The 56,888-nt window shown below is 60.2% G+C and carries 49 protein-coding genes, 15 pseudogenes and 1 other annotated feature; of the genes and pseudogenes, 23 read left to right on the top strand and 41 right to left on the bottom strand.

Annotated features, from left to right (window positions below; all coding sequences use genetic code 11):
• Nucleotides 1–34 precede the first annotated feature (34 nt).
• The 8 genes and pseudogenes from HK436_RS29195 to HK436_RS34145 all read right to left on the bottom strand — a co-directional run.
• Nucleotides 35–172, bottom strand: a pseudogene (locus HK436_RS29195) (transposase); the annotation flags it as partial.
• Between the two features lie 28 nt (nucleotides 173–200).
• Nucleotides 201–500 (bottom strand): hypothetical protein, encoded by a 300-nt coding sequence (locus HK436_RS29190; protein WP_173195088.1) that lies wholly within the window; start codon nucleotides 498–500, stop codon nucleotides 201–203.
• Nucleotides 500–2,136 (bottom strand): IS66 family transposase gene (gene tnpC / locus HK436_RS29185; RefSeq protein ID WP_173195087.1). Its coding sequence is split into 2 segments (ribosomal slippage): nucleotides 500–1,581 and nucleotides 1,581–2,136, totalling 1,638 coding nucleotides; the frame shifts between segments, so codons are not numbered across the junction. Before tnpC ends, HK436_RS29190 begins: the two co-directional genes overlap by 1 nt.
• A 58-nt stretch (nucleotides 2,137–2,194) precedes the next feature.
• Nucleotides 2,195–2,545, bottom strand: coding sequence for an IS66 family insertion sequence element accessory protein TnpB (gene tnpB, locus HK436_RS29180; RefSeq protein WP_173195086.1), 351 nt, complete (start codon nucleotides 2,543–2,545; stop codon nucleotides 2,195–2,197).
• The gene (locus tag HK436_RS32700) at nucleotides 2,542–2,664 is read right to left on the bottom strand and encodes a hypothetical protein (protein ID WP_280515903.1); all 123 of its coding nucleotides are present in this window, start codon (nucleotides 2,662–2,664) and stop codon (nucleotides 2,542–2,544) included. Before HK436_RS32700 ends, tnpB begins: the two co-directional genes overlap by 4 nt.
• Complete coding sequence (locus HK436_RS29175; RefSeq protein ID WP_206680656.1) at nucleotides 2,664–2,966, bottom strand: transposase; 303 nt, start codon at nucleotides 2,964–2,966, stop codon at nucleotides 2,664–2,666. The genes HK436_RS32700 and HK436_RS29175 overlap by 1 nt, the downstream gene beginning before the upstream one ends.
• Before the next feature lie 63 nt (nucleotides 2,967–3,029).
• Nucleotides 3,030–4,454 (bottom strand): annotated as a pseudogene (locus tag HK436_RS29170) (ISL3 family transposase); the annotation flags it as partial.
• A 178-nt stretch (nucleotides 4,455–4,632) separates the two neighbouring features.
• Nucleotides 4,633–4,707, bottom strand: a pseudogene (locus HK436_RS34145) (ATP-binding protein); the annotation flags it as partial.
• Here HK436_RS34145 and HK436_RS29160 point away from each other — a divergent pair.
• Nucleotides 4,704–5,018 (top strand): annotated as a pseudogene (locus tag HK436_RS29160) (transposase); the annotation flags it as partial. The pseudogenes HK436_RS34145 and HK436_RS29160 sit on opposite strands and share 4 nt — an antisense overlap.
• Before the next feature lie 167 nt (nucleotides 5,019–5,185).
• Here HK436_RS29160 and HK436_RS29155 read toward each other — a convergent pair.
• Together HK436_RS29155 and HK436_RS29150 are read right to left on the bottom strand one after the other, a co-directional pair.
• Complete coding sequence (locus HK436_RS29155; protein ID WP_173195085.1) at nucleotides 5,186–5,908, bottom strand: GntR family transcriptional regulator; 723 nt, start codon at nucleotides 5,906–5,908, stop codon at nucleotides 5,186–5,188.
• A 245-nt stretch (nucleotides 5,909–6,153) separates the two neighbouring features.
• Nucleotides 6,154–6,915 (bottom strand): SDR family NAD(P)-dependent oxidoreductase, encoded by a 762-nt coding sequence (locus HK436_RS29150; RefSeq protein ID WP_173195084.1) that lies wholly within the window; start codon nucleotides 6,913–6,915, stop codon nucleotides 6,154–6,156.
• A 161-nt stretch (nucleotides 6,916–7,076) separates the two neighbouring features.
• On the opposite strand from HK436_RS29150, the gene HK436_RS29145 reads away from it, so the two are divergent.
• The 3 genes and pseudogenes from HK436_RS29145 (at nucleotide 7,077) to HK436_RS34055 (ending at nucleotide 10,344) form a co-directional block, all read left to right on the top strand.
• On the top strand, nucleotides 7,077–8,036 hold the full coding sequence (locus HK436_RS29145; protein WP_173195083.1) for a PDR/VanB family oxidoreductase: 960 nt from the start codon (nucleotides 7,077–7,079) through the stop codon (nucleotides 8,034–8,036).
• 120 nt (nucleotides 8,037–8,156) lie between these two features.
• On the top strand, nucleotides 8,157–9,350 hold the full coding sequence (locus tag HK436_RS29140; protein WP_173195082.1) for a cytochrome P450: 1,194 nt from the start codon (nucleotides 8,157–8,159) through the stop codon (nucleotides 9,348–9,350).
• A 230-nt stretch (nucleotides 9,351–9,580) separates the two neighbouring features.
• A pseudogene (locus HK436_RS34055) lies at nucleotides 9,581–10,344 on the top strand (IclR family transcriptional regulator).
• A 26-nt stretch (nucleotides 10,345–10,370) separates the two neighbouring features.
• Here HK436_RS34055 and HK436_RS29125 read toward each other — a convergent pair.
• The 9 genes and pseudogenes from HK436_RS29125 to HK436_RS29085 all read right to left on the bottom strand — a co-directional run.
• Nucleotides 10,371–10,592, bottom strand: a pseudogene (locus tag HK436_RS29125) (transposase); the annotation flags it as partial.
• A pseudogene (locus tag HK436_RS29120) lies at nucleotides 10,562–10,738 on the bottom strand (DDE-type integrase/transposase/recombinase); the annotation flags it as partial. The pseudogenes HK436_RS29125 and HK436_RS29120, both read right to left, overlap by 31 nt.
• A 125-nt stretch (nucleotides 10,739–10,863) precedes the next feature.
• Nucleotides 10,864–12,006, bottom strand: a complete 1,143-nt coding sequence (locus HK436_RS29115) for a M20 family metallo-hydrolase (RefSeq protein WP_280515902.1) — start codon at nucleotides 12,004–12,006, stop codon at nucleotides 10,864–10,866.
• 197 nt (nucleotides 12,007–12,203) lie between these two features.
• Nucleotides 12,204–13,646, bottom strand: a complete 1,443-nt coding sequence (gene hydA / locus HK436_RS29110; RefSeq protein ID WP_173195078.1) for a dihydropyrimidinase — start codon at nucleotides 13,644–13,646, stop codon at nucleotides 12,204–12,206.
• A gap of 36 nt (nucleotides 13,647–13,682) precedes the next feature.
• Nucleotides 13,683–14,440 (bottom strand): annotated as a pseudogene (locus HK436_RS29105) (SDR family NAD(P)-dependent oxidoreductase).
• Entirely contained in the window at nucleotides 14,433–15,368 is a 936-nt protein-coding gene (locus HK436_RS29100; RefSeq protein WP_173195077.1) for an NAD-dependent epimerase/dehydratase family protein, read from the bottom strand. The pseudogene HK436_RS29105 and the gene HK436_RS29100 overlap by 8 nt, the downstream one beginning before the upstream one ends.
• Entirely contained in the window at nucleotides 15,365–17,026 is a 1,662-nt protein-coding gene (locus HK436_RS29095; RefSeq protein WP_173195076.1) for an ATP-binding cassette domain-containing protein, read from the bottom strand. Before HK436_RS29095 ends, HK436_RS29100 begins: the two co-directional genes overlap by 4 nt.
• Nucleotides 17,023–17,871, bottom strand: coding sequence for an ABC transporter permease (locus HK436_RS29090; RefSeq protein WP_173195075.1), 849 nt, complete (start codon nucleotides 17,869–17,871; stop codon nucleotides 17,023–17,025). Before HK436_RS29090 ends, HK436_RS29095 begins: the two co-directional genes overlap by 4 nt.
• A 7-nt stretch (nucleotides 17,872–17,878) precedes the next feature.
• A complete protein-coding gene (locus HK436_RS29085) occupies nucleotides 17,879–18,661 on the bottom strand; it encodes an ABC transporter permease (protein ID WP_244649542.1) in 783 nt (260 codons plus the stop codon).
• Here HK436_RS29085 and HK436_RS29080 point away from each other — a divergent pair.
• Nucleotides 18,642–19,870 (top strand): IS3 family transposase gene (locus tag HK436_RS29080; RefSeq protein WP_173187516.1). Its coding sequence is split into 2 segments (ribosomal slippage): nucleotides 18,642–18,930 and nucleotides 18,930–19,870, totalling 1,230 coding nucleotides; the frame shifts between segments, so codons are not numbered across the junction. The two genes, HK436_RS29085 and HK436_RS29080, sit on opposite strands and share 20 nt — an antisense overlap.
• Nucleotides 18,923–19,039, top strand: a sequence feature (AL1L pseudoknot). (Overlaps the previous gene by 117 nt.)
• A 36-nt stretch (nucleotides 19,871–19,906) precedes the next feature.
• Here the strand turns inward: HK436_RS29080 and HK436_RS29075 are convergent.
• Nucleotides 19,907–20,242 (bottom strand): ABC transporter permease family protein, encoded by a 336-nt coding sequence (locus HK436_RS29075; RefSeq protein ID WP_244649541.1) that lies wholly within the window; start codon nucleotides 20,240–20,242, stop codon nucleotides 19,907–19,909.
• Between the two features lie 58 nt (nucleotides 20,243–20,300).
• Entirely contained in the window at nucleotides 20,301–21,959 is a 1,659-nt protein-coding gene (locus HK436_RS29070) for an ABC transporter substrate-binding protein (RefSeq protein WP_244649540.1), read from the bottom strand.
• A 354-nt stretch (nucleotides 21,960–22,313) separates the two neighbouring features.
• Here HK436_RS29070 and HK436_RS29065 point away from each other — a divergent pair, with 354 nt between their 5' ends.
• Nucleotides 22,314–23,039, top strand: coding sequence for a GntR family transcriptional regulator (locus HK436_RS29065; protein WP_173195074.1), 726 nt, complete (start codon nucleotides 22,314–22,316; stop codon nucleotides 23,037–23,039).
• An 11-nt stretch (nucleotides 23,040–23,050) separates the two neighbouring features.
• On the opposite strand, the gene HK436_RS29060 is transcribed toward HK436_RS29065, so the two are convergent.
• From HK436_RS29060 to HK436_RS29045, 4 genes are all read right to left on the bottom strand, one after another.
• Complete coding sequence (locus tag HK436_RS29060) at nucleotides 23,051–24,010, bottom strand: XdhC family protein (RefSeq protein ID WP_173195073.1); 960 nt, start codon at nucleotides 24,008–24,010, stop codon at nucleotides 23,051–23,053.
• A gap of 251 nt (nucleotides 24,011–24,261) precedes the next feature.
• Nucleotides 24,262–24,744 (bottom strand): (2Fe-2S)-binding protein, encoded by a 483-nt coding sequence (locus HK436_RS29055; RefSeq protein ID WP_173195072.1) that lies wholly within the window; start codon nucleotides 24,742–24,744, stop codon nucleotides 24,262–24,264.
• On the bottom strand, nucleotides 24,745–25,611 hold the full coding sequence (locus HK436_RS29050) for an FAD binding domain-containing protein (protein ID WP_173195071.1): 867 nt from the start codon (nucleotides 25,609–25,611) through the stop codon (nucleotides 24,745–24,747).
• A gap of 152 nt (nucleotides 25,612–25,763) precedes the next feature.
• Nucleotides 25,764–28,073, bottom strand: a complete 2,310-nt coding sequence (locus tag HK436_RS29045) for a xanthine dehydrogenase family protein molybdopterin-binding subunit (protein WP_173195070.1) — start codon at nucleotides 28,071–28,073, stop codon at nucleotides 25,764–25,766.
• 397 nt (nucleotides 28,074–28,470) lie between these two features.
• Between HK436_RS29045 and HK436_RS32105 the strand changes: the two genes are divergently transcribed.
• Entirely contained in the window at nucleotides 28,471–29,178 is a 708-nt protein-coding gene (locus HK436_RS32105; RefSeq protein ID WP_173195069.1) for a GntR family transcriptional regulator, read from the top strand.
• 349 nt (nucleotides 29,179–29,527) lie between these two features.
• A pseudogene (locus HK436_RS29035) lies at nucleotides 29,528–30,151 on the top strand (IS110 family transposase); the annotation flags it as partial.
• Between the two features lie 4 nt (nucleotides 30,152–30,155).
• Here the strand turns inward: HK436_RS29035 and HK436_RS32100 are convergent.
• Nucleotides 30,156–30,317, bottom strand: a pseudogene (locus HK436_RS32100) (tyrosine-type recombinase/integrase); the annotation flags it as partial.
• Between the two features lie 73 nt (nucleotides 30,318–30,390).
• Here HK436_RS32100 and HK436_RS29030 point away from each other — a divergent pair.
• Entirely contained in the window at nucleotides 30,391–31,470 is a 1,080-nt protein-coding gene (locus HK436_RS29030) for an IS5 family transposase (protein WP_173195068.1), read from the top strand.
• Nucleotides 31,471–31,620: 150 nt separating this feature from the next.
• Here the strand turns inward: HK436_RS29030 and HK436_RS29025 are convergent, their stop codons facing one another.
• Entirely contained in the window at nucleotides 31,621–32,337 is a 717-nt protein-coding gene (locus HK436_RS29025; RefSeq protein ID WP_244649539.1) for a tyrosine-type recombinase/integrase, read from the bottom strand.
• A gap of 124 nt (nucleotides 32,338–32,461) precedes the next feature.
• Nucleotides 32,462–32,833, bottom strand: a pseudogene (locus tag HK436_RS29020) (tyrosine-type recombinase/integrase); the annotation flags it as partial.
• A gap of 210 nt (nucleotides 32,834–33,043) precedes the next feature.
• Between HK436_RS29020 and HK436_RS29015 the strand changes: the two are divergent.
• The 9 genes from HK436_RS29015 to HK436_RS28980 all read left to right on the top strand — a co-directional run bounded on the left by HK436_RS29015 (nucleotide 33,044) and on the right by HK436_RS28980 (nucleotide 40,186).
• On the top strand, nucleotides 33,044–33,805 hold the full coding sequence (locus tag HK436_RS29015; RefSeq protein ID WP_173195067.1) for a type 1 periplasmic-binding domain-containing protein: 762 nt from the start codon (nucleotides 33,044–33,046) through the stop codon (nucleotides 33,803–33,805).
• A complete protein-coding gene (locus HK436_RS29010; RefSeq protein ID WP_173195066.1) occupies nucleotides 33,783–34,070 on the top strand; it encodes a type 1 periplasmic-binding domain-containing protein in 288 nt (95 codons plus the stop codon). Before HK436_RS29015 ends, HK436_RS29010 begins: the two co-directional genes overlap by 23 nt.
• 72 nt (nucleotides 34,071–34,142) lie before the next feature.
• The gene (locus HK436_RS29005; RefSeq protein ID WP_173195065.1) at nucleotides 34,143–35,657 is read left to right on the top strand and encodes a sugar ABC transporter ATP-binding protein; all 1,515 of its coding nucleotides are present in this window, start codon (nucleotides 34,143–34,145) and stop codon (nucleotides 35,655–35,657) included.
• Nucleotides 35,658–35,672: 15 nt separating this feature from the next.
• On the top strand, nucleotides 35,673–36,680 hold the full coding sequence (locus HK436_RS29000; RefSeq protein ID WP_173195064.1) for an ABC transporter permease: 1,008 nt from the start codon (nucleotides 35,673–35,675) through the stop codon (nucleotides 36,678–36,680).
• Nucleotides 36,673–37,677: an ABC transporter permease gene (locus HK436_RS28995; protein WP_206680655.1), complete on the top strand. Its 1,005-nt coding sequence runs from the start codon at nucleotides 36,673–36,675 to the stop codon at nucleotides 37,675–37,677. Before HK436_RS29000 ends, HK436_RS28995 begins: the two co-directional genes overlap by 8 nt.
• Before the next feature lie 370 nt (nucleotides 37,678–38,047).
• Nucleotides 38,048–38,635, top strand: coding sequence for an autoinducer binding domain-containing protein (locus HK436_RS28990; protein ID WP_173195063.1), 588 nt, complete (start codon nucleotides 38,048–38,050; stop codon nucleotides 38,633–38,635).
• Nucleotides 38,636–38,664: 29 nt separating this feature from the next.
• Nucleotides 38,665–38,796, top strand: a complete 132-nt coding sequence (locus HK436_RS33905; protein ID WP_376769231.1) for a helix-turn-helix domain-containing protein — start codon at nucleotides 38,665–38,667, stop codon at nucleotides 38,794–38,796.
• An 82-nt stretch (nucleotides 38,797–38,878) separates the two neighbouring features.
• Nucleotides 38,879–39,529, top strand: coding sequence for an acyl-homoserine-lactone synthase (locus HK436_RS28985; protein WP_173195062.1), 651 nt, complete (start codon nucleotides 38,879–38,881; stop codon nucleotides 39,527–39,529).
• Between the two features lie 297 nt (nucleotides 39,530–39,826).
• Nucleotides 39,827–40,186 carry a transcriptional repressor TraM gene (locus tag HK436_RS28980; protein WP_173195061.1) on the top strand — a complete coding sequence of 120 codons (360 nt, stop codon included), beginning with the start codon at nucleotides 39,827–39,829 and terminating at the stop codon, nucleotides 40,184–40,186.
• Here the strand turns inward: HK436_RS28980 and HK436_RS28975 are convergent.
• The 12 genes and pseudogenes from HK436_RS28975 to trbB form a co-directional block, all read right to left on the bottom strand.
• Entirely contained in the window at nucleotides 40,178–40,882 is a 705-nt protein-coding gene (locus HK436_RS28975; protein WP_173195060.1) for an autoinducer binding domain-containing protein, read from the bottom strand. The genes HK436_RS28980 and HK436_RS28975 overlap by 9 nt on opposite strands.
• Nucleotides 40,883–40,962: 80 nt before the next feature.
• Nucleotides 40,963–42,260, bottom strand: a pseudogene (gene trbI, locus HK436_RS28970) (IncP-type conjugal transfer protein TrbI).
• The gene (gene trbH, locus HK436_RS28965; protein WP_173195059.1) at nucleotides 42,257–42,724 is read right to left on the bottom strand and encodes a conjugal transfer protein TrbH; all 468 of its coding nucleotides are present in this window, start codon (nucleotides 42,722–42,724) and stop codon (nucleotides 42,257–42,259) included. The pseudogene trbI and the gene trbH overlap by 4 nt, the downstream one beginning before the upstream one ends.
• Before the next feature lie 4 nt (nucleotides 42,725–42,728).
• Nucleotides 42,729–43,556 carry a P-type conjugative transfer protein TrbG gene (trbG, locus tag HK436_RS28960; protein ID WP_173195058.1) on the bottom strand — a complete coding sequence of 276 codons (828 nt, stop codon included), beginning with the start codon at nucleotides 43,554–43,556 and terminating at the stop codon, nucleotides 42,729–42,731.
• 19 nt (nucleotides 43,557–43,575) lie between these two features.
• Nucleotides 43,576–44,238, bottom strand: coding sequence for a conjugal transfer protein TrbF (locus HK436_RS28955; RefSeq protein WP_173195057.1), 663 nt, complete (start codon nucleotides 44,236–44,238; stop codon nucleotides 43,576–43,578).
• An 8-nt stretch (nucleotides 44,239–44,246) separates the two neighbouring features.
• Nucleotides 44,247–45,413 carry a P-type conjugative transfer protein TrbL gene (gene trbL, locus HK436_RS28950; protein WP_173195056.1) on the bottom strand — a complete coding sequence of 389 codons (1,167 nt, stop codon included), beginning with the start codon at nucleotides 45,411–45,413 and terminating at the stop codon, nucleotides 44,247–44,249.
• Entirely contained in the window at nucleotides 45,394–45,603 is a 210-nt protein-coding gene (locus HK436_RS28945) for a TrbJ/VirB5 family protein (RefSeq protein ID WP_173195055.1), read from the bottom strand. The genes trbL and HK436_RS28945 overlap by 20 nt, the downstream gene beginning before the upstream one ends.
• A 2-nt stretch (nucleotides 45,604–45,605) precedes the next feature.
• Complete coding sequence (trbJ, locus tag HK436_RS28940) at nucleotides 45,606–46,406, bottom strand: P-type conjugative transfer protein TrbJ (RefSeq protein ID WP_173195054.1); 801 nt, start codon at nucleotides 46,404–46,406, stop codon at nucleotides 45,606–45,608.
• Nucleotides 46,378–48,828: a conjugal transfer protein TrbE gene (locus tag HK436_RS28935; protein ID WP_173195053.1), complete on the bottom strand. Its 2,451-nt coding sequence runs from the start codon at nucleotides 48,826–48,828 to the stop codon at nucleotides 46,378–46,380. Before HK436_RS28935 ends, trbJ begins: the two co-directional genes overlap by 29 nt.
• A 7-nt stretch (nucleotides 48,829–48,835) precedes the next feature.
• Nucleotides 48,836–49,135 carry a conjugal transfer protein TrbD gene (locus HK436_RS28930; RefSeq protein WP_173195052.1) on the bottom strand — a complete coding sequence of 100 codons (300 nt, stop codon included), beginning with the start codon at nucleotides 49,133–49,135 and terminating at the stop codon, nucleotides 48,836–48,838.
• A gap of 193 nt (nucleotides 49,136–49,328) precedes the next feature.
• A pseudogene (locus HK436_RS28925) lies at nucleotides 49,329–49,661 on the bottom strand (TrbC/VirB2 family protein); the annotation flags it as partial.
• The gene (gene trbB / locus HK436_RS28920; protein WP_312860800.1) at nucleotides 49,651–50,622 is read right to left on the bottom strand and encodes a P-type conjugative transfer ATPase TrbB; all 972 of its coding nucleotides are present in this window, start codon (nucleotides 50,620–50,622) and stop codon (nucleotides 49,651–49,653) included. The pseudogene HK436_RS28925 and the gene trbB, both read right to left, overlap by 11 nt.
• 474 nt (nucleotides 50,623–51,096) lie before the next feature.
• Between trbB and repA the strand changes: the two are divergent.
• The 5 genes and pseudogenes from repA (at nucleotide 51,097) to HK436_RS28900 (ending at nucleotide 55,903) form a co-directional block, all read left to right on the top strand.
• Nucleotides 51,097–52,309: pseudogene (gene repA / locus HK436_RS28915) on the top strand (plasmid partitioning protein RepA).
• A 24-nt stretch (nucleotides 52,310–52,333) separates the two neighbouring features.
• Nucleotides 52,334–53,359 carry a plasmid partitioning protein RepB gene (repB, locus tag HK436_RS28910; RefSeq protein WP_173195050.1) on the top strand — a complete coding sequence of 342 codons (1,026 nt, stop codon included), beginning with the start codon at nucleotides 52,334–52,336 and terminating at the stop codon, nucleotides 53,357–53,359.
• Between the two features lie 354 nt (nucleotides 53,360–53,713).
• Nucleotides 53,714–54,319, top strand: a complete 606-nt coding sequence (locus HK436_RS32095) for a helix-turn-helix domain-containing protein (RefSeq protein ID WP_244649538.1) — start codon at nucleotides 53,714–53,716, stop codon at nucleotides 54,317–54,319.
• Nucleotides 54,320–54,432: 113 nt separating this feature from the next.
• Nucleotides 54,433–55,212: a replication initiation protein RepC gene (gene repC / locus HK436_RS32090; RefSeq protein WP_312860809.1), complete on the top strand. Its 780-nt coding sequence runs from the start codon at nucleotides 54,433–54,435 to the stop codon at nucleotides 55,210–55,212.
• An 85-nt stretch (nucleotides 55,213–55,297) separates the two neighbouring features.
• Complete coding sequence (locus tag HK436_RS28900; protein WP_173195049.1) at nucleotides 55,298–55,903, top strand: hypothetical protein; 606 nt, start codon at nucleotides 55,298–55,300, stop codon at nucleotides 55,901–55,903.
• 17 nt (nucleotides 55,904–55,920) lie between these two features.
• Here the strand turns inward: HK436_RS28900 and HK436_RS28895 are convergent.
• Nucleotides 55,921–56,851: pseudogene (locus HK436_RS28895) on the bottom strand (recombinase family protein).
• Nucleotides 56,852–56,888 lie beyond the last annotated feature (37 nt).

Below are 56,888 nucleotides of genomic sequence, written 5' to 3'. Positions count from 1 at the left end.
TGGGGCTCTGACGCACATTTGCTGAAGGATGGAGCTACGTGGCCCCGATCAATCTCGCCTGAAGCAGATCGATATTTGCTCGTCCGTACATTTGCCGTTTGATCAGCTTGAGCCTAGTGATCTGACCTTCGGTTTGGCCATTTGACCAAGGAGAGGAGATTGCGTTTCGGACGTAACCCTTCGGCGTGGGCCGTGGGGGCTCAGCTTTTTGGTTCGTCGGCGATGATGCGGTCGATCATGTCCGGGTTGCATTCCTGATCGATAAGGAACTGCCGGATGCCGCCGGGCCAGGAGCGAACGTCTTGGAGGAATTCCTGTAGGCTCTCGATGCCGCGCGCGGTGAACGCGGTGATGCCGTCCTCAGTCCCGTCGATGATGTAGATCATCTCGCCGTAGTCGATGTCGTCGGGATTGGCGGCAACGACCTCGAGCAACTCACGGTTCTCCCCGATCATCGTTGCCACATGGGCGAGACTGTAGGTGGTGGTGTCGCGAGCCATCAGGCGGCTTTCGGCACCTGCTCGCGCCCGACTGCCCAGTTCCATGGAAGCAGATCCGGCAGGCGTGATGCAGGCAGGTTGGGCATGCGGCCGAGCACGTCGGCGAGCCATGCCTGCGGGTCTACGTCGTTGAGTTTGGCAGTGACGATCAGCGTGATCATGAAGGCCGCGCGCTCGCCGCCGCGCTGCGATCCGGCGAAGAGCCATGCCTTCCTTCCAAGGGCAATGCCGCGCAGGGCCCTTTCGGCAGAATTGTTCGTTAGGCAACTCCGGCCGTCGTTCAGGAACCGGGTAAAGGCTTCCCAGCGGCCGTCCTTCTCGTCCATGTAGTTGATCGCCTTGGCGACGGGATTGTGCCGGGACATCTGCGCCCGTTCTCTGCGGAACCAGGTGTGGAGTTCCTCGACAAGCGGAAGCGACAGCTGCTGACGAGCTTCACGTCGAGCCTCGGCGGAGAGGCCGTTGATGTCGCGCTCGATCGCAAAGAGCGCGTCAATCCGTTCAACGGCCTTCAGCGCGACGGGAGAGATCGCATCGGCGGCCTTGCCCTTGCGCACGGCATCGGCGACGTCGGCCAGTTCGAAGAACTTGCGTCGGGCATGGCTCCAGCATAGGGCGCTGATCACGGGTGCTGGCTCGCGACCATTCCGGTAGAGGTCGTTGTAACCTCCATAGGCATCGGCCTGCAGGATGCCGGTCCATCCGGCGAGGTGCAGGTTGGGATGGGTCTTCTCGCGATCGACAGAGAAGTGGAACAGGGCGGCGGGCGGGGCACCGCCAGCGAAGGGGCGGTCGTCGCGGACATAGGTCCACAGCCGCGCCTGCCGGGTTCCGCCGCGGGCCAAAAGCGGCACCGTGGTATCGTCGCCGTGGAGCCGTTCGGCTGCCAGGACATGAGCCTTGATGAGCGCATGGATCGGCTCCAGCGCCACCGCGCAGGTTCCGACCTGGTCGGCGAGCGTCGACAGGCTGAGGTCGACGCCTTCGCGGGCATAGCGTTCAGCCTGCCGGTTGAGCGGCTGATGTTGTCCGAACTTCTCGAACAGGATGGTGGCCAGAAGGTTCGGTCCGGCCCAGCCCGCGGCGTGGCATGGAAGGGCGCCGGCGGCTGGCTGATCTTCTCGCAGTCACGGCAGGTGAACTTCTCCCTGACGGTCTGGATCACCTTCCACCGGCGCGGTACGACCTCCAGGGTCTCGGTGACGTCTTCGCCCATCTTCACGATGCGCGAGGAGCCGCAGCAGGTGCACGCCTTCGGTGGCTCGATCACCACGCGCTCGCGCGGCAGATGTTCGGGGAAGGGCTTGCGGGCCGGGCGGCGTCGCTCGAACGCGGCAACAGTGGTGGTGCGGGCCGCCGCGCGCTCGGACGCGATCTCGTCTTCGGTGGCGGCGGCTTCGAGATCCTCGAGCTGCAGCTCCATCTGCTCAATCAGCCGGGCGCGCCGTTCGGAGCTGCGGCCATACTGCTCGCGTCGAAGCTTGGCGATCTCCAGCCTCAGATGCGCGATCATCGCCTCCGAGGTCGAGACGACCGCGCGCGCCTCGGCCAACTCGGCCTCCGCCACCCTGGCGCGGGCATCGGAAGCGGCGAGTTCGGCGCGGAGCCTGGCGATCTCGGCGGCGCTGTCGAGCATGGCTGAAGTTACCACGATCGGCAGGCAAACCCCAGCAGAAACAGCGCAATAGCCGCTCTCAACCCGCCTTTGCCGGACGCTGCGTCCAGCGCGGGTTACGCCAGTCGATCCCGTCGAGGAGATAGCCGAGCTGGGCGGCCGATATTGCCACGGCGCCCCCGCCTGGACCCGAAGGCCAGACGAACTTCCCGGCCTCCAGACGCTTCCCGTAGAGCGACATGCCGATCCCGTCGTGCCACAGTATCTTCACCAGATCGCCGCGACGACCGCGGAAGCAGAAGACCTCCCCACCGTGCGGATCGCGGCCCAAACCCTGCTGTACCTTCAGGGCCAGGCTGTTCATGCCGCAACGCATGTCGGTCATGCCGCCCGCAATCCAAACCTTGGCGCCGGCAGGGAACGCGATCACGATGCGTCCACGATCGGCAGCAGCCGAGCCAGAACAACCGGATCGATCGAGACTGGCACGATCATCCGCCGTCCGTTGCGAAGCACAACGTCGATCGTCGCATCGGCCATCGCCGGCATCACGGCCCTCGACGTCGGTGCCGCCAACACCGGAGCAGGCAGTGGCGGCGTGTCGCGGCCATCGTCACCGCCATGAATGCCGGCGCCGCGGTCCCAAGCCGGCTCGCACGATAATCCGCACGCCACCGGGTCAGCAGGGATCGAGACACACCATGACGACGCGCCGTCGCCGAAACCTCGCGTGGACCCGAAAAGCTCTCCGCAACGATCCGAGCCTTCTCGCCATCAGACCATCGCCGCCGGCGACCAGCATCCGTGACAGCCAGAATCTCAACGCCGGAACTGAACCTATGGACGTCCATAAGCTCAGTCCCTTACCCCAAACCCCCAATCACAGGCAGGCGGCCCACGCCGAAGGGATACTTTCGGACGGCATCGATATCCTTCCTGATGCCATTCGCGAATGAAGCGACGAGGCTGGCATCGGCGCATTGAAGCCAGCCTTCAAGTTTGCCGACAGCTTTGGCTTTGATCATTTGCTGGAAGTCAGCGACCACGGTTCGCGCGATCGCAAGGTCGGGAACATTGCTCTCTATAGCAGCGACCAGCACCGCGTCTGACCTGGATAGATCGTCACGCGCCAACGTCATCAGCCTCGCGATGCTTCTCGCCGACGGGGTGCGCGCAAGTGCATTCTGGTTTGCCTTTTCGGCGAGGCGCCGTCGCCTTGCCCATTCCGATACGACGCCACTGCGCCCACGAAAGCCCTTCTGACACATCTCGCGCCAAAGCGCCGAGGCGTTGCGCGCGCCTTGTTGCCATCGGCCATCGAGCCAAGGCAGCCAATTCTCCAGAGAGCTTTGCCGGACCCGGAAGACATCGGAGCGTTGACCGCGCACAACACTGCGCACAAGCTTGCGACTGTAACCCGTGCGCTTGACGATCTGCTTGATCGGCACACCCTGCTTCGAAAGACCCAGAATGGCTTCGTTCGTCTCCTGCCGCCGCAGAAACCCTTCATACTGAAGGCGTTCGGCATAGGTCAGAAGTTTGGGGTCGATCACGGTGCTCCCGACCGCATTTCGGATCTGGCGCATGGATTTGCCGACCGCATCGAGGAAAGCACGGCTGGCGTTCTCCATCAGATGCCAGCGATCTGCTATCTGGTCAGCATGGGGCAGAGCCTTGGCGATTGCCTCACCATATCCACCGCCTCGGTCGCGGGCGACGATCGAGATCGACGGATGTCGTGCGAGCCAGGTTCGTGAGGTGTCCTGTTCGCGATCCGCAAGCAATGTGACGGGCCTGCGCCGTTCGAGATCGCAGACGATCGTCCCGTATCTCTGGCCTCGCCGGAAAGCGAAGTCATCTATGCCGATCACCGTCAGTTCTTCATGGTGCTCCGCCGACCGACGGCGTACAGTGCGCAACAGCGTATCATTGCTGACCGGGACCATCAGGCGATCAGCAAAGGCTGCCGCGGGCCTGCCGCCCAGCGCCAGGCCGAGATGATGGACTATCATCTCAAGCCGTCCGGTTCGTCGCCCGTAACAAGCCAGAACCCCATCGCCAAATCGCTCGCAGAAGATGCGCCGCCCGCACAAAACGGCATCGCACCAGAAACGGCGCACAAGAACAGTCAGTTCGACGCGTCGGCCACCAAGCGGCAGGTCTGCGGGCCGACGTAGATAACGGCTCTGGACCCGTCGGCTTTGACGTCCGCAATCCGGACAGGATCCGGATTGCGCATTTGATCGCAAGTGGATCTGAACACGCTCGCCATCAATTTTGATTGCATCCACCACAAAACCGTCTGGCGCGAGGCGCGATCGCTGAAATCGCTGGCACATGGGCTGGTTCCCTCCGAGGAATCAGCGAAACATTCCCGGAAACATCAGCAAATCTGAGTCAGACCCTAAAAAGGACCCCTTTCAGAGGTGATGAAGGGCACGCCGGTGAGCGCCCGATCAGGCGACGCTGGTCGGGTTTGCACAGCCTGATCGGGCGCGGCTGATTGGCTTTTCGGCTTTAGCTTTGAGAGCGGCTTTTGAAGCGCCAGGATTCATTTCCGGTCTCGACGATTTCGCAGTGGTGCGTGAGCCTGCGTGGAACAGGTGCTGGTTCCCACGCTCGCGCTAGGCGATGTCGTCGTCATGGATAGCTTGCCCGCCCATAAGGCCGCCGGCGTTCGCGACGCGATCGAGACGGCAGGCGCAATGCTTCTGTTCCTGCCGCCCTACAGTCCAGACTTTAATCCCATTGAAAACGCCTTCGCCAGGCTCAAGGCGCTGATGCGGGCAAAGGCCGAGCGGACCATCACCGCCCTCTGGAACACCCTCGGCTCCATCATCGGACTCTTTACGCCCGCCGAATGCGCCAATTACTTCAAGGCAGCAGGATATGACCCGGATTAAACCGGATGTGCTCTAGAGTGCGCGCAAGGCCCTAGCGAGGATGCCGCGCGATGGCGAGCGGGTCTACACCGCGGGACAGGACAATGCTGTCCGATTCTCAAGGATCATTTCCTTCGGGTCTTTCGTTCGCCAGCACCGAACATGCCATGGATCGAAGTCGACAATGACTATTGTTTTTCTGCACTCATCAGTGATGAGGTCAAATCGACGGGCATTGATGCTTTTCGCCCGTCAGCGGCCACAAGCAACGCAGCGTCGCGCGCGGCCCGGACATAGTTCTCCATAGCCTTTTTTGCCAACTTTGGTTTTCGCGTAACGATGGCGTTGAATATGTTGTCCAACTCGCCACTGAAGGATTCTATGCGGCCAGGCGCCTCCACCGCCGTCGCACGTACGCTTGCGATCCGTGCATTCAGTAATCCTAGCGTGTCGCGGACTGCTTCATTGTCGACAACATCGGCCATGAAGGCATTGAAGTCTTGGATCAAAACCAGAACGTTGACGCGATCATGTGCCTGAATGGCCTGTTGAAGGCTCTCATATATTTCGCGCAGTCGCTCAAGATGGGCATCCGTTGCGACCTTCGTGAAGCACTCTGCAACGTGTGCCTCCAACATCATGCGAATGTCGTAGATATCGGATATCTGCTTGGCATTAAGAGAGGTTACGACTGGCCCCTTCCGGGGCTCGACAGTGATCAGACGCTCCGCTTCCAACCGACGAATCGCTTCGCGAACAGATCCGCGACTGACGCCCAGAGCTTCACAGAGCTCCCGTTCAATGAGCCGCGTTCCAGACTTGATCTCGCCCGATATGATTGCATTGCGAAGAACCTGAACGGCGCTATCGCGTACGAGGACTGGTTGCACAGTCAAAGTTAACGACTTCAAGGGATGATCCAATTTCTCTGTTGCACGTTAAGCTGCCGAGGGTAGCGAGCGAAAATGTCCTAGGGCAAGACCACACGCGAGGATGAGTTCACTAGCAAAGGCTTCATACCCCAATTGATGCGTTTCTTTCGTCGGGCTCCCGCGTGTCATGGCCATTGGTTGCAAACAGGCGGAAGTGCCTATCGACAACAAATTCAATCTGGCGTCGTCCCCTCGAGGTAGGCGTCTCTTGATCATCGCCGATGTCAGTTACCTTCGGCTCGTACAAGGGGGCGGCCGGCGAGGAAGCCACCGTCGACCACGATACACTCTCCATTGATGAAGTCAGCGTCGTCGGAAACAAGGAACGCGACCGTTCCGGCGATGTCTGGAGCTCTTCCTGTGCGACCGCGAGGAATCATGGTGAGATATTGATCACGGTAGGCGTTGGACATCTGGTCGTCGCGCACTTCAATCAGGCCAGGTGCGACGGCATTCACTCGTATGCCGAGAACCCCGAATTCCAAGGCCGCCGCCTTCGTGAACATAACGATCCCCGCTTTCGAAGTACTGTAGTGGGAGGCACCTGCCCGTGCTGAAAACCCTGCGGCAGAAGCGAGATTCACGATGGTTCCCCCTCCAACGCCGTGGCGAAGCCGTGCGAAGGCCTGCGTGCACAAAAATGTCCCGCGCAGATTGACTGCCATCACCTGATCCCACGCCTCAACGGGCATTTCGAGCAAGGCGTGATCGGGATATATGCCAGCGTTGTTTATCAGCGCCGTGGGCAAGCCGAGACCGGATGCAATCTCAGACAGCGTAGCCGCAACGTCGGGCGCGGATGATACATCGAGAGCGAAGCCACGTGCGCGCGTTCCGGTCGTATCGAGCGACCGCGCTACATCCTGCGCAGCGGCCTCATCCCGGTCAACGACTGCCACCGCGAACCCATCTTCAAACAGTCGCTCGGCCATAGCCTTGCCCAAGCTGCGACCACCTCCCGTAACTACTGCAACCGGCTTTTCCATTGATACTTTCCTTCGCTGTTTAATCACGTGAAGGCCCTCGGGGCATCCGCCGTAGACGAGGCTTGATCCCACCATTCCTATCAGCTACTTTGATTGTTAGACAAGCGAACATTTGGACAGAATTGGTCTGTGCCATAGGCTCGCTGGAAATGAGGTCGCGAATGGCGGTACCAACCCTTCAGCTGAAGGTCGCTCGAGTGCGGCAGGAGACACCCGACGTCACTTCGTTCTTTCTGGTGCATCCTGACGGGCGGCCCCTTCCGTCATTCGCCCCGGGCGCGCATATCGATGCTCATCTGGCTGACGATTTGGTCCGCCAATACTCCCTTTGCAATCACCCTGCGGAGACCGATCACTTTCACATCGCCGTCAAACTCGAACAGAATTCCCGGGGAGGGTCGAAGGCGATGCATGAAATCACCGTCGGTTCGCTCCTGAAAATCGGAACACCGCGAAACAACTTTCCTCTTTCGGATGAAGCTCGCTCGCATGTGCTCCTGGCAGGCGGAATAGGAATAACGCCGCTGCTCTCAATGGCGCGCCATCTTCAGCGAGAGAACGAATCTTATCGGCTCGAGTTTTTTTGCCGCTCGATTGAGTGCACCCCATTCTACGAGGTGATCTCAGATGAATTGGGAGCTCATGCAGGTTTCAACATCGGACTAGAGCCCACCGCTGTCCGCGAGCGACTTGTATCTATACTTCGCAAACGCCCCCAATGTGCTCATTTGTATATCTGCGGACCATCCGCATTCATTACGATGGCGACCGAAATAGCAAAGCAGAACTGGCCTGCGGATTGTGTCCATTTGGAGCACTTCCAGCCCCAACATGACCTTACTCAAGTCAACGATCGGCCCTTCCGAGTTACGCTCGCTCAATCTAACCGTGAGTTCGAGATCCCCTCAGACAAATCGATCCTAGATATCCTGCGACAGAACCACATCCCATGCGATTCTTCGTGCAGGGAGGGGGTCTGCGGCTCTTGCATGGTAGCGGTCATCGAAGGCGAGATTGATCACCGCGATTCCTACCTCTCCGACGCTGAGAAAGAGGAAGGGGAATTGATGATGATCTGCGTCTCCCGCGCAAAGGGCGGGCACTTGATAATCGATATGTGATCTGAAAACCGGCACATCACCTGCACTCGGCTCCGAGGAGTTTTCAAGTCCTACCCTCGCGATCCGATACTCTTCCCCTGTCGCGCGAACGCGCAGCATCCACCCGAAGGAGACGAAGTCGTGACATCCTTGACCAACCCTCCCTTACTGAACCAGGACCCGTATTCGGAAGCAAACTTGTTGGACCCTTATGGCTGGCAGCAGGAAATGCGTGACTTGGCGCCTGTGGTTCGGCTGGAGAAATATGATGCCTATGCCATCGGGCGATATGATGAGATTCGTACTGTGCTTCGTGATCCCGTCACATTCGACAACACGGCCGGCATCGGTCTTGCCAATCTCAAAAAGCCGGGTTCTTGGGGGCGCAAACCAAGCGCATTCAGCGAAGTAGCCGATCAGGAACACGCCCGGAATCGTGGAGTGATGACGCGCATCATATCCCCGGTCGTGATACGGAAGTGGAGAAGCGACTTTGAAAGACAGGGTAAGGAAACAATCGAAGAGCTTGCTGGCAGGCGAGAGATTGATGGAGTACGAGACATAGCCGAAGCATTTATTTTGAAGGCGTTACCTGGTGCTGTGGGGCTGAAGATCACCCGAGAACAGATGAACATTTCTGCCGATCTCAATTTTAACCAGCTAGGTCCCAACAACGATCTACTCGCGGCCGCGCTCAAGCGCGCTGAGCCCCACATGGAATGGTATAACAAGCAATTGACGCGCGAGGGCCTCGTTCCCGACGGAGTCGGCGCAAAAATCTACGAGGCGGCTGATCAAGGCCTCATTCCCGAGGAAGTGGCACCCGAGATGATACGCGCATTTTTGCGCGCGGGAATGGATTCAACAATCAGCAGCATTTCGGCAGCCCTGCATTATATGGCACTGGATCCCAAGCAGTGGGAGGCCATGCGGGCAAACCCGGAGAAGGCAAGAGCTGCATTTGAGGAGGCGACCCGCCTAGAAACTCCGGTTTCGATTTCTTATCGTACGACAAGCCGCGATGTTGATATGTCGGGCTACGCGGTTCCTGCTGGCAGCAAGGTGGCTGTATGGTTTGGATCAGCGAATCGTGACCCTCGTAGATGGGACAACCCCGACATATTCGATATCGAGCGCGATACGATGGGTCATATGGGATTTGGTGATGGTCCCCATGTATGCCTAGGGCAGAATATCGCAAGGATGGAGGCAGATGTCATTCTCACAATGCTGGCAAACCGCTTTAAGAAAATTGAGCTCATCGGGAAGCCTGAATACAAGATTGTCAATGCGTTCCATGGTCTCAAAAGCCTCCCCTTAAGATTCGTCGACTAGTTAAACAAATCCGGGCGAATGACCCGTACACAAGAACCATGGCTGGAGGGTCAGCAGCGTTGCCAGAAATATTGACGTGACTTTCAAGCAATTGTCTTAAGTGCGCTCCGAGTTGAAGGACTTTTAGCTTTCCTAATCGCGGCCGTTTCGGTGTCCATCTATGGTAGAAACGACGATAACGTAATGGTGAGCCGCTTCTTGGCTCTCAGCGACCTCATAGGGAGGGGCGATTGAAATCCGCGCTATTTGTTCAGTCTCTAGAGAAGGCCTTCAAAGTCCTGGAGGCATTCGGAAGCGGCGATCAGTATCTATCCTTGGGTGAAATCGCGACTCTTTCGAATCTCGACAAGGCTGCAGCGCAACGTTGTGTCCATACTCTGGTGGAAACGGGATACTTGGAAAAGGACCCTCGAACGGCTCGCCTCATGCTAGGTAAGAGGTGTCTGGACCTTACGTACAATCTCTTGCGCACCAATCCTTTGGTGATTGCTGCTACCCCCGTCCTGATGCAGTTGGGTCGAGATATTGGTGAACGAGTGAACCTGAGCTTGTTCGACGGCACATCTTTGATCTACGCGGTGCGTACGCCAAGTGGAGACGACAGCTACTTCGTATCAGCGCTAATCGGTCGCCGCATTCCCGCCTTTTGTTCGGCGGGGGGCGGGCGACGCTTTCACGGCTTTCCATGGAAGAGGTGAATGATATTCTTGCCCAGTCCAAACTCATTAGGCATACTCGTGAGACCGTCATCGAGCCGGATAAGATTCTGGAAAAGGTAGCGGAGGCGCGGGAGCGGAGCTTTGGAACTTGCGTTGGGGAGTTGATGGTCGGCGAGGTATCGGTCGGCGGCGCGATTGTAGACTCATCTGGCCGACCTGTCGCAGCCGTCCACATAGCAGGTAGTCTCCGCAAGTGGGAGGCGAATATCTTCGAAGATCGCTTTGGCCCAGAAGCAGCAAGAGTAGCTGAGCTCTTGAGTAATCACCGTTCCTAAATACTTGGTGGGGTTCCTCCCAAGGACCTCGGGCCATAGACCCCAGGAGCATCGACCCAACGCCCGCCGCTCTTGATGACATGAATGATGCCGCTGATCACCCGCCGATCATCAACACGGGGCTTGCCTCGTGTGTCGGTTGGAAGGTGCGGCTTCAGCTTCACGAACTGGTCGTCCGTCAGCCAGAAATAGTAAAGCCGTTTATGGGTCCGGACCGTAGGACCCCGCTCTTCGGCTTTCGACGCCACACCGCCATCAGCAGTGCCTGCAACATGACATCGGTCGTCTGTCGGCTCTGCAATGACCAGCCGATGACGCGGCGCGAGAACAGGTCGATCACCAAGGCGAGATAGGCAAAGCCCTCCTGGGTTCGGATATAGGTGATGTCTGTCACCCCATTGCAGTGGACCACCGTTCTGCGGTGTGCGAGATGCGAAACCTGCCGACTAGCCTGCAGAGACGGCTACTCGAAATTGGCGCACCCTATCGGTTACCACGAACGGAGCGGGACGAATCAAGCTATCGGGACTTGGCCAGTGCGAGAACTGCCCGAGCCAGCAACTCGCATCCCATAGCGACATGATCGGGCTCGGACCACTCTGCCGGATTATGACTTATTCCATCACGAGACTGCACGAATATCATCGCCGAAGGGGTATGCAACGCGATGCTGCTGGCATCGTGCATCGCGCCGCTCGGCAATGTCATAGTTGGAATCTTCAGATCGTTGACAGCCGCATCCAAGGCTGCAACCACCTCGGCATTGAAGCGCACGGGTTGAACATCCATAGTACGTCGTATCGATGCACCACAGCGAGTGTTTGACGCGACCAGGGATACTGCTTCCTCAGCCGCGGCTTCGAAGGCATCCAATACTGCACCATCCTGATGTCGAAGGTCTACGCCAAGAAGTGTCCTCCCGGGAACAGTGTTTTGCGAGTTGGGCACGACCTCAACCCTCCCCACGGTGAGTCTCACATCCGGGCTAAGTCGCAATGCGATCTCTCGTAAACTGATGGCCAGTTCGGCAGCAGCCATGAAGCTGTCACTGCGGGTCTGCATCGCAGTCGTTCCGGCATGCGCGTCAAAGCCATGGATTTCTATTTCGAACCAGCGCACCCCTTGGATGCCAGAGACGACACCGACCGGAACGCCAGCTGCCTCGAGGATCGTACCCTGCTCGATGTGCAGTTCGAGATACCCTAGCAGGTCTGGCGCGGTGTCCGTTCCAGAATAGCCGATTCGGGTGAGCTCTCCGAAATAGTCTGCTCCATCGAGTCCCGAAATGCTCGAATCGCCCACCCTCAGTGCGCCGATGAAGCCTTTGGAGCCCGTCAACCCTGGCTTGAAACGTACACCCTCTTCATTCGTCCAGTTTGCCAATGCGACGGAATGCTCGGTCTCGATTCCGTGATCGTTCAACGAGCGGATGACCTCGAGACCGGCGAGAACCCCCAGCACGCCGTCAAAGCGACCGCCGTGTGGCTGCGTATCGAGATGACTTCCCATGAGCACCACGGGCAAATCCGGCTTTCGTCCGGCGCGGATCGCATACATGTTGCCGAAGGGGTCGACGCGCATCTCGCATCCGCTTCGCGAGCCCAACTGGCGAACAGGTCGCGCGCTTGGCGGTCCTCGTCGCTGAGCGACAGGCGGCAGCATCCGTCACCCTCGATAGCGCCTATCCTGGCGATTTCCATCAAGCTGTCCCAAAGCCGCGGACCTCGGGTGAGGAATCGGTCGGAGCCGATGGAAAGCTGATTCATTATTTCTTTCACCTCGATGCACATTGCGTCGCCGCTTCTGTCAGGAGTTTTTCGCCGGAAAGCCGGGCATCCGTGGTGCCCGGCTTTCGCGCATTAAGCGTAGGCGGGCTGGCTGTCTCTGGCAGGCTTGGCGAACGGAGAAAGTCCCCGCTTGAGAAATGCTCCGTTGCCGGGTTCGCCGAGAATCTTGCCCTCCTCCATGACCTTCCTGCCGCGCAGGATCGTCATGACCGGCCAACCGGTGACCGCCATCCCCTCGTAGGGTGTGTAATCGGCGCCGTGGTGCATCAATTCCTGTCGGATAGTTTCCTTCCGGTTCGGATCCCACAGCACGATATCGGCATCAAAGCCCGGTGCGATCGATCCCTTCCGGGGGTAGAGACCGTACATCTTCGCGTGGTTCGTCGACGTGAGCGCGACGAACTGATTGAGGGAGATCCGCTCCTTCACGACGCCTTCTGAGAACAGGACCTGCATACGAATCGCGACGCCGGGGATGCCGTTTGGAACCCATTTGAAAGACGTGCGCGCCTTGGGGTTCAGTTTGCCCTGGGTTCCTTCGTAGTAGAACGGACAATGGTCGGAGGAAAACGTCTGGAAGACCCCCGTCGTTATACCCTCCCAGATCGCGTCCCAACTCGCATGATCGCGCGGCGGCGGAGAGCAGACATACTTGCCTCCGATTTCGTCCATGTTGAGGCCTTTCAGATCATCCGCGGTCAAGGCGATGTACTGCGGGCAGGTCTCTCCATATACCTTGAGCCCCTTCTGCTGGGCCCAGCGCAATTGCTCCATCGCCTCCCGCCCCGAAACATGCACGATCATGATCGGCACATCGGTGAGTTCGGCATGGCTGATCGCGCGATGCGCTGCCTCGCGCTCCACCGATTCCGGCCTCGACACCGCATGGTAGTACGGTGCCTTCTTCCCGGCCTGCTCAAGTTTTTCTGTCATGAAGCGGATGGCGTCGTAACCTTCGCAGTGCACCATGACGAGGGCGCCGCAACCGCGGGCACAGTCGAACACATCGAGAATCTGGCGGTCGTTGAGGACCAGATCATCGTAGGTCATGAAGACCTTGAAAGACGAGTATCCGTCGTCGACAAGCGACGGCAACTCCTGTCCGAGGACGGTCGAGGTCGGATCGGAGATGATGAGGTGAAAGCCGTAATCGCAATAGCTCTTGCCATCTGCTTCCTTGTGATAGTCGACGACGCTCGAGCGTAGCGATGCACCGCGCGGCTGGAGCGCGAACGGCAGCACCGTGGTGTTGCCGCCGGCGATTGCGGACCGCGTTCCGCTTTCGAAATCGTCGGCCATCGCCGGGCCGCCAAAAGCTGGTTGCGCCAGATGCACATGGCTGTCGATTCCGCCCGGCATCACGAGCAACCCACCTGCATCGACATTGGTCTGACCAGGAGCCAGGTCAGTTCCGAGCGCAACAATGAGGCCATCACGGACGCCTACGTCGGCTCGAACCGTATCGGAGGCCGTGACGACTGTGCCCCCACGGATTACAAGATCAAATTCTGGCATATGAGACTTCCTCTACCTAGTCAGTATTCTTGTTCTCTAAAGCATCACATCGCCGCCATTGGGCGAGAGTGTTTGTCCGCAGTAGAATGCACCCGCCTCCGATGCGAGGAGCAAGGCGGTGGGTGCAATCTCATCCACTCGGCCGAAGCGGCCGACCGGAAGCTGCGCTTGCTTCATTGCCCGCCAGTCGTCGCTCAACCCCATGAGAAGGTCGGTTTCCACCGGACCGGGAGCTATTGCGTTGACCATGACGTTGTGGGGGCTCCCTCATAGGAGAGCGCGCGCGTGAAACCGACAATCCCGGCCTTTGCAGCGCAGTAGTGTGCGAGGCCGGGCGCCCCCTTGTAGGCAAGCTGGGACGCGATGTTTATGACCCGTCCCCATTGACGTTTCATCATGTCCGGAAAGAATGCGCGGGTGACGAGGAACGTCCCGCGTAGGTGAACGCCCAGCATCCGATCCCAATCCGCGACCGAAATGTCTTCGAAACGCTTGTCGCCTCCGATGCCGGCGCAGTTGACGACGATATCGACCTGGCCGAGACGGCGCTGTACTTCGTCAGTGGCTTGCGCCACCGCCGCTTCGTCAGCGACGTCGCAATTCAGGCAGGCGAGATCGTGCCCCTCTCTTGCCAGCCGCACCCTGAGGCTGTCAGCATTGGCGTCGTCATTGTAGTGGAGGACCATCAGCTTAGCGCCGTTGCGCGTGAACAGTTCAGCAATCGCCGCGCCGATGCCACGACTGCCGCCGGTCACCAGCGCGCAGCGGCCATTGAGGTTGAAGATATCAGACATGCTGGCCCCCGCTCGTGCTTGAGCGCTTCTTCAGCCACTCCGCATAATCTGCAACACCTTCCGCGAAGGAGAATTTCGGGAGATAGCCAAGATCACGTCGTGCTGCAGATATGTCGAATTGACTCTGGCGGTCATCGACCGGATCGTCTCCGTCGGCGACAGAGATATCCGCCTCTGGCAGCACCGCCCGCACGACGTCAGCGATTTGCGAGAACGTCAGGCAACTGCCTCCGGTAACTGTATAGGTGTCGCGTGGAAGGTTGGGCCGATCGAGCGCTTCGACCAGCGCCCTTGCGGCATCGTCGATATAGATGAACTGCCTGTTGAAGTCTTTTCCGAATGGAATTCGTGTCGGCCGACCGGCAAGTGCGTCGGCTATCATGTCGCGCACGATGCAATCGGTCGTTCGGCGCGGCCCAAAAACCCAGGAAAGCCGCAGGCTGACGCCATCCAGGCCGTACTGCCTCCTATAGGCAGCCACCAGCTGCTCGCCCGTCGCCTTGCTGGCGCCGTACAACGAGCTCGGGCGGAGTGGCACGTCTTCGGGAACCAGGTCGGCGCTCGTCGTCCCGTAGGCGCTGGTCGAGGAACAGAACACGAAGCGAGCTGCGCTGTGGATGCGTGCAAGTTCGAGGACGTTCGCCGTGCCGACGATGTTAACGGCAATCATCAAGGGAGGATTGTCGCGCGCAACCATTGGACCGGAGAGAGCGCCGCAATGGACAATACCGGAGAGATGTTTTCCCTTGACGACTTCGTGCAGCCGGTGAACGTCAGTCAGGTCGCACTGGACGATGCTGCGTCCTTCCTCCGTGGTCGGGACGCGGTCGATCGCAAGGACCTGGCGGCCGGTTGTCTCCAGAAGGACACGCACGGCATTCCCGAGCAGGCCGGCAGCGCCGGTGACGAGGACGACGCCCGTTGTCATCGCGCGGCTCCCAGAGCGTTCTGGCGGTCCGTCGCGCGGATTTTCTGCGCCGCGCTCTGCTCGATTGGCAGTTCGGCAGCCAACAGCTTTTGCGTGTACTCCTGAGCGGGACTGGCGAAGATGGCTTCCGTCTCGCCCATTTCGACAATCTTCCCCAGCCGCATAACCGCGACATAGTGGGCGAGAGACCGGACCGAGTTCAGGTCGTGTGTAATGAACAACGCCGAGAGGCCGATCTCTCGCTGCAGATCGCGGACCAGGTCGATGATCTGCGCGCGCACGCGAATATCGAGAGCAGTCGTAGGTTCATCGAAAACGACGAATTCCGGCTTCGTGGCAAGTGCCCGGGCGATTCCGACGCGCTTTTGCTCTCCTGCCGTCAGCTCGTGAGGGTAGGCATGCGCCAATTTGGAGGGCAGCCGCACAAGATCGAGCAATTCCCTGACCCGGCTGGCGCGGTCGGTATTGCTCATGCCGATTTCGAGCCGCAGCGGTTCCGAAAGGAGGTCCGCGACCATCCAGCGCGGATTGAGCGCGACATAGGGCTCCTGGAAAACCATCTGCATCCGCCGGCGAAGAGGTCGGAACTCTTTCTCCGTCAAAGGCACAGTATCCTCGCCGTCGAAGAGGATCCTTCCCTGGTCCGTGCCCAGTAGCTTGACCAGGCACTGCCCGACTGTCGTCTTGCCAGAGCCGCTTTCTCCCACCAGCGCGAGGGTCTCATGCCTGTTCAACGAGAAGGAGACGTCGTCCACCGCCTTGACGACTTCGCCGCCGCTCAGAGGAAAGTACTTGAACAGGTTCTCGACACGCAGAATGGCGTCACCATTGTCCGCGCCTCTCCCTTTCTCGGCCTGCGTCGTCATCGGTGTGGGACGCACCTTGGCCGCATCGAGCAGTACGGCGCTATATTGCGCTTCGGGTTTGGCTATAAAGTCGCCGACCGGCTTCAGCTCGACGATCCTGCCCTCTTTCATGATGGCGATGCGATCGCAATAGTGGGCGACAATCCCGAGGTCGTGGGTGATGATGACGGCTCCAAGCCCCAGATCACGGCACCGGTTGACGAAGAGGTCGAGGACCTGAACTTGGATCGTGGCGTCAAGTCCCAACGTCGCGTCATCTGCCAGGACGATATCGGGCTGGGTCACGAGCGCCATGGCGATCACGATCCGTTGCGCCATGCCGCCGGAAAGCTCATGCGGATAGGCCTCCATCCGGCGTTTCGGGTTGACGATGCCTACCTGCTCGAAGAGCTTTCTCGTCTCCTCTCGCGCTTCGCGGCGCGAGCAGGATCGATGCGCCTGAAGTACGCGGGCAACCTGCGAACCGACAGTTTGGACCGGATCGAGTAGCGCCTTCGCATTGGTTCCTATCAGCGAAACCGTCCCGCCGCGGAACTTGCGGGCGTCCTCCTCCGATAATGAGAAAACCGATCGGCCACTAACCTTCACGTCGCCACCGACGATGCGCGCACCTGAGGGCAGAAGGTTCATCAGCGCTCGCGCCAGCACAGATTTCCCTGCACCTGTCTCGCCGACGATGCCAAGGACTTCATTGCGGTCCAGGGAGAAGCTGACGCCGTGGAGAACGTGGGTGTCTCCAAACGCCACGGTGAGCCCCTGAACATCCAGCAGCCGTGTGTCGGCAGCGATCATGTCCTGCTCCTGTTCGTCGGGTCGAACATCTCCTTGGCGGCATCGCCCAGGAGAGCAAAGGAAAGGACGGAGACGACGATCGCGAGACCGGGGAACAGTGAAACCCACCAGATTCCGAGGATCATTTGCTGGGCTCCACTCGACACCATCAGTCCCCATTCCGGAGTGGGCATCCGGACGCCGGCTCCGATAAAGGAGAGCCCGGCGGTGAGCAGGATCGCCATGCCGATACTGATGGATATCTGGACGATGGCCGGCGTCAGTGCGTTGGGCAAAATGTGCCCGAACATGATCGAGCCGTCAGTGGCGCCGCTGCATCTGGCAGCGCTGATGAAGGGACGCTGGCGCAGCGATAGCACTTCGGCACGTATAAGGCGGGCGAACATCGGAATGAACAGAACCGCAAGCACGATCGCAACGTTCCAGATCTCCTGCCCCATCACCGAAACCAGCGCCATACCCAGAACGAAAACCGGAAAGGACTGGATGAAGTCGAACACGCGCATCGCCAGCGAGCTGGCCATATTGTGGTAGTAGCCGATGAGGAGTCCGATCGGCACGCCGATGACAAAGGCTACCGCGACCGCCGATATACTGATTAGAAGGTTGATGCGCGTTGCATAGATAATCCTGGAATAGATATCCATGCCCGAAACGTCGGTCCCAAGCCAGTGCTCCGCGGAAGGGGGCTGCAGAGAGGCGAGCGGATTTGCTTCAACCGGCGAATGAGTGGCCAGCACCGGAGCGAACACGATAGCCACGATCTGCAGAAAAAGGAGTATCAACCCGATGAGCGCGGCCGGTCGCCTCAGGATAGCAGACCAAATTGATTGAAACTGCGGCATAGTGTTCTCAGACCTTGATACGGGGGTCGACCAGTTCGTAAAGAACGTCGACTATGAGATAGACGATCAATATGAAGGCGGCCGCGACCAGGACAAATCCCTGCAGCGCGGGATAGTCGCTATTGATAACGGCCTGCACGGCGTACTGCCCCAGTCCACCCCATGAAAAGATCGTCTCCACAAGAACGGCAGCGCCGAGCAGGAAACTGAAGAGGAAGCCCACCGTGGTGATCACCGGGGGCAGGCTGTTTCTCAAAGCGCTTTTGACAATAGCTCTTTCCGGAAGGCCGCTGGCGCGCTGGTGGCGGATGAAATCGCTGCGATAGATGTCGGAAAACGTCGCCTTCGTCATCTTCATCAACATGCCTGCATTGACGATTGTAAGCGTCAGCACCGGCAGAATCAGTCGGCCAACCGAAGAGCGGAAGGCCGCCATGTCGCCCGCCAACAAACTGTCGACGGTATAAAAGCCGGTGATCATCGGCGGCGCCGACAACATGGCGTCGATACGGCCGAACGGAGCGGCGGCGATGCCTGCCATGTAGAAGAGAAAGAAAATGAGCAGGAGCCCTACCCAGAAGTCGGGAATCGCGCCGGCGGCGAGACCATAGATTCGACTGACGTGGTCGACAATTCCCCCTTCCACACCACGGAAAAGACGGCGACCGTCACTCCCAGCCCGATCGTCATGATCATTGCATATGAAATCAGTTCCAGTGAACCGCTCCGGGTTTGCCGGAGGCTCCAACTCCTGAGAAGGTGGAGCCATCATGAGCAAGACGACGAACAAGTTTTCCCCGGAAGTGCGCCAGCGAGCCGTGCGGCTGGTGCTGGATCACGAACATGAACATCCCTCCCGGTGGGCTGCGGTCATGTCGATCGCGTCCAAGATCGGCTGCACGGGCCAGACGCTGAACGAGTGGGTGAAGAAGTCCGAGGTAGACGCCGGCAAGCGCGCCGGTGTGCCGACGGACATGGCGGCAAAGCTGAAGGCGCTAGAGAGGGAGAACCGGGAGCTTCGGCAGGCCAACGAGATCCTGCGCAAGGCTTCCGCTTATTTTGCCCAGGCGGAGCTCGACCGCCCGTTCAAACGATGATCGGGTTCATAGACGATCACCGCGGGGTCCATGGGGTCGAGCCGATCTGCAAGGTTCTGCCGATCGCCCCGTCGACCTACCACGACCACGTCGCCAAGCGCGTCGATCCGGAGAAGCTGTCGGCGCGGGCGAAGCGGGACGGTGTCCTGAGGCCTGAGATCGAGCGCGTCTTCGCCGAGAACTTCGAGGTCTATGGCGCGCGCAAGGTCTGGCGGCAGATGCTGCGTGAAGGCTTCGCCGTCGCGCGCTGCACGGTCGAGCGGCTGATGGCCGACCTCGGCCTTCAGGGCGTCATCCGCGGCAAGCCGATCCGCACCACGGTGCAGGACAAGGCCGCCCCGTGCCCGCTCGACCATGTGAACCGGGTCTTCCATGCCCCCGCGCCGAACAGGCTGTGGCTGTCGGACTTCACCTACGTCAGCACCTGGTCCGGCTTCGTTTACGTGGCCTTCGTCATCGATGCCTATGCCCGCCGCATCGTCGGCTGGCGGGTGAGCAGGACCGCCCATGCGGGCTTTGTCCTCGATGCTCTCGAACAGGCCCTGCACGAACGGCGGCCCATCCACCGCGGCGGCCTGGTGCACCATTCCGACAGGGGGTCTCAATATGTCAGCATCCGCTACACCGAGCGACTGGCCGAAGCCGGCATCGAACCCTCCGTCGGCAGTGTGGGCGATTCCTACGACAATGCTCTCGCCGAGACGATCAACGGCCTCTACAAGGCCGAGGTCATTCATCGGCGCGGGCCATGGCGTAGCTTCGAGGCCGTAGAGTTCGCCACGCTGACCTGGGTCGACTGGTTCAACAATCGCCGGCTGCTGGAGCCCATCGGCAACATCCCGCCGGCGGAAGCCGAGGAACGCTACTACGCCATGCTGGAAGAACCAGCCATGGCCGCGTGACTCAAAAGAAACGGCCTCCGGCAAACCCGGGGCGGTTCACAGTGTAGCAGGAGCCCGCTCCAGCAGATCGGAAACAACGGGTTTAGATGTGAAGAGCGACATGCCGAGATCGCCCTGCACTACGTTTCCCATATAAAAGATGAACTGCTCCCATATGGTCCGATCAAGTCCAAGACGCTCGCGAAGTGCCGCGATCGATTCAGGTGTTGCGGTGTTCCCGAGCATCAACAGGGCCGGATCGCCCGGAAGAAGCCGCACCAGCAGGAAGGTGACGAGCATGACACCGAGCATCTGCGGCACGACCATCGGGAGACGGAGAGCAATAATTCTCAACGGACGAGGAAACCTGGCCCAGGCGTCTTGGAAGTTCATGAGTATGCACCTTGAGATGGACGCCGGGAGCGGGAGGCACCCCGGCGTCGTGCCTGGTCTATTCCTTGTAGAAGTCGTACCAGGCGTTGCCGTTCGGCGTGTACCAGGAATAGCCTTTCACATTATCCCGGGTCGCGAGCTGGTAGCCCGGATTGAACAGGAATACCCAAGGTGCGGCCTCCATCGCGATCTGCTGAACCCGTTTCATGTCTTCCAGACGCTTATTCTCGTCGGTGCCCGTCAAACCCTGATTGATAAGCTGATCCACTTCCTCGCTCTTGAGACGGGAATAGTTGATCAGCGACCCGCTGTTGAGCCAGAGGTTCGCCACGTAGGCAGCATCAGGGACGATCGCCATATCGCGGAAGAAGTACATCGGAATGGTGCCGTTGGTGTATCTCTCGACGAGGGTGGACGCCGGAAGCTTGGAAAGCGTCACGTCGACTCCGGCCCTTGCGAACGCTGTCCGCAGGATGACGGCGATCTCCTCTTCGATCTGGTCGCCCGTGCGATAGCCAAGTTCCGTGCTGAAGCCGTCCGGATATCCCGCTTCGGCGAGCAGTTCCTTGGCTTTCTCCACATCGGTTGTGTAGCTGAAGAACTCCTCCGTGAAGCCCGGATAGATCTCCGAAATCGGGCTCATCGTGGGCCGCGCCGTGTCGAAGTAGACTGCTTTCAGGATATCATCCCGCGGCACGAGGTAGTTGAGCGCCTGACGAACTTTCGGATTGGTGAAGGGTTCGGTCGTGTTGTTCATTTCGACGCGATGGATGTAGTTGCCGAATACCTTCCAGACCTTCACCCCAGGGACCCGTTCGAGCAGCGACAGTTCTCGCGGCAGCAAATACTCCGCCACATCGACCGAACCTGCCTGAAGTGCGGCAACCCGATTGGCGGAAGTCGGTATCTCGCGGAAAATCACCCGCTTGATCTTCGCAGGCCCACGATAGTAGTCCTCGTTGGCCTGGTAGATGACCTCCTGCCCGGGACTGTATCTGGTTACGTAATATGGACCGAACGACGCCGAATTCGACGCCAGCCAACGGCCGGCCCACGGGTCGTCGGCAGTCACATGCTTTTTCAGCTCTGCGGCATCAACGATACCGAGATCGCTGTTCACCCAGATCCGGTCCAGAAGTGGTGAAGGATTGGGAATTGTGACCTTGACCGTATAGTCGTCGATTTTGCTGAAGGCCTCCTCAAAAGAGGTGATCTTCAGGATCTGCGTCATGTACCAGTGGAAGTTGGAGCGCATGTTCCAACCGCGCTCAAATGACCACATCACCGTGTCCGCATCGAGCTCGTTGCCTGCGGAACTCTTTACCCCTTTCCGCAGGCGGAACGTAATTGACTTGCGATCATCGGCAAGCTCCCAGCTCTCGGCGAGCCGACCCTCGATCGTGCCGAAGTCTTCGTACTTTATGCCGCCTTCCTCTTTCGAGCCGTAGTCGAGAAGTCGTTCGTAAACATTGCGACGAACTTCGTGGACGGCTTCGGTCGGAGGATACTCCTGATCGAGCGATTCCGGTGTCCGGGGGCCAGCGACAATCAACGTGGCGCTTGCATCCTGAGCCATGGCCGGCTCGATCGCCATGAGCGATCCGGCAAATATCGAGCTCGCAAGGGCAATCATTGCCGATCTGCGCGAAAGTCCGCCCGCTACTTTTGAAACTGAGTTCTCGGCCAGGCAGGAGTGGTTCAGTGCGTCTTTTTTCATGTCTGTTCCCCTTCGTTGACGCGCCGCAACACCAGCGGCGCCTGGTTTGCCTCACCATTAAGCGACTTGTCCAAACCAAGAACGGAGTCGCATTCGACTTGCGGACGGATCCTCATGCTGCAGTGTGCGATTGTTATTGTGTCATTCGTTGTGCACAATGATAGAGTGATATCCCGTTGGCTGGATTGTCAATAGGCAACGGCATAAGTTTTCGGTGTACTTATCGACCAGACACCGTAGGTCATGTCGCCTATGAGGAATCGATCGGGCGCCTTGATTCGCTAATGTGTTTTTCGCTGTGAATCGCTCTCCGACCTGATTCGCCGGGGGCAGAATTTTTCAGGGAGCAGAATTTTGGGGCAGACCCTTCCACGGTTCGAGAAAGCACACGGCAAATCCGAAGCGGAAATACGAAGGAGAATCCTGCAGGCGATTTTCGAGTTGAGGTTGCCTCCCGGCGTGCGCCTGACCGAGGAGCAGCTGGCCGAGACATTTGACGTCAGTCGCACGGTTGTCCGGCAAGCCATAGCGCGGCTTGCCCAGGACGGGGTGCTCGTCAAATTGCCGAACGTCGGCACCACGGTCGCGGCTCCGTCGCGCAAGGAGACCCGCGACATCCTGGCAGTCCGCAAGATGGTTGAACCGGACATCGTGCGAATGCTCGCGGCCATCCGTGACGGTGAGGGACTGGATCGATTGCGTGCTCATCTCGCAAAGGAGCAGGTCGCCCGAAGTCGCGGTGACCGGGGGACTCTGGTCAGACTGACAGGCGAGTTTCACCTGCTTCTCGCCGAAATCTCCGGGAATCAGGTCCTGACACGCCTGATGACAGGACTGCAAACTCTTACATGTCTTGCCATCCTGCTCTATGCCGACCAGGACGACGCCTGCCCTCCCGATGAACATAGCAGGATCATGAATGCGATCGCTGATGGCGATGAAGAAACAGCGGCTGCAGAGATGCTCGATCATCTGCTGCATGTCGAGCGCGATCTTCAGCTCGATCATCGCGACGAGAGGTCTTCAATCAACGATACGATCGCATGGCTGCGTGGCGATGCAGAGGCTCAGGAAAAGTAGACCGGACGCAGCTATGCGTTAGCCATGTCGTGCGCGAAGGATCCTTCGTCCGAACTGGCTGTCAGTGTAGTAGTGCTGACGGATAAGTCAGCGCGTATTATCTCTGACAGAATCGATATCGCAATATCGTGTGCACTTTTTGCGCTTGAGAACAGTCCTGCCGGACCGTGTATACGTGCAATCTGGCGTGGCTCAATTCCGAGTTCCACCAATTGCAGAATTCTCGATTGGTGTGTCTTTCTGCTTCCCATCGCTCCGATGTAAAAGGCATTTGTTTGTAACGCTGCAGGTATGATTTCTTGTTCCCGGTCGTGGTCATGGAACATACAGACTATCGCGGTTCTTTCATCGGCCGGAAGCCGAATCTGTTTCGCGTTATCGATTGGAAACGTCCTGATGCCTGCCAGTTCGGGGGCTTCTCGTGTCGAATCGTCGGGGGAGTAGAGTAATGTGTCGAAATCAGCCTGAGCTCCCAGGAGTGCAAGGCGAACCGCCGAGGGACCGACGCCGGCGACGATCAGACGCCGGCGCGGTTCATAGCGACGCAGAAAAGTATCGCTAGAGCGGATCGTCATCAGGGCAACCTTGCGGGAGTTGATATCGTCGACGATCGATGCCAGTGCCCGTTGATCGATCAGAACGTCGAAGTAAAGTTCTATCGCACTGCCACAGGGAAGCTGAATGTCGATGTATTTCGAGCCACGCCCGTAGCGCACTTGCCTATTGGCGCCGGCTGCAATCGCTGCAACAGCTTCAGCCACAACAGCTCGTTCGATGCACCCTCCTGACAGGTAGCCGGTCCACACGCCGCTCTCGGCAACAGCCATTTGTGCGCCCAGTGGTCTGGGCGATGAGCCCTCGATCTTCACCAGCGTTACGAGAGCAACGCGCTCGCCCGCCTGGAGACGCTCCAATGCGAATTCAACAACGTAGTCGTCGAATCTGCGCCAGAGCTGCCTTGGCGTGTTCATAGGCATCCGCGCCTTATCTAGTTTGCGGATTTCGGCCGAGTTTGCCACCGCGAGATGTGTGAAGAATGTGAACTGGTTGGATGGCGCTTACCCATGGATAAGCGGCTCACCCCTGATTGACCGACCGTGCGCTTACGCAACGAACAATCTAACCAGTTCATCCAGAGGAAACTTGACGAAGCCCGAAGCCGTCGGACGATACCGCCCGACTGCAAACTGCTCTGTTCTTTGTGAGCTCCACGGCGCCGGGGTTAACCGTTGATCACCTTGGCCGCTTCCAGAACGGATTTCACCATCTTCGGATAGGAGCCACAACGGCACAGATTGCCCGAGAACCCGTCGCGAACTTCCTGATCTGTCGGGTTGGGGTTCTTATCGAGCAATCCCTTCGCGGCAATGATCGCGCCAGGCGTGCAATAGCCACATTGCATCCCATGGTACTTCATGAACGCTTCCTGCAGCGGATGGAGTTTACCTCCTTTGGCGAGGCCTTCGATCGTGACGATCTCCTTGCCGACGGCAGCACCTGCCAGCATCATGCATGACGTAACCGGCTCACCGTCGAGCAGAATTGCGCATGCTCCGCATTCGCCTTCCTCGCAGCCGGATTTTACACCCTTCAGGCCGACATTTTCCCGAAGCACCTCGAGCAACTTTGCATGAGGCTCAGCAAGAACTTCATAGGTCAGGCCATTGACATTTAGCGATACTACGATCTTGTTGGACTTTTTCATTTAATTCTCCTTCCCAGCCCTGCGAAGCGCCGAGCGTATTCCTCGCTGGGCATACACACCAATGATGTGTTTCTTGTAGTCGATTGATCCGCGGAAGTAGTCGACGGGATTTGCGGCTGCCTTGCAGATCTTGGCTGCCTCGTCGATAAGCGCGTCGTCAATTTTCTTGCCGATCAGGAGCTGCTCGGCCTCCTCCACGCGAAACGGCGTCGGACCTGCCGTCCCCAAAGCAATTCGGGCCTTCTGGCACGTGCCGTCGGCGGCCAGGTCCACCACCGCCGCCAGATTGATGACGGCCATGTCAACCCGCGACCAGGCGAGCTTCAGGAATGCTCCTCCTGAGCGATCGGAAAAGTCACCGAGTTCGAATTCCGTTATCAGCTCGCCGTTTTGCAGCACCGTCTTCTTGAAACCGACAAAGAATTCGCTCAACGGCACACGACGTTCTCCGCGACTGCTTTTCAGCACCGCGACCGCGTCCAAAGCCAGCAGGCAGGGCGGAAAATCAAGAACCGGATGAGCATTGGCCACGTTACCGCCGATAGTGGCCAGCTTCATGATCAGGTTGTGCCCATGGAGATCCGCGGCTTCTTTCAGGATATAGTACGCGTTTGTCAGCTCCGGAGCGTTGCGGATGTCGCCCACTGTCGAGAGCGCGCCGATTCTGAGTCGATCGCCCGAGACGATCTGGGACAGTGCAATATCCTTGATGTCGATCGCGACGCTTGCACCAGCCGCGCCCTCCAGGAAAAGGTTCGTGCCACCGGCGAGGATGACGCCAGCCGCACCGTGTCGATCGAGTGCGGCCAGCGCTTCATCGACAGTCGTTGGTTTTACATAGTCTGATACTTCAAATCTGTTGTTCATTATGGTCCTGCCGAGCATTTGCGTGCGGGGCGCGGCTGTCTTTCGCCGCAAATTGTACCGGTGAACGCCGCTGCCTCCTGGCTTGTCGCCCTGAAGAGCTCATTGCTTTCAGAACCACAAACCGGGGGCGCAGCAGCGAAGCACGATGGCCGTCAAATCTTGCCGAGAGCTTTGAGTACGCGCTCAGGCGTGAACGGAGTCTCCGTCATCCACACGCCTGTGGCGTTGTAGATCGCCAAGGCAATGGCGCCGGGCGGTACGCAGATCGGCGCCTCGCCCAAACCTTTCGCGCCGAACGGACCGACCGGATCGTCCTGCTCGATGAAGTGGATCTTCGGGTCGGGCAGGTCGCCGCACCGGAAGATCTTGTAGTGCGCGAAGTTCGGATTGAGAATTCGGCCCATATCGTCGTGGACGAGCTCTTCGATCAGTGTAAATCCAACGCCCTGGTAGTAGCCGCCGTTCAGCTGATTCTCGCAGACTTCGGGATTGATCAGGCGACCGCTATCCTGGACCTGCAGATAGTCGAGAAGCCGTATCTCGCCCGTGTCGGTATCGACTTCCAGCTCAACGAAATGCGCCGCGACATGCTTGGGAATCTGATCGTCCGGCACATTCGTGACCGTGCTGCCGACGATGCATGGCTGCTTCGCAAGCTCCCAGAAATCGGGGATCTTGTCTTCCAGGACACGGGTGATCGGGATGCGCTTGTTGTGGTGGGTCTTGCTGAAAATGACGCCGTCCTTGATATCCAGATTGTCGGCGGATTCGTCGAGCTTCGATTCCGCTAGCTTCAGGATCTTGCGCTTGGCGTCTCTGGCTGCTTCCCGCGTAGCGGTGCCCGAGAGATAGGTGGAAGTGCTGGCCGTCGAGCCCTGTCCCCACGGCGTTACGTTGGTGTCGTTGCAGTCGATGGATATCATGTCGTAGGGGATGCCGAGTTCTTCCGCAGCAATCTGGCACTGTGTCGAATCGTTGCCGTTGCCCTGGCGCCCCAGGCTAACCATCAGGTTGGCGGAGCCATCGGCATTGACTTTCACGATCGCGCCACAGTCTCCGGTATAGCGAATACCGCAGACATGCATAGCTGTGGCCATGCCGACTCCGCGTTTGACCGGCCCGCTTGACTTGTTTGTGGAAGACCATCCACCCCAGCGCCGCTTCCAGCCAAACTCTTCGACGCCCTTGGTCAGGCATTCGTCCATGGCGCAACTGGAGATGACGACCTTCTCCGGATATGGAAGGTGCGACCCGAACAGTTCATGGTGGATGTCCTGGCCGCGACACGGATCGCCAGCCTTGGCTGCATTGATACGGCGCAATTCGACAGGATCCATGTCGATCTTTTCGGCAGCCTTGTGAATGAGAACCTCAAGGGCGAAGTTCATCGTGAGGTCGCCAACGCCGCGCATGCATCCCGCAGTGACGAGATTGGTAGAGACCCCGTACATTTCGAAATAGCCGTGGTTGACGCGCGGCCAAAGCTCAGAGAGGCTCTGAAAGATATCGTTCTTGTCGCCGTATGCGCCGTTGTCGAAGATATCGTTGACCTCCATGGACACCATCGTGCCGTCCTTCATGACGCCGAGACGGCCCGTGGTGTATTCGATATGACGCCGTTTGATGCCGGCAAAAACCTCGTCCTGACGAAGAACAATCTTGACCGGACGATGCGCTTTCTTGGCAAGGTAAACGGTCATCATCTCGAGATTGTTGAACCACCACTTTCCCAGCGAGGGGCCGGTCGGTAGCGCAACGATTCGCACACTGCTCTTCGGAAGCTTGACCAAGTTGGCCACTGCGTCCTTGAGTTCGCTCGGCGCCGTGCAGCCAGACCACAAGGTCAACTTGGTGTCGTTGTCGGCCCAACTTGCGATCGGCGAATTGCGGCTGAAGGTTGCCTGATCCTGGGCGTTGTTGAGCGTCGCGCCCTCGACCACGACATCAGCTTCGCGAAAACCTTGCTCGACATCGCCCCATTTCACGAGAACGACATCCTTCGAGTTGTTCCCCGATGTCTTGACCTGGGGTGCGCCGGGCTTCATAGCCTCCCTGGCGTCCAGAACGTGAGGAAGTATGTCGTACTCGACCTTTATGAGTTCGAGCGCCCTGTCAGCGGTGCGGATATCGATGGCAGCTACGGCAGCGACTTCATCGCCGACGAAACGGACCTTGTCGTCCATCACGCAGCCGCGATAATTCGTCCACAGACCGATCCATTCCTCGGCAGGAACATCCTTGTGCGTGATCACCGCAATGACACCGGGGAGCGCCTCAGCTTTGGATACGTCGATACGGCGAATTTGGGCATGGGCGTGCGGGCTTCTCAGGATTCTGCCGTAGAGCATACCCGGCACTGTAAAGTCGTAAGGGAATTCATGCACCCCAGTGACCTTTTCGTGGGCGTCCTTAAGCGGCAGCCGCTTGTTGACCGTCTGGAGATCTCTTTCATGAAGTCCCATTGTATTTCCTCCGTTTGAAGCGACCGCGATGATCGCATTTACACCCCGTCGGGCCGACCTCCCTCTGCGGGAAGGCCTGGAATCCCACCAACGTCGCTGAATGGCTCAGGCGCATTTGATCTCGATAGGCCCGGTGGCCCAAAGCCTCCTCCAGCCTGAGCATTGCATGTGGCGTTGTGTACAATATAGTGTGATACGGTTTGACCGATCCGTCAATGGGTGGCATGCTACTTTTGTCTTCAGGAGCCAATTGGTCCCGAATCGGCATCCGGGCTTACGCCGTAGCTCGAATGCTAATCTGTGAAATAGTAGCCAAAAAACGGAGGCTCTATTCCAGCTCCCGGGCTGAAGGCGCGACTATGGGGCCGTATTGGCCCAGGAAATAGGAGTGTAAATCGTGGGAATTATCCTTCCACGCTTCGAAAAGCTACATGGCAAGACTGAAGCAGAGATATGCAGGCGCATTATTCATGCAATTTTTGAGCAAAGAATTCCTCCTGGCGAAAGATTGACTGAGGAAAGGCTTGCCGAGACGTTCAATGTAAGTCGGACTATCGTACGGCAAGCCATGGCCCGGCTCTCTCAGGATGGCATCCTGGTGAAGATGCCAAACGTAGGCTCAACTGTTGCCTCTCCAACCAGGAAGGAAACACGGGACATCCTCGCGGTACGTCGTATGGTGGAACCGGAGATCGTTCGAACGCTGGCGGTATCGGTGAGCGAGGCAGGTTTGGCTGAACTGCACGAGCATCTGGAGGCCGAAACAGCTGCTAGGAAGAATGACGCAAGAGGAACCTTTGTCCGGTTAGCTGGTGAGTTTCATCTGAGGCTTGCCGAGCTAACGGGCAATCACGTTCTCGTTCAATTGATGACCCGATTGCAGACACTTACCTGTCTGGCCATCCTGCTTCATGCCAAAGGGGAGCAGGCTTGTCCCCCTGGAGAACACGGCCAAATAACCGACGCCATAGCCAGACAAGACGGTGAAACGGCGGCCCGCGAAATGCTCCACCATCTAAAGCACGTCGAAATGGATCTCAGGCTGGATGGAGAGGAAAGGACGTCGAGCTTTTCGGAGACGATGGCTTGGTTACGAGGCGTTTAGGCACCGCCTCCTCGTGAGTTGGCAGCCGAGTTGCACATGGGCATCCTACAGGAGTGCCTAGTTCTATAAAATCATTGCGGAGCTAAATTGAGGGATCGACCGGTGCCGCAGGTTGCTGGCACCGGTCATGTGCCTCCCGTTTGCTCGTACATTCTCAAGATGAGATTCAGGTCGAAACTCCGATACTGCTCGTATCGTACGGTTAGAGAAGGCAGTCGCAATACTCTAAGGGCGATTCCGGACGTAAGACCGTATGTCCGCCTCTGTTGCTGAGGTGGCTCGCCCTACACTGCGCGTCCGAGAGTTGCTCGGGCGGGCCGAGCCGATCCTCATCACAGGAGGACGAGCCGTGGCAGATTATAGGGAAGCATTTGTCGGAATCGATGTGGCGAAGTTGAGGAACGCCATCGCGATTGCGGATGCCGGCCGGGAGGGAGAGGTTCGCTTCTTCGGGGAGGTCGACGCATCGGATACGAGCATGCGCCGCGTTATCCAGCGGATCGCCGCCAAGTTCGATGGGGTCCATTTCTGCTACGAGGCAGGACCAACCGGCTATGGCCTCTATCGGTTGATCCGCTCGCTCGGCTACGAATGCACCGTGATCGCGCCGTCGCTGATTCCCAGGAAACCTGGGGATCGGGTGAAGACGAACCGCCGAGATGCAGTGTCGTTGGCCAGACTGCTTCGCGCCGGCGAGTTGACGGCGGTATGGGTTCCCGATGAAGGCCATGAAGCCATGCGAGATCTCGTTCGCGCTCGAGCGGCCGCGGTCGAGACGCTGCGGGTCCATCGCCAGCAGGTGAGCGCCTTCATGCTCAAGCACGGCCGTGTCTTTCCGCGCAAGAAGGGTTGGACGATGCGCTATCTGCGCTGGCTGCAGGAGCAGCGGTTTGACCACCCGACGCATCAGATCGCGCTCCAGGAGATGGTAGAGGCGGTCCGCATTTCAAAAGAGCGGATCGAGCGGCTTGAGCGCGTGAGCGAACCTCCCACCGCTCATCCAATCGTCGTGCGGCATGGGTCATCAGTTCCGGCGCGGCGGATAGGTACCAGTAGGTGTCGCGAACATTGACGTGGCCGAGAAAGGTCGAGAGGACCGGCAGTTCGCGCTCGACGTCTTCGCCCGCACGATACCAGTTGGACACCTCGAAGAACCTCCCCATCCCAGCCGTTTCGTGATTCACTCCTGCGGTGATTTGCGGGAGGAGACCGATGCGGGCACAGGCTGGGTTCTGGGACATCGACGAGCGCTACGTGCGGCTGAGCGAAGCCGGCGATCCGCTCGAGAAGCTGAATGCGTTGGTGCCGTGGGAGGTTTTCCGAAAGCCGCTTTCCAAGGCGCTGAAGCGGTCCGACGGCGCGAAGGGTGGCCGGCCGCCCTACGACCCGGTGATGATGTTCAGGATCATGGTTCTGCAGGCGCTCTACGGCCTGTCGGACGACCAGGCCGAGTTCCAGATCCAGGACCGTCTGTCGTTCATGCGCTTCCTCGGGCTGGGGCTCGGCGATCGCGTGCCGGACGCCAAGACGATCTGGCTGTTCCGCGAACACCTCACGCAGGCGAATGCCGTAGAGAACCTGTTTGCGCGGTTCGACAAGCACCTCACCAGGGCGGGCTATCTGGCGATGGGCGGCCAGATCGTCGACGCCACCATCGTGGCGGCGCCGAAGCAGCGCAACACCGACGCGGAGAAGGCCGATATCAAGGCGGGCAAGGTTCCGGACGCATGGAAGGACAAACCCGCGAAGCTTCGCCAGAAGGATCGAGACGCCCGCTGGACGGTGAAGTTCTCGAAGGCCAAGGCGGCCGAGGACGGAAAGGCCCAGCAGCGCGACATCGCCATTCCCGCCTTCGGCTACAAGAACCACGCCTCGATCGATCGCCGGCACGGCTTCATCCGCTGTTGGAACGTTACCGCTGCCTCAGCCTATGACGGGGCGCAACTCCGCAATGTGCTCAACCGCGGCAACACCGGCTCTACGGTCTGGGCCGACACGGCCTACCGCTCGAAGACGAACGAGGCGTGGCTGGACAAGAACGGCTACGTCTCCGACATCCACCACAAGAAGCCGAAGGGCCGGGCGATGAGCGAGGCGACGTCGCGCGCCAACGGCCGGCGCTCGAAAATCCGCGCCTTCGTCGAGCACGTCTTCGCGCAGCAGAAATCCAGAATGGGCCTGTTCGTGCGCACGATCGGAATAGCGCGGGCCAGGACCAAGATTGGCATGGCCAACCTTGCCTACAACTTCACCCGCTTCGTCTGGCACCAAGGACGAACTGCGCCCGCATGACGGTGGAGACGGCCAAGACCGCCGCCGCGACGCTGAAATCGACAAACTACGTCAGCCCAAGCAGCAGCCAGCGCGCCGCTCTACGCCGTGACGGCACTCGTCGCGATCCTCACGGACCGCGAAACCCGGTAGTTCGAGGTGTCCAGTTGATCAGGGCCTGGACGGCGAAACGGTGGCGGAGATCGTGAATCCGCGGACCGTTGCGCTGCCCCCCTTCTGCCGCAGTCCGATCTGTCGCGACAGCTTCCAGAACACGCGGTGCACGTATTGGTGCAGCAATCTCCCGCCCTGCTCGGCGACAAAGAAATAGGGGCTGCGCGGCGTGCCGAGATGCGCGTCGCGGCGCGCGGCATAGTCCGACAGCACGGCGACCGTCGTGGCATGGAGCGGCACCAGTCGCGACTTACCGAACTTTGTCTCGCGAATGGTGAGAATGCCCTGGCCGAGATCGACGTCATCCCGGCGCAGGTCGAGCGCTTCGGAATGGCGCAGCCCGGCCACCGCTATCAATCCGAACAAGCAATGATATGTCCAGCGGCGCAGGGCCTTGGCCGGCGGCAGCGTCAGTGCCGCCGCCAGAAGCGCCGAGATCTCGGCATCGCTATAGATGTAGGGCTTTGCCCGCCGCGGCGCCGGCACGGCGTCTTGAGGTGGCACTTCCGTCATGGGGTCGAAATGAGCGAGGTGCTGAGCAAAGCAGCGCACATCGGTCAGGCGGATGGACCAGCTCGGTTGCCGGCCGATCGACGTCACGCACTCCATCGCCAGCGCTGCGGTGATGGTCTCGGCGCCTCGAGTTTCCATGAAGGTGACGAAATCCGACAACCGTCCGGCGGGTCCGTGATACTTGTATCCCAGCGCTGTCATGAGACGGCTCCTTGGTGCAAGGCCTCGCCGGCCGCCGCGCGATCTGCCTCATCAGGATCGGTGTCGCCTGCAGGTACCAATAGGTGTCGGTGACGTGGGCATGACCGAGGTAGGTGCTGAGGGCAACGATATGGAGGCCGACGGCATCGCGGTCGTGCCGGCACTGCTCCAGGGAGCGTAGGGCGAAGGTGTGCCGTAGACCATGAATACAGGGGCCCGGTTGGCCGAGGTCTCCTCGCAGGCCAATCGAGCGCGCGAGCTGGAGAAAGTTGGCGATCACGGTACTGTAGGCTGGCGATGCGCCCGCGGCGGAAAAGAATAGCGCGTTGCTCAAGGTGCCGAGCCGGCGACTTGCAATCAAATACCGGTCCAAAGCGTCCCATATCGTGCCGTGGAGCGGTAGCAAGCGGCTCTTGTGGAACTTGGTCTGTCGGATGATCAGGCCATCGGCGGTCAGGTCATCGAGCTGAAGCGAGAGGGCTTCGGAATTGCGCATGCCGGTGGCGGCAATCAAGCCGAACAAGGTCTCGTACATTAACGGCCGGATCGAACCTGCCGGCTTTATGCGGAGCACATCAAAAACTCGTGCGACTACAATCCCTAGCAATTGACACATTGCGTCCTGCATTGTACGCAATCCTTGGATGCATCGTTGGAGGAGGCATCCTCGTCAACTAAAGTATGGGAGGTTTACGTGAGGGCAGGGTTGATCGCTGGCACGCTGGTGTGCCTGAGCTGCAGTGCGTCGTTCGCCGCCGATTGGTGGCCGGCAAAGGTCTACAATGAAGTCGACGGCGCTCAGGCCGCTTTTGACTACATCCCACTCACCAAGGCGGAAAAGAAATGGCACCTGTGCGTGCTGTTTCCGCATGTAAAGGACAGCATGTGGGTGGCTGCTGCCTACGGTGTCGTCGAGGAAGCCAAACGCCTTGGCGTAAAGCTGACGCTTTTGCAGGCGGGGGGTACGAGAATCTTCCAAGGCAAATATCGCAGTTCGATGACTGCGTTGCTGCTAGGACCGATGCGATCGTCACCGGCGCCATCTCCGAAGCCGGCATGGCGAAAAAAATTCGAGGAGGGATTGTCGAAGAACATCCCCCAGATCATGCTTATCAACCCGGTTGCTGACGCCAAGGTGACAGCCAAGGTCTCAGTCGACTACCCGACGCTCGGCCGTTTGGCGGGTGAATACATTCTTTCCAACCATACTGGGTCGGAGATCGAGGTCGCGGCTTTCCCGGGGCCTCAAGGCTCCGGTTGGGCGGAAGGCTTCAATCAGGGATTTGAGGAAGCGCTTTCCGGATCCAGCGCCAAGATCGTGGATACGAAATGGGGCGATACGGGCGTTGCCGTCCAGTTGAGACTTGTCGAAGACTCGCTCCAGACCTATCCCGACGTCTCTGTTTTGTGGGGCGCCCCCGGCTATCGAGGCGGCCGTCGGCGCCGTGGTCGATGCGGGGCTGGATAACAAGGTCGAACTCGTTTCGTCCTATGAAAACCAGGCAATGTACGACCTGTTGCGCTCCGGCGACGTCAAGGCTTTTCCGACGCTCGCGCCTGTGCTTGAGGCCCGCATCGCGATCGATACGGCCGTCCGCGTTCTTGAGAGCAAGGAATTTACGGAAGCCGTAATGATCGTTCCCGAAATGCTTTCGGTGGAGACGGTCGACGAGGTCAATCTCGACAACATTTTCGCACCAAGAGATTGGCAGCCAGTCTACACGGTCGACTGACAAGCCACAGCCGCAGCAAACCTGGGTTTCAGTTTTGGCGCGCCACGGGTTGGCGAAAGGACTTAGCATTTCATGCAGTTGCTCAATCTTCAAGGCGTCACCAAACGCTTTCAAGGTGTCACTGCTCTCAATAGTGTGGACTTCGACCTCGAGAGCGGCGAAGTCCACGTACTATTCGGAGAGAATGGCGCCGGAAAATCAACTTTGATCAATCTGATTGCCGGCACCTTTCCGCCGGACGAGGGCCAGTGTTTCCTTGAGGAGCACGAGATCGGCCGATTGTCCCCGGCGCAGTCGCGCGACGCTGGGATCGGTGTGGTTTTCCAAGAGTTCAGCCTGGTGCCACAAATGACCGTTATAGAGAACCTGTTTCTCGGCCGCGAACACAAATCGTCCCTAGGGAGGCTCGACCATAGGCGGATGAAACGAGAGGGCCAACTCGCGCTGTCGAACTTCGGCTTCAATGTCGATATTGGCAAGCGAGTGGGCGACCTTTCCCGAGCTCAGCAACAGATGGTCGAGATCACCAAAGCGTTGCTGTTCCAGCCAAAGATTCTCATTCTCGATGAGCCGACGGCCTCGCTGACGGAGGCGGAAGCATCCAACCTCTTCCGATTGATTGGTGAACTGAAGGCCAAGGGAGTCGGAATTATCTATGTCTCCCATCGCATGAAGGAGATCAGGGCTTTGGCGGACCGGGTGACGGTTCTGAGAGATGGGCGTTTGGTGGCCACCGTTCCGGCCACGACCGTTTCCGATGACGATCTGGTGACGCTGATGACAGGTCGTCAGCTCGACAGGCTCTTTCCAGAAATCCCATGCAAGCGCGGCGATGTTCGCCTTTCAGTATCCGACCTCGCTCTCACCGGGGCCGCTGTGAAAAAGGCGACTCTGGAAGTGCGCGCCGGTGAAATCGTCGGCCTCGGGGGTCTCATCGGTAGCGGACAATCCGAGTTTGTGCGCGCGATCTTCGGTTTGGAGCCCATCTCCGGAGGAACCATTGTAGTCGACGGCAAGCAGGTTACAAATCCGACTCCCAGGACGATGCTCGAACGCGACATAACTTACTTTCCCGCCGACAGAGTAGCCGAAGGGCTGGCGTTGACCCGACGAGTGAGAGAAAACGTTCTGTTCTCAGCACTCTGGTTACAACGCTTCACGCGTTACGGACTACTGAACCTCGGTGAGGAAAAATCAGCGGCCCGGAATGTTTCCGAACGACTCAAGCTACGGCCCAACAACATAGAGTACGTTGTCGAGAACCTCTCAGGCGGAAATCGGCAGAAGGTGCTGCTCGCGCGCGGTTTGGTACGGCCGACAAGCATTTTCCTGTTTGACGAGCCAACTGTCGGAATCGACGTCAATGCAAAGTTCGAGATCTATGAGTTGATGCGCGAACTGGTTGAGGAAGGATGCGCGGTTGTACTTGTTTCATCCGACCTTCAGGAGTTGCTGCATATGTCCCATCGACTTCTGATCTTCAACAAAGGCCGTATCACGGCAGAACTCACAGGCGACGACATCAACGAAGAGAAGGCGCTCAAGTGCTTTTTTGCCGAAGATGTCCTTGAACGCCCGGCAGCCTAGGAAAAGGTACGGTGAATGCGTGAAGGTGTCTTACAGCCAGCGGCATATTCAAGACTATTACAGGTCTCAATCGCCACAAGTATCGTTCCTCTTCTCCTTCTTGTGCTCGCAGTCGGCCTGTCGATAGCCGAGCCACGTTTTTTTTCCGAAACAAACATCGCGAACATACTTCGAAACGCAAGCTACCTCGCCATCATAAGCTCCGGGCAAATGCTCGTCATGATTCTCGGCGGGATAGACCTTTCCGTGGGCGTGGTCGTCGCCTTGAGCAGTGTGACCACTTCAATCGTGATGAGCCGATTGAGCGCTCTATGGCCCGATCATGCAACGCTGACGATCCTAATCTCCTGTGTGATCGCTCTTGGTCTCTCTACTTCGATTGGTCTGATCAACGGGCTACTGGTTGCGTACACCAAAGCCAGTGCCTTTATGATCACGTTGGGCACGTTGACCGTCGTAGGTGGCATTGCCTTTTACATCACGTCCGGAATTCCAATCTACGGCATGCCGGAGGGATTTACACGAGAGTTCGGCAGGGCATCCTTACTCGGGCTATCCTACCCTACCTATATCGCCGCAGCGTTAATTCTGGCGATCGCATTGGCCCAGAGGCATCTTAACATCGGCAGGCATCTGTACGCGGTAGGAGGGCACGGCCCCGCCGCCCGCGCATCGGGATTGCCGGTAAAGAAACTCACCATTATGGCATACACGCTTTGTTCTGCGTTGGCTGGTCTCGTGGGAATCCTCCTCACGGCCAGAATCGGCTCCGGTCAGGCGAATCTTGGTTCCGAGTTCATGTTGCAGAGCATTGGGGCAGCTGTGCTTGCCGGGGTCTCGCTGCGGGGTGGTATTGGCCGCGCTGAAATGGTGGCAGTGAGCAGTATCTTTCTCACGGTCGTTGCAAACGGAATGAACCTGCTCCGAATAGACAGCAAGTTGCAGACGATCGTGTTCGGCGTCCTCCTTCTCTTCGCCATTCTGATGGACCGTCGCAATCGTGGAGGCCCGAGCTATGACTGATACGAACGCGTCAGCGCAAATGATCCGGACGAGTTTCACTGGAAACCTTCCCAACGTCTTGCTGCCCATCGCCATTGTCGCGCTCTTCCTCTTTTTCGGAGCACTGGAACCGAATGTCCGGACTTGGGGCAACCTCTCCAATCTGGCCATCCAGGCAAGCTACCTAACGGTGTTTGCTCTCGCGCAGACCTTCGTGGTCATCGTACGCGGCTTCGACCTTTCGCTCGGCACGACTGTCTCCCTGATAAGTGTCGCCGCAAGCATGGCCATGGTATGGGTGGGCGGCGCAACCGGATCGGATGTGGTCGCTCTCGTGGCATGCATAGCAACGGGCATAGCGATCGGCCTGCTCGTAGGTCTGGTGAACGGCTTTTTCGTCGCGCGATGGCAGTTAAACCCCTTCATCGTGACCTTGGCCACGCTCAATATCTGCATGGGGTTTGCAACGACGATCTCGGGCGGGTTCCAGATTTTCAACGTGCCGAGCATACTCAATGACGTCTTTTACAGGGCGTCATTCCTCGGCATTCCCGCCCCCGTCATAGCTTGTATAGTTCTCCTCGTTGCCGCCCATTTAGTTCTGACGAGATTTCGCCTCGGTCGCGCGCTATTCTTGATTGGAAGCAATCCGCGCGCGGCTGTCGTCGCTGGAATCCCCGTGAGGAAATACACGGTACTCGCCTATGTTCTATGCTCCGGTATCGTCGCTTTGGGGGCACTCTTGCTTACCGCACGGACCGGATCTGGAGAGCCGAACCTCGGTGGAAATCTTATGCTTGAAAGCATCGCAGCTGCCGTGATGGGCGGAGCATCGTTGCGCGGCGGCAAGGGCAACATAGCTGCACCAATTTTCGGCGCCCTGGTGATTACCGTCCTTTCGAACGGAATGAACCTCGTTCGCATTGACGGGTATATTCAACAGATCATCCTTGGACTGGTAATCACGGCAACCGTAGCCCTCCAGGCACGCGCCGAGAACAGAAGGTCAGCGAAGTAGACTACCCCGCCCCCTGTGCCTCGTTGAGTAGCAGGGCATGCACTCGTAGACGTGCCAGTGAGCCGGGTTCCGTTCAGTGTATGTGCGATCGAAAGCTCGCTTTGCACAACGCGTCTCCTTCAAACTGATCTAAACGGTGCGACCTGGGCGATGCTGCAGTCGAGTAGATCTCGCTGACACAACGCGAATGGGATGGAGGTTCATGCAGGCTCTTGTATTCACCTGAATGGATATGCAAGTACCCACACAGATGCGCTCGTCGCTCCCAGCCCGAGTTCGAAGTGTCTCGTGCACTTCGCTCGCCAAGGACCCTCTCTTCCTCTGTGCTTAAATGTGCAGTCAGTTGGCTGTATGCCACGTTGATGGAGTCGTGAAGGAGCAGGGTAACAAGATGTCCGGCGATTGGTTGATCGAGGTACTTTCGGAGATTGAAGAGTCGAATCATTCTCTTGATTTCACATCGCTATTTGAGAGATTGATCGACGTGTACGGACTAAGAACAGTTGCTTATCTCGGCACCGGCATTTCGACTGATCGACCAGACGAACCCTATTTTATAACGACCTACACCGATGAATGGGTCGCTCACTACAAGTCGCAAGGATATGTCGAAGTTGACCCAGTGATTCAACTTGGCATGCGGCGCATATTGCCTATCGATTGGAAGGACTTCGCTCCGCTTAACGGTGAGGTACGCAATTTGTTCGTTGAAGCTGCCGCGTTTGGCCTTGGCCGTCAGGGTCTCTCAATCCCTGTTCACGGGCGACACGGCGACCGCGCGCTATTCTCAATTACGAGTGACGTGAGCGATCAAGAATGGAGCGACGCGCGACGACGCTTCATGCGCGATTTTCAGGTGCTGGCAATAAATATTCATGCGATGGCACTTCGCCTCCACGGTGGCTGGGACAACAAAACGAACCTGTCCCCCGTGAGCGAGAATGCTTACGCTGGATAGCTGAAGGTAAGACTGCATGGGAGTGTTCAGTGATACTTGGACTCTCGGTGAGCACTGTCCGGTGCTATCTCGAGAGCGCCCGGCATAAGCTTGCAGCAACCAGCAACACCCATGCGGTCGCCAAAGCTATCAAGGCTGACCTGCTTTCCACCATCCCGTAAATCCGGCCAAATGGCCGGATTTCTGCGCTTCATCGCGTCCCCTACCCCTCTCGTGTTGTCAATCCAACGCGAGGAAAACGCGATGATCAGAATAATCGAAGGTGTCGACCGGGAGCTGCATCCGGAACTCATGGACGAAATGTTCCGCATGCGGGCGGCAGTCTTTGCCGGCAGGCTAGGGTGGGACGTCACCGTTAAGGATGGAAGGGAAGCCGACCGTTTCGATGCCGAGGACCCGCTCTATCTCTTCTCGCTCAACGAGGAGACCGAGGAGATGCAAGGCGCGGTGCGCCTTCTCCCAACGACCGGCCCCTATATGCTCCGCGACGTGTTTTCCCTCCTGGTCCCGGACGGGGCGCCGGAAAGCCCCCTCATCTGGGAAAGCTCCCGTTTCGCTGTCAATCCGAGCATCCTGACCTCCGGCGAGCGCGCCGAGGCCAACCACATCGTCAATCGCACTACGATCGAACTTCTTTGCGGAATCGTCGAGGTGTGCCAGAAAGCTGGTGTCGAACACATCGTTTCCGTGTTCGACGCCCGCATGGCCCGCATCTTCCGCAGCGCGGACTGCCCCTTCGATATCATCGGCACGCCGACGCGAATCGGCAAGACGATGACCTATGCCGGGCTGTTTGACATGACGAACGACATGCGGAGGCGCCTCGGCAGCGTCGGGGGCCTGCCGTATGCGGTGCTCGCGACGCATCGGTCGCAGCCGACCGGCACGGCCTAAAGTTCTTTGCGATGGCTTGCCGGCGGCTCCGCTGGTCTTCGGCAAAACGATAGAATATAAGATGCCCCGAGGCGGTACGCGCCGCCTTGGGGCGTGGAAAACCCCACCTTAGCGGTTTGGTGTCGGCCGGTTCGGCACCAAAGATCCTCTGACCGACGGCCGGGGGCCTGCGACGTATGTCCAGGTGCTCCGCGCTAAAGGTCGTAGGGGCCGTCTAAGGCGGTTTTTCCAACCCCGGCTTGGGGTCGAGATCTTATCGTTCGCGGGGGCGCACCGCGACCAAGCCGCGGGTTTTTCATGAGCGGGTGTCAATCGGACAGGCATCAAGCGGTCGCGCCGTCGGCGCGACGATCCATTTCGAGCCTTCTTGATGGCGTTCCTGAGAGCGAGCTCGAGCAACTGGCGATCGAAGTCATTCTGCAAAACCGACGTCATCTTCAGCACGCGCAGGACCTTTTCGAACGACTCGAGGCGCACGGTCCAGACGCGGACGACAACGGGGAGCTTCAACAGCTCCGACACAACTACCACCTGGCGCTCATCACGCTGAATGGCCATCATGAAGTTGTCAGCGCAGTAGTTGGAGCGCTCGGCCATGTCCCCGATGTGCCGGCGGATGACGCTGACGACAATACAGCCGCCTCTACCCTAAATTAGCCCAAGCCGGATCGCGATCGAGGCGGCCTGGCGCGTGTTCGACGCTCCCAGCTTTTGTGTCGCCTCATCGAGATATGACCGTACCGACCGATAGGCGATCCCGAGCATCAAGGCGATGTCCGGCATCGATGTGCCCTCCGCGAACCAGCGCAGGCATTCCGCCTCGCGGGGCGACAGCCGGATACCGGAGGCCAATGACGTGCCGCCTGTCGATTGCCCCAGCCGTGAATGCACGAACGCGACGGACACGGCGGCCGTCACCGGGTTGATATCGTCGCCCCGGTCGGACGTTGCTCGGCCGGTCGCGAGCGTAAACACCATGCGCTCGGTGAAGCCCACAGGAATCGAGATCGAAATCCCGGACCTGATGCCGAACCGTTCGGCATCGGCATAGAACTTCAGCACGTCCCTACGCCCGCTTCGCCTCGCTTCGACCGCCGACCAGGCAAAGATCGGCGGTCCATGCTTGGCCCGTGTGACAACGGGGTCGACGCGAATGTACTCGCGCTCGATATAGAGTTCCTGCCATTCCTTCGGGTAGCTCGACACCGCGAAACTCTCCGGACCGCGCAGATAGAGATAGGCGAAGAAGTCGAACCCTGTATCCTCGGCAAAATCGCGCAGCGCACGCCGAACCGCCCGTTCGTCGAGCGGAAGCGATAGCCTGTCGATGAGATGCAGAAGATGAGAATTCAACTGTTGGCCAATCCAGAAACACTTCGCGTGGCAGTCGTTTTTCCTTCCGCATGGTAAGGCAAACAGGGTGAGGGTCATGCTTATCGGTACGAACCCGGGAACACGATGTCCTGGTCGACCAGGACGTTGAAGCGGTAGCCGGGCCGGATTTCGAGGGTGGGCTGGACGTTGAGATTTCGGGACACGGTCTGCTCGGAGATCTGCCCGAAGGTTTCGGCGAACGAGCGCCGCGCCGCATCCTCGGCGCTGTTGGCGGTGCCGAAGGCGTTGCGGTCCTGCGGGAGCATCATTTCGGTGCCTGCGCCAATCAGCGCCACAAGGATCGCCGAGCCGAAGGTGCGCAAATAGTGGTTGTCGACCCGGTCGGAGAACCCGCCATAGCCGGCCGCATCCGTGCCGGCCATGCCGCCGATCTGCAATGTCGATCCATTCGGCATGATGATGTCGGTCCAGATAACCAGCACCCGGTTCTGTCCGAAGGTGACCTTGGAATCGTAACGCCCGAAGAGCTTCGATCCCTGCGGGATGAGAAGGTGCCGCCCCGTAGCGCTATCGTAGACGTTCTGCGAAACTTGCGCGGTGATACGGCCGGGAAGATCGGAGTTGATGCCGGTGATCAGCGTGGCGGGTATGACGCTGCCGCGCTTCAGCTCATAGGGCGACATCTGCGGCACGACAGGATTCGGCAGGTATCCCAGATCGCGGATGTCCTGGTTGAAGAAGCCCTCCTTAGCCCCTTGCGCGTTCGGATCGGCTGCCTGACCGGCGCCAGCCTGCATCGCAGCGGCGTAGAGGTCGAGCGCGCTGGGCGGCCGCGTCGCACCCGGCTCCGTTCCACCCTGACTCTGGCCTGTCGCGGCGCCCGATCCCTGCGCGGAGAAATCGCGCAGGCTGACGACGATTGGGGAATCGAATGCGGCGTCGTTAGCCTGAAGCCGCGCCATGCGCTGCCGGTGGAGTTCGCGCATCGCCTGTTCCTCCTGCTCGCGCTGAAGCCGCGCCCGCCAGTCTTCCTCAGGTTCGAGCGGCCGTGCAGGAGGGGGCACGGCGGCCGGTTCCGGCGGCGCGAAGGGGTTCGGGGCTGGCTCCCTTGGTGCGGTCGGCACGGGCTGGAAGGTCAGCGGCGCCGGCTCGCCGATGATCCCGTCGGGCACCCCCGCGTCAGTTGGTCGGCATGGGTCGAAGCCGGTTGCGATCCCGGCGCAAACCCGGAATCGCGATCTCCGAAGCGCAGCCCTCGCGAGGTGAGGCCGTAGAAGATCACGGCGAGGAACAGGACGACCAGAGCGATCGCTACCATGATCGGCAGGCGATTGAGCCGCCTTATGCGGGGGCCGCTCGATGAATCGGCCACGCCAAGCTTGAGTGCGTCGGTCATGACGTCTGACCCGACCCGCGCTGCATGACCGAGAGCGGGCTGACCGGCGTGGCGCCCTCTGCACCCAGCCGATAGACCCGCGTCAGGTCCACCGCCAGCGTCGACAGGCGCACGAGTACGCTGCCTTCGAAGTCGTCGACCACATAGGCGAGCGCCACCGTATTGGTTCCATCCGTCGCCTGGTCGGTGGCGACGGCATAGCCCCAGCCGCGAAGCGAGGCCTCGAGCGCCTGGCCGAAGACCGAGCCATCGGGCTTGAGCTGGATCGTCGTTCTGCCCGGACCGACCTGCTCCGCAAGCCTGCCGACCATGTCGCCGGCGATCGAGGACGCGGCCTCGGGCGTCAACTGCGCCGTAGCGGTGCTCTGAACGAGACCAGCCCCGCCGAGCGTCTGACACCCGGCAAGGAGGACCGCGCACAGGACGATCGCCGCGGCGCGCGCGAGGAGTGACGTGTTCCGCATCGCCCTACCCTCCCCGCCTGATGGTGATTTTCTCCTGGCTACGTCCGACGCCGGAGACGAGGATCGCGTGGTCGATATGGTAGTCGACCACCATCATAGACCCGTTCATACGGTAATTGACGATCCGGTTCTCCCCACCCGAGATCACGAACAGGACCGGCGCGTCCTGCCCGGCGAGTGTCGATGGGAACTGGATGTAGGTCTTCATACCGTCGCTGTAGATCCGCGTCGGCCGCCACCTCGCCGAGCCGCTGACAGAAAAGGCAAAGTTGAGTTGATCGGCCGGAACGCCGGCGCCCGGCACGATGCTCGCCTCGATACGAGCGTTGATCTCGGCAAAGCGCGCGCTGACGTCCTCGGGGTATTCGAACCCCACTCTCGCCATGTACTGGGTCTGATGCGACTTGAGCTGGATGTGGTAGGTCCGCCGTGACGTCGTCACCACCATCGAGGTCACGAGCCCGGCTTCGGCCGGCTTGACGATCAGATGCACGGCCTGCCCGCCCGGTGCGCCCGAGGTTGCAGGTTCGACCTTCCAGCGCACCGTGTCGCCGAGCAACACGTCGCGCACGATCTCTCCCGGCTGCAGCTCGATATCGCACACCTGTAGCGGCGAGCAGACCACCGAAGGCTGCACCTGGCCAAAGAGGAAAATCACCTTCCCGTCCGGGCCGTGCGTGACGATTCCCTGCCCGTGCTGCCATTGGTCGGAAATGCTCGTGCCGCGCGCCTCGGTCGGGCTCAGACCCTGCGCGTGGGCAGGAGCGGTCGCCGCGATTGTTACGAGAAGGCCGGTGCAAAGCGCCACAGCCCGGATCCTGGGTAGACTCATCGTTCAAATCTCCGGGCACTCACAGCTGCGCCGTCCAATCAAAATCTCTGAGGTAAAGCCCGATCGGATTGAGGCGGATCAGCGCCTCGTCCTGGGGCGGCGTCAGCGTAACGGTCGCGACCCCGCGGAAGCGCCGCACGGCCAGCTCCCGGCCCTGCCGGTCCCGCTCGTATTCGGTCCAATCGACCTGAAAGCTCTGGTTCGAGAGCGGTACGATGTTGGTCACCTCGACGGCGACCGTGATGGTGCGCGCGCGCTCGAACGGGGAATTGCCGCGAAACCACGCATTGACCTTTTCGGTGGCCGGATCGGCGGTGCGCAAAAGGGCGTAGGTCCGGTCGATATATTGCTTCTGGACGACCGCATCCGGCGTCACGCTCCTGAAATTGGCGACGAAGGTGCCCAGCGTCGCGCGTACGACGCGGGGGTCCGCATATTCGATCTGCTGGGGGAAGCCGACGCTCACGGCCGTGCCGAGTTGGTCGACCTCGACAATATAGGGGACGAGCTTGACCTGGCTGCTTTGGTAGAGCCCGTACGAGAAGCCGATCACCGCCATCAGCATGCCGGTGACGCCGACGATACGCCACGACACGGCGGCCTTGACATAGGAGCCGTAGCGCTCGTTCCATTCCTGGCGTGCGGCGAGATACGGGTTCTCTGGCGGGCTCTTTGCGGCCATTGCTCACCTCACGCCTTGTCGACTGCTGATTTCTTGGGGGTCGGCCGGCCGGCGCTCTGGTCGAGCTTGGAATTGGCGAGGCCCAGTGTCGAAGCGCCCCATACGCCGGGCACGCCGATCGCCTTGTCGCGCGCGGCCGATGCCAAAGCCCCGCCGGTCGCTGTCGCTCCTGTCGTCATGCCCTTGAGCGCCGCGGCGCCGAACGAGCTGCCTTCGGCCCGAGCGGCGGAATAGGCAGAGGCCCCTGCCCGCGCCCCGCCCCAGGCGAGCGCCGCGCCGCCGGCCGCCATGCTGGCGGCCTGCCCGCCATGCCTGATGGTCTCCATGCCGCCGGTGACCGAGACGCCCTGCACGACGCCCTGGACGATGTTGGGGACGTACATGGCGATCACGAACACCACCACGGAGATCCCGGCGATGGCGAGCGTCGACAGATAGTCGTTCGTGGCGCCGGAATCGTTGGCGAGGTTGATGAGCACCTCGGACCCGATGCGCGCGATCATGACGAGCGCCATCAGCTTCATGCCGACCGAGAAGGCGTAGACGAGATAGCGGACCGCGAAATCCTTGGTGAAGGAGCTGCCGCCAAGGCCGAGCATGATCATGCCGGCGAGAAGGCCAACGTACATTTCAACCATTACGGATACGAAGATCGCGGCCACGAGGCTGAAGGCGATAACGACCACGATCATCGAGAACACCGCAGCGATCGCCAATGCGTTGTCCTCGAAGAGGCCGAACTGCGCCCGTTCCGACATCGAACTCGCCACCTGTAGGCCGGCATTGAACACGTTCGCCGGCGATGCCGAGCCGCCGCCGGCCCCGATCTGGAACAGGCTGTCGACCATCGCCCGCGCGAAATCGGGTCCCTGCTCGAGGATGAAGACGAACAGCCCGATGAACATGATCCGCCGCACCAGCTCGGCGAACCAGGTGTCGAGCGAGGCGGCGGCGAGCGCCAGCCAGACGGCCGCGATGCCGATCTCTATTCCGGCAAGGATCCAGAACACGGCGCGGGCCGCCGCCATGACGGTGGTTTCCCACCCCTGCGCGGCGGTCGCCACCTCGTTCTCGAGGTTGGTCAGCAGTGTACCGTCCTGCGCGAAGGCTGGCTCGAGGAGGAGCAGGACGCCGAAGAACCCGGCGATCGCGAGCCTAGTTTTCGGTGGCCTCATCGCCCTGCCCCTCCCCGTCACCCCAGCGCGGCCGCATCTCCTGTCCGCCTGTGGTGTCGAACTGCCTCGGACCGTCCAAGGACTCGCCTGCCCGTTCGGCTTGACGTCCGCCGTCGGCCGCAAACCAGATCGAGATCCCGATCCAGACGAGCGCGGTGCAAGCCAAGACGACGACAGCGATCCTGATCATGCTCACCACCGCGGCTGCATCATCTGGCCGCCGGAGGTGGACGGCGCGTTGGCGTTGAAGAACTCCTCCCGGCGCGTCTGCGCAAGGTCGCGGTTCGCCTGCTCCGACTGGAACCATGTCGCCATCATCGTCATCTGCTGGGAGACAAGCCCGCGCAGCTTCTGGGTCTGCGCCACCTGTTGCTCGGCAATCTTGTGGCCGACCTGCAGCGCCTGCATCTGACCGACCGAGGATTCCGACATCGAGCGCAGCTGCGACATCGTCGATTCCTCGCTGCCGAACTGCTCGGCCGTGAGGCCGGCCGCCCGCAGGGTCGACGCGATCGTCTCGCGATTGGTGTCCGACCAGGTCCGATAGCTCGAGGAAAAGTCCTGGCCGTTCGCCAGCCCGGTCTCGAACTCGGCGAAACTCTGGAACCGCTGCTTCAGGACATCGTCGATGTTGCCCATCGCGAAGGCGATGCCCTCGCCCTGGTTGACGAGACTCTGGAGCCTTGCGAGGTCACCCTCGACCTGGCTCCAGATGTGGCGGGGTAGCTGCAAGGTGTTCTGCAGCATATTTTCGTAGATGCGGATCTGGTTCTGGATCTGCTCGGCGAGCTGGGTGATCTGGGTGAGCTGATTCTGGATCTGCTCGGCCGATTGCGCCGAGAGCCCGATGAGCTCGGCATTGTTGAGCAGTTGCGTCCACTCGGTGGCGTTGCCGGTCACGGCGCCGGCATAGGCCGGTCCAGGGGCGACGACGCCCACGCTCACCACCGACGCGACGGCGATCCTAATCACGCGCAAGAATGGCTTCGGCATTGCCGATCCTCCTCTCGGTCAGCCAGGCCGCCGGCCAATCCGGGCCGTGTTCCTGGTGAAGCTGCTGGATGCGTTTGAGGTCGTCCTTGCCGGACGCGCCGGCAAAGGCGAGCGCGACCGGACCGAGCGCCATGTCGAAGAGGCGGCGCCCCTCGGGGCTTGCAACATAGTATTCGCGCTTGGGCGCGGCTGTGGCGACGATCTCGACCTGTCTCTCGTTGAACCCGATGCGCTCGTAGAACTCTCTGGTCCCCGGCTCGCGTGCCGCGCCGTTCGGGAGACAAATCTTGGTCGGGCACGATTCCTTGAGCACATCGATGATGCCCGACCGCTCGGCATCGGAAATCGACTGGGTCGCGAGCAACACCGCGCAATTGGCCTTGCGCAACACCTTGAGCCATTCCCTGATCTTGTCCCTGAAGGTCGGATGCCCGAGCATCACCCAGGCTTCGTCGAGAACGATGAGACTCGGTGCGCCGGTCAGGCGCTTCTCGATCCGGCGGAACAGGTAAAGCAGCACGGGGACGAGATTTCTCTCGCCCATGTTCATAATCTCCTCGACCTCGAAGGTCTGGAACCGGCCCAGCGACAGCCCGTCCTCCTCGGCGTCGAGCAGCGTGCCCATCGGCCCGTCGACCGTGTAGTGAAGCAACGCGTCCTTGATCTCGCGCATCTGCACCCCGCTCACGAAGTCCGAGAGCGAACGGCCGCGCGCCGACGCCATCAACGCGACTTGGCGCGAAATCGCGTTGCGATGGTCGGGGGTGATCTTCACCCCCTGCATCGTCACCAGCGTCTCGATCCACTCGGACGCCCATGCGCGGTCCGAATCCGTCGAAAGATCGGCGAGCGGGCAAAAGGAGAGCGCGGCGGCCCCCTCCCCTGCCCCGATCTCATAGTGCTCTCCACCGGCGGCCAGCGTCAGAGGGAGCATCGACCGTCCCTTGTCGAATGCGAACACCTGGGCGGCGAAATAGCGGAAGAACTGCGCGACGATCAGCGCCAGCAGCGTCGACTTACCCGAACCTGTGGGGCCGAACACCAGCGTGTGTCCGACGTCGTCGACGTGCAGGTTCAGCCGGAAAGGTGTCGAGCCGCTGGCGACCTGCATCAGCGGCGGCGAGCCGAGCGGATAGAACGGGCATGGCGCCGTCGCGCTGCCCGACCAGACCGAATTGAGCGGTATGAGATCGGCCAGATTGCGCGTGTTGATCAGCGGTTCGCGGACATTGGTGTAAGAGACGCCCGGCAGGCTGCCGAGCCAGGCCTCGGTCGCGTTGAGCGTCTCGATGCGCGCCCCGAAGCCTTCGGCCTGGACGAGCCGCCTCACGGCCTCGGCCTGGTCGCGCAGGCGCGCTTCGTCGGTGTCGAACATTACGATCACCGGCGTGTAGTAGCCATAGGCGACAAGTTGCGATGATGCCTCGGCGATCGCGTCCTCGGTTTCCGCCACCATCATCATGGCGTCCTGGTCGACGGAGCGAGACTGCGTCTGAAAGAGCTGGTCGAAGAACGGCCTGACCTTCTGCTGCCACTTCTTCCGCGTGCGCTCGAGCTTCTGGCGGGCTTCCTGTTCGTCAAGGAAAATGAACCTGCTCGACCAGCGATAGGTCAGCGGCATCAGATCGAGGCTGTTGAGGATGCCCGGCCAGCTCTCGGCTGGGTAACCGTCGATCGCGACGACCGCCAGATATCGGCCGTCGACCACCGGCGAGAGCCCATGATGGAACTCGGCCGTGGCGAGCCAATCCAGGTACATCGGGATGGCGGGAAGCCGCACCGGATGGCTCTCACCGACGATGCAGAAGCGGATGAACTGGAACAGCTCATCATATTGCACCGGCCGGCCGGTCTCGGGGTCCACGACTGTGCGCGTCACCATCCGCCGGATCGAGAGCACATTGGCGAGATACTGCTCGAACTCCCGGATCGACGTGCGGAAGGCGTCGAGCACGATATCGGCATAGGTCTCCGAGCGGCTCTCGCTGTCGGAATAGACATAGCGCGCCAGCCCGGCGCGCCGCCGCTCCGGAGGGCGGTAGGTCAGGATGACCGCGTGCTGGCTCTCGTAATGCCCGCGCTCCGCCTCGAAATGGGCGCGCCGCTCATCGTCGATCGCCCGCGTCACCGCTTCGGGGAAATGGCAATCCTGGCGCGCGGGATAGGCGACCGTCGGAACCCGGACCGCCTCAACCTGAATCATCCACCCCGAGCCGAGCCGCGCGAGGATCGTGTTGATCTGGCGAACGACTTCGTTGCGCTCGAGATTGGTCGAGCTCTCCGAGTCCGGCCCCGCGAAGTACCAACCCGCCAGCAGGCTGCCGTCCTTCAATAGGATCACCCCATCATCGACGAGGCCCGCATAGGGCAGCAGGTCGGAGAACGACGGGTGGGTGCTGCGGAATTGGCGAAGCGCAACCATAGCCGGCTCAATACCTCCGCCACGGGGTCGAGGTCGGGCGGTAGCTTGGTCTGTAGGCGATATGCCGGACGTAGACCTGACGCATCATCGGGTCCGCCTTGGCCATCATGCGCAGCGTCGCGACCACAGCGATCCAGATGGCGATGCCCAGCAGGGTCGAGAACCAGGTCAGGATGACAAAGATCAGGATCGCCGCGGCGAGTCCGGTCAGCAGCACCAGCTCCCGGTCCGCCCCCATCAAATGGTTCGGGCGCGAAAGCGCCCGATGGATGCGGGATCGGGCGAGCGGAACGCCTGGCTCAGCCATGGCCGCCCTCCCCTGCCCCGATCCTCCTTACGATCCGGGTGTGTCTCATCGAGGGACCCGGCGTTGCAAACGAGCCGACGATCTGCGCTACGCTCACGAGGATACCGGCCACGAGGAGCGCGCAAATCAGGTGACGGGCAAGATCGAAGAGTCCAGCGTCGAAGACGAGCAGCCCGCTGCTATTCTCGACAATCTCCACATGGCCGATAGAGGCACCGGACGCTCCAAACAGGCCCACGATCTGCGTTGCGCCCAGCAGGATCCCGGCGACGAGGACCACATACATCAGCCTCCTGGCGAAATCATTCAGCTCGCCCCCAAAGATCAACATGCCGCCGGCGATCGCCACGGCCGCCAATGCGATGAAACCGGCGACCGGGCCGGTGATGGACTGTTGAATCTGCTGCAACGGCCCTTCCCACGGCAAGCCTCCGCCGCCCCCGGCAAGCGCGGGCGTCGCGATCGTGACGCAGACGAGGGCTGCAAGAACCCAAGGGGAAACCGGATGGCGGGTCCTATGCAGCATGGCTGTCCTCATCGATTTGGGGATAGTGGTTGGTGTCGTAGCGGGAGCCATTGAAGCCCTCGACATGCATGACATCGCGGACCTGCCGGCCCTTCCCGGAACGCTCGATCGAGACGACGAGGTCGACGGCTTCCCCGATGACCTCGCGCATGGGCTGCTGGCTCACCTCTGCGGTGAGTTGTTCGAGACGGCGCAGCGCTGAAATGACGTTGTTGGCGTGAAGTGTCGTGACGCCACCGGGATGGCCCGTGTTCCAAGCCTTGAGCAGCGTAAGCGCCGCACCGTCGCGGACCTCACCAACGATGATCCGGTCGGGCCGGAGCCGCATCGTGCTCTTCAGAAGCCGCGCCATGTCGACCGCGTCGCTCGTATGGAGCGCAACTGCGTTCTCGGCCGCGCATTGGATTTCGGACGTATCCTCGAGGATCACTAGGCGGTCCTCGGGTGCTTGCGCGACGATCTCCGCGATCACCGCATTGGCGAGCGTTGTTTTGCCCGATCCTGTCCCTCCGCAGATCACGATGTTCATCCGCGAGGTGATGGCGTTGCGCAGCGCTGCCGCCTGCGCCCTGGTCATGATCTTTGCCCGCACATAGTCGTCGAGCGGGATGAGCCGGGAGGCGCGCCGGCGAATAGTGAAGGTCGGTGCGGCGACGACGGGCGGCAGCAGGCCCTCGAATCGGTGCCCACCAATCGGTAGCTCTCCCGAGATGATCGGCTGGTCGGCATCGGCCTCGGTCTGGAGCGCATGCGCGACGCTGCCAATGATGATCTCGGCGGCGCCGGGTTCGAGCGCGCCGATGTTGGCGATCCCCTCCCCCAGGCGCTCGACGAACAGCTTGCCGTCCGGGTTCAGCATGATCTCGACGACGGATAGGTCCTCGAGCGCGGCGCAGATCGCAGCCCCAAGAGCGTCGCGGAGCTTGCGCACGAGGCGCTGGTGGGAATTGGAGGGGATCACCGGGCGCACCCTGCCGTTGCACAGCTGCTCAAATCCGCGCAGTCGCGCGGCGCGCACCGGCGTCGACGGTGTCCCAATGTCATCTTGATGTTCCGCGTGCTCGACCATAGGGCAAAAGCATCACGGAACGCTGCTCGCCGTCAGCCCGGCAGAATTGCCGGGGAAGGGCAAGTGAGTCGCATTCTGGTGCAGGATAAGTGAGTTACGCCTTCAACCGGGCGGACACCGACAGTATAGATCCGGCAAATATGCCGAGGTTGTTGGGCGTTGCTCTTATTCCGGCGAGGGCAGCTAACGACTTGGAAACATGAGCAAAATAGGAGTTCTGCGATTACGCGGCGTTGGTTGCTCTGCAGTCGCGTTCAGAACTCGTTAACCTCTTTTCACTGGACGGCTAGGTAGAATCGTGGCCTACGTTGGCGGGCTGAAGCCGACAAAATGCCTTCAGCCCGCCAACGAGGGCGACCGGCGCTGATGAACGAAACTGTAGTCACATCCATTGGGCAAAGCGATGCGGGCGATCGCATTCGGCGCCATGCCGATATTCTGTCTGCCCAGCTTCAAAACATGCGGGCCAGCATGTATCCGCCCGAGGCGAAGAAGAAGCTGCGGACATTTCTCACCCACGAGGTTTCAAAGCTCAGCTCTATACCTGAGTCGACGCTGAAGCTTCTATCGAAAGAGGGCCGCGGCCCTGTTCCCGATCGACAGGAAAACAATCATCGAGTCTACACGCTCGCCCAGATCAACGAGCTGCGTGCCATGATGGCTGAGCAGCGACCAAGCGAAGTGCTTCGCTATCTTCCCCATCGGCGACCAGGCGAACATCTCCAGATTCTGGCGATTGCCAATTTTAAGGGCGGTAGTGCTAAGACAACGACGGCTTTGCACCTGACCCACTACCTTGCGCTGCAGGGCTATCGGGTGCTCGCGGTTGACCTTGATCCGCAGGCCTCTCTCTCGGCAATGTTCGGCGCGCAGCCGGAGATCGACATTGGTCCAAATGAGACTATCAATGCGGCGCTTCGCTATGACGAGCATCGCCGGCCGATCCGGGAGGTGATCCGGAAGACGTACTTTGACGGCGTCGACCTCATTCCCGGCAACCTCGAAGTTATGGAGTACGAGCACGATACTCCGCGGATGCTAGCGACACGACAGTCCGGAGCCGGTGGCGTGTTCTTCGAGCGTCTGCGAAACGTGCTCCTGGAGGTCGAGGGCGAGTACGATATCGTTGTGCTCGATACCCCCCTTCCCTCGGTTATCTCACGCTCGGCGCGATCTATGCAGCCACCGGCATGATTGTAACCGTCCATCCGGCGATGCTCGATGTTGCGTCTATGAGCCAGTTTCTGCTCATGATGAGTGATTTGATCGAAGTCGTCACGCGGGGTGGAGCGACCCTCTCGCAGGACTTCTTCCACTATCTCATTACGCGCCACGATCCCATCGATAAGCCGCAGACCGGAATGGTGACGCTGCTTCGGCACCTTTTTGGCAGTGACGTGCTTGTCCCGACGGCCATTTCGAGCACAGCAATCGAAGCGGCGGGCTTGGCGAAAAAAGCCTGTACGAGGTGGAGCCCGGGGGTATTCGACGCGAGACCTATCGGCGTGCCCGCGACGCCATGGACGAGGTCAACGCCGCGATCCTGGAGCTCGTGACGACGAGTTGGGGGCGACGATGAGCAAGAGCGCGAGGAAGTCGATCGTTGGGAACTTCGACCAGTTCCTTACAGGCGACGTGCCATCGCCGAGCCAGGCAGCCGGGCCAACGGGCACGCCCCGCGCCCCGCGCGTGGGGGGCAGGTGTAATCGGTGCCGCAGACCGTTCAATCTCTCAGATCGTTGAGGAGCGTGACCGCTTGCAGGCCTTGGTTGCCGCTGGCGGAGGCGGTGCCGTTGACCTCGATCCCAATCTTGTCGACCCGTCGCCCTTCGATGATCGGCTCCCCGACGACGACGAGACGAACTACGTGCAATTCAGGGAGAGCATTAGGACGGAACGTCAGAAGGTTCCGATTCAGGTTCGTTCTCATCCTGGTGCTGAGGGCCGCTTCCAGATCGTGTACGGGCGCCGTCGGGTTCGTGCCGCACGCGAGTTGGGCATCGCGGTCAAAGCCTTGATCGTTGAAATGTCTGACCGTGACCTTGCTGTTGCGCAAGGTATCGAGAACGGACAGAGACAGGATCTTACTTGGATCGAACGAGCGCTATTCGCACAGACGATGGACAACGGCGGCATCAGGCCGCGAGACATCCAGGCGGCTCTCGGGATCGATGACGCGGAACTCGCTCGGATGCGGTCGGTCTACCGCACAATCCCGACCGATGTGATCAAGCTGATAGGGCGGGCCCCGAAGGTAGGCCGTCCTCGGTGGACCGCGTTTGCAAAAGCATTTTCCGAACTGCCGGATGGCGCTGTGACCCTCCGGAAAACCCTGTCACCTGACAGGGTTTCAGGGCTTGGATCCGATGAGCGTTTCGCTCGGGCCGTCGCCGCGATCGCGACTGGGGAGACCGACTTGCAGACCGATGAGGTCGCACTCCGTACTGATGACGGCACGCCGCTCGGCAGAGCGATATTCTCGAAGAACGGCATACGCCTGGTTGTCGACAAGCAGCGGTCGGCGGCGTTCGCGACGTTCCTGCGTGCTGAGCTACCGGCGTTGCTCGCGAAATTCGAGGCGGCGGACGAGGAACAAGAACACCAAGCCCGAAAAACCCCTGTCAGCTGACAGGGTCTTTTCTCAGGCTGGGTGCCAGGTGGGGGTTCTCCACCAGAAACCGATGTGCAACGAAACGAGAGGAAAGCGAACAGACGGCAAAAAAAAAGGCCCCCAAGTGGCGAACCACCCGAGAGCCTTGGATTTCTTTTGGCGAAGATACCAATAGGCCCCTCCGAATCACTTGTCAACGCACAAGCACCGCTTGGGTGAACGTTTCGGCTTTGCCTGACGCTTAAATGGCGACGGGATGATGAAACACGACCTGACGACGTCCGGTGGGCGGCGAACGATAACTTGCGTCCAAACGACGGCGGCTGCTTGCCGGTCATTCAGCGTTGAATACGCCGTGAAAGGGAGGCGCACATGACCTCTCTTGGTGCAGGTCTCCGCCGAACGACACCGGACCGGCTCGCCGCGACCGAATTCGCACGCGAGTATCGTAAGCCGGGTGCGCGGAGGATTACGCGGACGGCAGCGCTAAACGCCGCCAAGCGCGCTGCTGCGGCCATGGGCCTTAAGGGTTCGAAGATCGCTCTCATCGACAAGCTCTTTGCTTATACGAAGGTGCGTGACTGGACCGACGAGAACGTGGTGCCGATCGTCTGGCCGTCAAATCGCGCTCTGGCGCACGCACTTGGCGTCGGCGTCTCGACGATGAAGCACCACCTCAACGGCCTGGTTGAGGCAGGCCTGGTCGCCTACAACGATGGCCCGACCTACCAGCGCCGCGGCCGCCGCGACGAGGATGGCAGGATCGTCGAGGCAGCCGGCATCGATCTCTCTCCGATCGCGGTGCGCTTCGCCGAGCTCACGGAAATGGCCGACATGGCCGATTTCGGCGCGCGCGAGTGGACGCGCTACTCAATCGCCGCACCGTGCTGCGCAAGGAGATCCAGGCACTCATCCTCAGTGCCAGGGAGGAAGGCTTCGACGGCCCCTGGGACCATGCGCAGGCGCGCCTCGACGTGATCCGCGAAGCGAGGGCAGGGGACCTTGATGAACTGGCCTCTTGGGTCGCGCAGCTGGAATCAATCCAGGAGGATCTGGAAGCCGCGTACAACAAGGGTTTGAACGACCGAAATATGCATACCGCAGTGTCGAAATTTCGGCCCTTACTAACTACAGCCGAAAAGCCCTATTCTGAAATCAGTAATCAAGCGCGGCCTCGGGCTAACGCCCGAGACTCCAACTCTCAGGCTGCCTCCGGCAGCATGGCTTTTGAAACAAAGCCTGGCGAAGCCGAGAGGTTTGAGCAAGACCGCAAACGCCCCCAGGCAGCACTTGGCGACGATTTGCAGTTCATTTCGCTCCCGTTGGTGCGGAATGCCTGCCCGAACGTGGCTACCTACGCCCCCAACGCCTTCGAGAGTTGGTCGGCGTTGCGCGAGACCGGCCGGGAGCTTTGTGGGGCGGCCGGGATCAACCCACAAGTCTGGCAAGAGGCAATCAGCGTGCTGGGGCCTGACATGGCGATTGCGGCGCTCGCCGTGACGATCCAGAAGCGGGACGATGGCCGGGTCGCAAAGCCGGGCGCTTATCTGCGTACATTGGTGCAGCGCGGCAGGGAAGGGGAACTGCATATCAGCCGGTCGCTGTTCGGCATGGCTCAGGCGGGGTACGCCGCCGAGGGCGGTCTTTCCCCGACGGCCGTCGAGGAGCTTGTGTCGTTCCCTGCACGTGGCTCGATCCACTTCTCCCGCTGGCGCGAGGTCGTGCGCGAGCACGCGCCGAAACCCACGCCCGATCCGGACCTAGTTGCCGAGCGGTTCCGTAGCTGGGCCAAGAGCAGGCAGATCGATCTAACATCTCCGAACATCGAGAGGACCTTTGCAGGGTTCTGCCGGAAGTGGACAATGAATTGATGGTGGACGCCGATTCGATTGATAGCCGGCCCGCCTCCTGGACGGCGTCGGTATGGAGAGCGAATTTGAACTGCGGGAGCGAGCCATGAACGGACAATCATCCCATGTCGGCGCGGCCATTGAGGCCGCTGTCAAGCGGGCGGAGGAACTTCGAACAAGCAGCCTCCGGAAGCTCCGCGTGCGGATCGTTACGGTTTTCGAGGACGGTCGATCGGGCTTGACCATCCACGCCCGAATTGCGTCCCGGACACCGGCGGAATCGCGCGCCCAGGCAGGGCTAGGCGTGCGCTCCATTCCTTGGCTGGACCTGGATCAGCGGGCTCATGAGCTCGTTGGCCTCGTTGAAGATGCGATCGCGGAAGTGACGTTGGCCGTCGACAATGCCCCGCAGTGCTATAGGCTCAGCCATTCTGCGTCCGATCGCGAGTTGCAGCGCTATGAACAGCTTGTCGACGACTTGGGACGGGCCCTCTCGCAGACCGCTCTGAAAGCCGCAAGCAGCGCTTGGGCAGAGGACTTGCCACGAAATCTCACCGATGAAGCGACGATGGCTGCCGCTGTCCGCCTCGCCGCGTTAGCGGCCTACTCCGGAAACATGGGGCGCAGCGACGCGGAGGAGGAACTGGCCTTGGCGATAGGAGGATTGTTGAACAGAACGGACGAAAAGCCCGATCCGCGATCGCTGAATTGATCGCGCGCGACCAAACGCTACGGGGCCGCTTCGACCAGCCTGGCTCTCCGCGCGCGATCCAGCAGGTTCTTGACCGAAGACGGCGACCATTTCGAGCCGCCACGCGGCGTGCGTTCGTGCAGGCGCTCGAGTTGGCCGGCGATGTCGCGAAGCGTTAGCTCGGGATTCGAGGAATGAATTCCAGCGATGAGGGTCATCAACCGGTCCTCTGGCAGGCGAGGAGGCGATTTTCGAACCAGGCTGGCGTCGGCCAGGTGCTCGGAAACCAGCCATTTTGCGGCACGTCGAAGCCGCTCGGGCGTCCAGTCGAGACCGCGCTGTTTCAGAACCCGTGCGATATCGTCCCATGTGTGGTCGGGCCGCATACGGCGCACCGTGGGAAGCCACTGGTTCGCCGTCGCCTGAATCCGCCGGCCATAGGCTGCCTTCTGTGCCTCCGTCAGCTGCGCCAACGCTTCCGGCCAGCGCTGTCGTATGCCCGGATTGCCCGGCAGCTTCCCTTTGGCCTTCGCAGCCCGGATACCCGCCTTGGTGCGTTCGGAGATCAGCGCGCGCTCGAGCTGGGCTACGGCGCCGAGGACCTGCAGCGAGAACATGCCCTGCGGCGTCGTCGTGTCGATCGGATCGCGCAGAGAGCGAAAATGCGCGCCCTTGGCCGCGAGATCTTCTATCACCTCGAGCAAATGGCTGACGGAGCGCGCCAGACGATCGAGCCGCACCACCACCAGCGTGTCGCCGGCGCCAATCTCGCGCAGCAGCTTCAAAAGGGCAGGGCGGGCGCGCGCGCGAGGCGCCGGAGCCGTGCTCCTCGACGATCGCGACGCAGCCGGCCGCGCGCAACTCCATTTCCTGCGCCTCGGTCGCCTGTTCCTCCGTGGAGACGCGCGCGTAGCCGATAAGCCGGCGCTGTGGTCGACGGGAAGCGCGGATTTGGGTGTCAGCGGCCATCTGGAGCGCCTGAGAGAGGGTTTTTGAAGCAGTTTTC

The organism is Neoaquamicrobium sediminum, assembly GCF_013240295.1.
Classification (GTDB): Bacteria; Pseudomonadota; Alphaproteobacteria; order Rhizobiales; family Rhizobiaceae; genus Aerobium; species Aerobium sediminum.
The sequence above is the reverse complement of the archived record's forward strand: the minus strand, read 5'-3'. Positions and strand labels throughout refer to the sequence as shown.

Bases quoted from the DNA above. Each gene is read 5' to 3' on its own strand.
- repC (WP_312860809.1), top strand. From the start codon at position 54,433: ATGCATACCGCAGTGTCGAAATTTCGGCCCTTACTAACTACAGCCGAA.
- HK436_RS32095 (WP_244649538.1), top strand. From the start codon at position 53,714: ATGACCTCTCTTGGTGCAGGTCTCCGCCGAACGACACCGGACCGGCTC.
- HK436_RS28995 (WP_206680655.1), top strand. From the start codon at position 36,673: ATGACTGATACGAACGCGTCAGCGCAAATGATCCGGACGAGTTTCACT.
- HK436_RS29045 (WP_173195070.1), bottom strand. From the start codon at position 28,073: ATGGGACTTCATGAAAGAGATCTCCAGACGGTCAACAAGCGGCTGCCG.
- HK436_RS29025 (WP_244649539.1), bottom strand. From the start codon at position 32,337: ATGACAGCGCTGGGATACAAGTATCACGGACCCGCCGGACGGTTGTCG.
- HK436_RS29055 (WP_173195072.1), bottom strand. From the start codon at position 24,744: ATGAAAAAGTCCAACAAGATCGTAGTATCGCTAAATGTCAATGGCCTG.
- HK436_RS29115 (WP_280515902.1), bottom strand. From the start codon at position 12,006: ATGCTGCCGCCTGTCGCTCAGCGACGAGGACCGCCAAGCGCGCGACCT.
- HK436_RS29100 (WP_173195077.1), bottom strand. From the start codon at position 15,368: ATGACAACGGGCGTCGTCCTCGTCACCGGCGCTGCCGGCCTGCTCGGG.
- HK436_RS29090 (WP_173195075.1), bottom strand. From the start codon at position 17,871: ATGCCGCAGTTTCAATCAATTTGGTCTGCTATCCTGAGGCGACCGGCC.
- HK436_RS29190 (WP_173195088.1), bottom strand. From the start codon at position 500: ATGGCTCGCGACACCACCACCTACAGTCTCGCCCATGTGGCAACGATG.
- HK436_RS28985 (WP_173195062.1), top strand. From the start codon at position 38,879: ATGATCAGAATAATCGAAGGTGTCGACCGGGAGCTGCATCCGGAACTC.
- trbH (WP_173195059.1), bottom strand. From the start codon at position 42,724: ATGCGGAACACGTCACTCCTCGCGCGCGCCGCGGCGATCGTCCTGTGC.
- HK436_RS29150 (WP_173195084.1), bottom strand. From the start codon at position 6,915: ATGGAAAAGCCGGTTGCAGTAGTTACGGGAGGTGGTCGCAGCTTGGGC.
- HK436_RS28945 (WP_173195055.1), bottom strand. From the start codon at position 45,603: ATGATCAGGATCGCTGTCGTCGTCTTGGCTTGCACCGCGCTCGTCTGG.
- HK436_RS29060 (WP_173195073.1), bottom strand. From the start codon at position 24,010: ATGAACACGCCAAGGCAGCTCTGGCGCAGATTCGACGACTACGTTGTT.
- HK436_RS29095 (WP_173195076.1), bottom strand. From the start codon at position 17,026: ATGATCGCTGCCGACACACGGCTGCTGGATGTTCAGGGGCTCACCGTG.
- HK436_RS29000 (WP_173195064.1), top strand. From the start codon at position 35,673: ATGCGTGAAGGTGTCTTACAGCCAGCGGCATATTCAAGACTATTACAG.
- HK436_RS28930 (WP_173195052.1), bottom strand. From the start codon at position 49,135: ATGGCTGAGCCAGGCGTTCCGCTCGCCCGATCCCGCATCCATCGGGCG.
- HK436_RS28935 (WP_173195053.1), bottom strand. From the start codon at position 48,828: ATGGTTGCGCTTCGCCAATTCCGCAGCACCCACCCGTCGTTCTCCGAC.
- hydA (WP_173195078.1), bottom strand. From the start codon at position 13,646: ATGCCAGAATTTGATCTTGTAATCCGTGGGGGCACAGTCGTCACGGCC.
- HK436_RS29030 (WP_173195068.1), top strand. From the start codon at position 30,391: ATGCGGGCACAGGCTGGGTTCTGGGACATCGACGAGCGCTACGTGCGG.
- HK436_RS29145 (WP_173195083.1), top strand. From the start codon at position 7,077: ATGGCGGTACCAACCCTTCAGCTGAAGGTCGCTCGAGTGCGGCAGGAG.
- trbL (WP_173195056.1), bottom strand. From the start codon at position 45,413: ATGAGGCCACCGAAAACTAGGCTCGCGATCGCCGGGTTCTTCGGCGTC.
- trbG (WP_173195058.1), bottom strand. From the start codon at position 43,556: ATGAGTCTACCCAGGATCCGGGCTGTGGCGCTTTGCACCGGCCTTCTC.
- HK436_RS29175 (WP_206680656.1), bottom strand. From the start codon at position 2,966: ATGGACGTCCATAGGTTCAGTTCCGGCGTTGAGATTCTGGCTGTCACG.
- HK436_RS29075 (WP_244649541.1), bottom strand. From the start codon at position 20,242: ATGAACTTCCAAGACGCCTGGGCCAGGTTTCCTCGTCCGTTGAGAATT.
- HK436_RS29070 (WP_244649540.1), bottom strand. From the start codon at position 21,959: ATGAAAAAAGACGCACTGAACCACTCCTGCCTGGCCGAGAACTCAGTT.
- HK436_RS28900 (WP_173195049.1), top strand. From the start codon at position 55,298: ATGAACGGACAATCATCCCATGTCGGCGCGGCCATTGAGGCCGCTGTC.
- HK436_RS29005 (WP_173195065.1), top strand. From the start codon at position 34,143: ATGCAGTTGCTCAATCTTCAAGGCGTCACCAAACGCTTTCAAGGTGTC.
- trbJ (WP_173195054.1), bottom strand. From the start codon at position 46,406: ATGCCGAAGCCATTCTTGCGCGTGATTAGGATCGCCGTCGCGTCGGTG.
- HK436_RS28955 (WP_173195057.1), bottom strand. From the start codon at position 44,238: ATGGCCGCAAAGAGCCCGCCAGAGAACCCGTATCTCGCCGCACGCCAG.
- HK436_RS32700 (WP_280515903.1), bottom strand. From the start codon at position 2,664: ATGCCGGCGATGGCCGATGCGACGATCGACGTTGTGCTTCGCAACGGA.
- HK436_RS28980 (WP_173195061.1), top strand. From the start codon at position 39,827: ATGAGCGGGTGTCAATCGGACAGGCATCAAGCGGTCGCGCCGTCGGCG.
- HK436_RS29050 (WP_173195071.1), bottom strand. From the start codon at position 25,611: ATGAACAACAGATTTGAAGTATCAGACTATGTAAAACCAACGACTGTC.